We start from the raw sequence: 57,671 nt of genomic DNA on the forward strand, positions 1-57,671 counted from the left end.
GCGGTTGCACCTAAGTTTGAGCTTTCACAAGTATTTAAAAAAGTAACATGGGTAAAAGCCATCGGTCCTTTTGTATTAGAAGACGAACGCCAATTACTCATAGAACAAGGTATTGATGTGATCGTTAGTAAAAACAGCGGCGGTTCTGCTACCTATTCTAAATTGGAGGCAGCAAGAGAAATGGCGATTCCCGTATTGTTACATGGCCGACCAGAATTACCTGATGCGGATAAAGAGTTTAGCGACATACAAGATTGTTTAGATGCATTTTTAGCAACCTTCAAACCGACCTTAAAAAACCACCAACAAAAAGACAGCCAACAGTGACTCAAGATACTTCATCAAATAATTCTCATAATGCTGAGAAGCCTTCTTTTGAAAAAAGGCCTCAGGCGATTGAGCAAGACAGTTTTCGCCAAATTCGCGAACTCACCGATTTGTCGAATTTGAGCCAAGATCAACAACAAGTAGTGATGCGTGTTGTTCATAGCCTTGGCTTACCTGATGTAGCAGAGCAGGTTCGATTTAGTGCTAAAGCAACTCAAGCAGGGCGCGAGGCCTTGGCAAGAAACTGCGCTATTCTGTGTGATGTGGAAATGGTGAAACAGGGTGTTACTAAGCGCATGATAGAGCGTGAGCCTTTGTGTTTTTTGAATGATCCACGTACATCAGAATTAGCGAAAGAACAGAGCGAAACTCGATCCATGGCAGCGTTGAGTTTATGGCAAAGCAGCTTAGCTGGCAGCGTGGTACTTATTGGTAATGCGCCAACGGCTTTGTTTCGCTTATTGGAAATGATAGAGCAAGGAGCGCCAAAGCCCGCTTTAATTATCGGTATGCCGGTGGGCTTCGTTGGCGCGGCAGAATCAAAAGACGCCTTATGGAAAGCGCATGAAAAACTCAATATAGAGTGCATTACTTTATTAGGGCGAATGGGCGGTAGCGCCGTTACATCTGCCAGTTGTAATGCCTTATTGCGTTGTAATTTAGGCGAGTACTATTAATGCTAAAAACGACGACAGTGAAAAATATAGCGATGTTAAAAATTCATGTGATTGGACTGGGTGTAAACGAAGAATCTAATCTTGATACGCCTGCTCTAGCTGCTTTAGCTAGTTTGACTGAAAATGACATTGTTCTGGGCTCACCTCGTCAGCATAAGACTATTTCGATTTATTCCAATAACGGAAAGTCTTGCGACTTACCTAAGCTCAAACAGCTTGAAAGTGATTTTTCGACTTGGGAAAAGCAAGGTGCCAAGCAAGTGGTGGTGCTAGCTTCTGGTGATCCCTTGTATTACGGTATTGGGGCTTGGTTAGTACGAACCTTTTCTGCGGAACAACTTTGTTTTTACCCTAATGTTTCTAGCATTCAAGTAGCTTGCCATCGTCTTGGTTTGTCTTTACAAGATGTTCAAGTGGTAAGTCTTCACGGTCGCCCTTTAATGAGTTTACGTCGCTATTTACAAGCTAATCAGACCTTAGTGTTGCTCACAGATCAACACAGTCAGCCACAGAAAGTAGCGCAAGAATGTGTACTTTCTGGGTTAGATAAAAGTGACATTGTGGTTTGTGAGGCCCTAGGTTATGAGCAAGAAAAAGTGCGCTGTTTTACCGCTGATGAGTTAACAAATAGCGAATTAGCTTTCGATCCGCTTAATGTCATTGTCGTGAAAGCTAGCCATCAACACAGTTTTTACCCGAAGGCACCGGGCATTCCAGATGTTTCTTTTGTCACTGACAAAGGCAATGGTAAAGGTATGATTACTAAGCGAGAAGTGCGCTTGGCTATTTTGTCTTATATGAACATAAATAACGGAGATACGGTTTGGGACATTGGCGCTGGTTGCGGCGGCGTGAGCGTTGAATTGGCCTATTGGCATCCACATAGCCGTATTCTTGCTATCGAACATCATCCTGAACGTCTAGCTTGCTTAACAGCAAATCAAGAGCGTTTTGGCGTCGTACAAAATTTGTCTATTGTGGCTGGTAGAGCGCCAGATGTGCTGGTGGATTTACTATCGCAAGGCGGTGTGCCTGACAAAGTTTTTATCGGCGGCAGTGATGGTGAGTTGTCAGCTTTGATGGTTAAGATTTGGGACCTGTTGCCTATTAATGGAAGTTTGATGGTTAGTGCCGTAACAGAAGACACTAAATACCAAATCATTCAATTCGCTCAACAGCGAGAAGCCGCACAGGGTGTGGAAGAGCAAAGTTTTCAAATTTCAATATCAAAAGGCGAGCGTCTTGCAGGCCAGCGTTTGTATCGACCTAGCCTTCCAGTGACACTTTTTCATTTTACTAAAACAGCATTGAATTCACAGACTAAGGACAACGCATCATGAGCGTGGCAGAAAACATAGTCTTAGAAGGTATAGCCCCACACGGCCGATTCATTGGCGTGGGTGTTGGTCCTGGTGATCCAGAACTTATTACGTTAAAAGCTTTAAGAATGATTCAGAGCGCAAGTGTGGTGAGTTATTTGGCGAACGCTGAAGGTGGTTCACAAGCGAAAACGATTGCTAGTGAAGCCTTTGCTGGCATAACACATGAACAACGTGAAATAGCGATTGTAATGCCTATGTCGACGGATCGATCCTTGGCAAACGAAGCTTATGATCAAGGTGCAAAATCCATTGCTGATGAGTTACGCCAAGGTAAAGATGTGGTGTTTTTATGTGAAGGTGATCCGTTATTTTTTGGCTCTTTTGCATATTTATTAGAACGTTTAGAAGAGGAATTCAAATGCCAAGTGGTTCCAGGTATCTCTTCTATTAATGCAGCATCGTCCGCGTTGAATCATCCGTTAACAGTATTAAAAGAATCTTTCGCTGTCGTCAGCGGCCGCCATTCTGCTGCGCAAATTGATACAGCGTTAGAGCATCATGACAGCGTGGTGATTATGAAAGCAGGGCGCGCGCGTCCTCGTATTCTAATGGCTTTACGTAAAACTAATCGTATGCAAGATGCTAAGTATCTTGAATATATAGGTCGAGATAATGAACGTATTGTTCAAGATGTGTCGACCTTAGAGGACAAAGCAGGCCCGTATTTTTCTCTGTTTGTTGTGACGAAAAGCGAGCGAGGTACACGTTGATACGCATTATTGCGCTAACTCCCGCAGGTAAAAAACTAGGTGAGCGCTTAGTAATGAGTTGGCCTAACGCTAGCTTAGATTATAAACCTAAACCTTTTGCCGTATTGGTACAGCGTGCTTTTCAGCAAGGAGATTGGTTAGTATTTATCTGCGCCACTGGCATCGTCATTCGAACCCTAGCGCCGGTTATTCAAGATAAGTTTCAAGACCCGCCAGTGTTAGTTTTAGACGAAGAAGGTAAGTTTGTGATTCCGCTTTTATCGGGTCACGAAGGCGGTGCAAATGAATGGGGCGCACAAGTGGCAAACCAGCTTGGTGCGCAGCTTGTTATGACTACCGCGAAACCTTACCTGAATCCTATTTATACTTTGGGAATGGGCTGCGAACGGAATTGTCCGTTAGAGTTTCTTGAAAGCCTGATGTGGGAAGCTCTTAAGCAAAAAGGCTTAACGCCAAGCGATATTCATTCTTTAAACAGCATCGACATCAAAGCCGACGAAACCAACTTGATTGCACTGGCTCAAAAATACCACTGGGACTTCAATACTTACAGCGCCCAAGAGCTCGCACCAATGGAATCACTACTCAGTACAAAGTCTGACTACGTCTTCAAAACGGTTGGCGTCTATGGCGTCGCAGAATCTGCGGCCTTGCTTGCTGCACAAAATGAAACAGGATCAGAACCTGAGCTCACACTGAATAAAATTAAGAATGCTAAAGCGACAATTGCGATTGCGAGAGGGTTCAGTTCTTGAAAGGTACTGTGTTAACGATTAATCGTGTTTAAAAAAGAAGCACCTGTATGGAGCTTCTTTTTTAATTAGTACTGTCTTTTTTTGCTAGGTTTTATTCTTAGAAATTATTAAACGATCTTAAATTGGCTAAGTAGCTGCTTTTGATGAGAAGCCAGTTGCGATAAGCCTTCACTGTCTTTTTCGCTCTGATCCGACCCTGTTGCTGCTTGCTCAGACATTTCAGATATGTCTTGAATGTTTTGTCTGATCTCTTGCGCAACTGCAGATTGTTCTTCTGCAGCGGTGGCGATTTGAGTACTCAAGTCTCGAATCTCCGTCATGTTGTGCTGCAGCTCGGTTAAAGACGCGCCGACTAGGCGTGCTTCTTCTACACTTGCATTCGCACTGGTATGGCTTTCGCTCATGCTGCCAACAGTTTTTGTGACACCTTGCTGTAACTGAACGATAACTCGTTGAATATCTTCTGTTGAGCTTTGAGTCCGAGTGGCCAGTGTGCGAACTTCGTCGGCGACCACGGCAAACCCTCGGCCTTGCTCACCTGCACGAGCGGCTTCAATAGCAGCATTCAATGCTAATAAATTCGTTTGTTCTGCTATTTGTTGAATAACATCTAAGATGTTGCCGATGTCTTTTGAATATTCATCTAGTTGATTAACAACCAAGGTAGATTCTTCAATTTTGGCGAGTAGATGTTCATTTTTTTGAATATTTGCATCCATCTGAGCTCGACTTTTGGTGGCGCCTTGGTCAACAGATTGGATTTGATGAAGGATGATTTCGGAGCTTTTGGCAACTTGCTCTACGGTTGTCGTCATCTCATTCATTGAAGAGGCGACTTCTGTTGTACGCTGGTTTTGTGCACTCATCAAGCGTTTAGAGTCACCTGCTAGGCGTACATTACTGTCTGCAGAATTAGCTACTTTGTTAGAAGAGAGATCAATGTCTTTCATTACGGCTTGAAGTTTTGACACCAACTCATTCACCCAACGTGATAGTTCACCAAATTCGTCTTGGGTATTTACTTTACTTCGTTTAGTGAAGTCACCATTTGAAATTTTGCCTAATACATCCATGACTTCTTTCAGAGGGTTTTTAATGCTTCGGCTCACCCATAAGGCAACAAGGACAGCAATCACAATAGAGACAATCAATACAATCGTAATAATGAAAATGGATAGCGATGCCGCAGTACTTGCTTCTGATTTTGCGCTTTCACCCATGAGTTTCGTTTCAGACAGTAGTTGTTCCACTTCTGCGTTTATTTTGTCCATACTTGCTGACAAGTTTTTGGCTAGAATTTCAGACTCTTGCTCTAAAACAATACTTTCATAATGTTTAGTAATAACGCCATCATCAGACAAAATGGCGGTTTCTAATTCTTCTATCAAACTGTCTATATTCTCATCTGTAAGGAGAGCTTGTTTCTCTTTCACCCCTTCAAAAGTGGCAGACATACTGTCACGTAAGGCTTGCATACCTTTCAAATTTTGGGATTCAAAATAGTCAACAACTGATGTTTGTATGTTTTGTATGCTATTTCGTATGTACGATGCTGAAGATCCAGTTGCAAAGTCTGCCCCCTCTTCTAATAGCGCTAAATCTTCAGATGCAAAAATGAGTGAATTTTTAAGGTAGCCTTTTTCGTCAGCAACTAGGAGTTGTAGATCTAACATTTTTTTATAGTTAGAGAAGGCCATATCGGTATAAGTGAAAAAGCTGTCTGCTTCTTTATTGATGTTGCGTAAAGCGTCATTCATTATATCGACTTTTTCAAGCTGGCTTTCTAATACGTCAGAAACATCAATATACCCTTGTTTGTAAGACTGAAAGCGTTGAGATAATCCCTCTAATGAATCGGGAGATTTACTTAGTAAGTATTGTAAAACTGCAGCGTTGGCTAAACTCAAGTCGTCTTTAAGTTCGTGGCTGGTAGAAGTGATATCTGCGACTTTTCCAGTAACGATATTCAGTCTGCTTTCTATTTTACTTACTCCCCAAAAGCCAGACGCGGCGATCAGGAAGAGTAATAATAATAAGACACTGAAACCGCATAGAATTCTTTGAATAACCGATAATGACATAGTGACCCCGTGATTTTTATTCGTATTTTTATTTGTATGACTAATTAGAATACAACAATAACTGATAGATTTCATTTTGTCGTACTTTTGTAGCATGGGTAACTATCTGGGAGGGCATTTATGATATTGATCGAGTGCTCAATATCTATCCTATCTGTCTTTTTAAGGTCGCTTTTCTGACATCATATCAGAGATATAATGTCCTTCTAGCTCATGCTTAGTGACTACTCATAGTTCTTTTTGGCTTTAGTTACTTTTTCTAAATAATACTGAGATTCAGAACGAGGGTGGTCGTATCTCAATTTTTGATAAACACTGCTTGAGGAATTTTGGTTCAGTTTTTCCATTGCGACAGTTCTATCTGCATCAAAGGTTTTCAATACATTCCCTGTTCCACCATTGTAAGCGGAGATCATGGAATATTCTTGGCTGACCTTGTTGGTGACTTTTACTAGGTATCGCGTTTGCAAAATATAAAGATACGCACTGCCTATATCTATGTTGCTTTCAGGTTGAAAAAGCGTTGCTTTAGTTGGCTCGTCCGATCTTTTCTTAATTAGGTTATAAACATCTTTGCCTGCGGTAGAGGGAACCACTTGCATTAGACCATAGGCATTGGCTGGGCTAACAGCGTAAGGGTTAAATGCGCTTTCGGTTTCAATAATACCGTAGATTAATGCTGGTTCTAGGTTGTAGCGATTTGCGGCAGCAATTACATAGTCACTGTATTTTTCTTGGCGAAGATGTTCGTGTTGTTCTACTAGGTTGAAGTTAACGGAATAAATTATTTTGCCGTTCTCTTGAGATTTTTGCAGCTTGTTGCTCACTAAATATTCAGCAAAGCGTCCTGCACGCCAAGCGTATTGAACGACTTTTCCATCTTGATCAATGACTTGTGGGTATAAAAAAGGAACACCTTCAGTATTCGGTGCTGTACTGGAAAAGATATCTGTTTTTGTTGGGTCAGCGGTAGTCAGTAGTGTTGTGGTTATGGCATCTTTTAGTGCAGATAAAGGGTCGTTTGTTGCTAGCGTTTCAACTAGTACAGAGCCATTATCAAAATCTACAACCGTTCTAGCTTGGTAGTTGTTAGTGTATTTCACATACCGCTTTTTATCTGGGAGTGTACTGTTGTTGTCACCCCATTTTTTATTTACGTTTTGATCTAGGTTCTCGTATAAGACTTTAATCGCTTTTATATCATTATCAATTAAGCTTTTAGTTATCTTGGCTTGTTGAGCAATAGCTTTTAGGTCGGAGCTACTATTTGCATTTTTTATTTGTTCCGACAATTGCTCTACAGAATCAATGGAATCGAATGAGAAGAAGGATTGGCAACCGCTTAATGTGAGTAATAGAAAACTGATCGGTATGATGGCCGCTTTTTTCATTGTGTTTTTTAGCATTTAATGAGTACTCGTATCAATAAACGACATTCAGGTAGGTGTGGATGTATTGTCGTTAAACACTTTATTGTTAGCTTTAGAAGTTTATGCTGAATAAATTTAGACTGTAAAAGTGAACAACTTTAAATACAGTTAGATTTTAGCTTTCCTTAGCGCATACCTAAATTATATCAGAACAAAAAAGGCGCTTGTGAAAATCTATGATTTTACTGCGCTATTTTTCTGCTTTAAAGCTAGGTATATAAAACGCGTTTTCTTCTACTTACAATGCTAGATATGTTCAATATATTGAACAACAGGCATTAAAACGTTATTCTATTATGCATGTTTCTTGCGTATTTTTGATGTTTACATTACATGGGTAACCATCACTGTTTTTCTTCATAATTATTTTCGAGTACAAAGTTCAAAATGACTAAACTTTCGCTCAGAGCTGTTCTCATCTTTCCTTATATCGCGCTTATTGTCTTTTTGGCTCTCGCTATTGGATTGCTTTCTTATAAAACAGGGCATAGAGCTGTTCAGACTGTATCAAATCATCTTTTAGAAGAAACAGTAAGTCGACTTAGTCAGGCAATAGACAGACATGTTGTTGGTTCAGTCGCGACACTTGAAGCCGCCTTTCCAGCAGGAATGCTTGCCGAAGAGGATATTAAAGATAACCTTGATATCGTTCGTACTCGACTATGGACTGCCTCTTCTTTGTACCTTGATCCTAACAACTATGTTTATTATGGAAATAAAGCTGGTCAGGCTATCGGCCTTTATCGACATTCGGTTGACTCTGGAGAGCTGAGAGTCAAATTTACGCCAGACGAACATCGATCTTTTTATCAAATCGATGGCATTAATGGAGAACCTAAACTCTCATCTATAGAAGAGAAAAATTTTGATCCTAGAGTGAGACCATGGTTTCAGGCAGGTTGGAAAAATCCTGATGATATTTGGACCTCTGTTTATATTGATTTTAGGACTCATAATCTTGTTGCAACAAGAGCGAGACAGGTTCATGGGATAAATCACGAATTTGAAGGTGTTGTCGCGACAGACATGTCTTTGAAGTCACTAAACGATTTTGTTAGTAATCTGAATATTTCTGAAAACGGAATAGCTTTTATCATCGAGCCTGATGGGATGTTAATCGCTTCATCCAGCAGCTCTAATATTCAACAAGATGAAAATGGACTTAACATAAGGGTGACGGCAGATAAAAGTACTGATCCGTTGCTTTCAGATATCTACACCCAGTTGGTTCCTTACCTTTCTGAAAAAATGGATGATTTTGAGCCTGAGACTTTTATTTTTACGGATAATCAGGATAGAGAGATTCATGTTGCTTATAATAAATATGAAGATAATGCCGGATTAAAGTGGATCAATGTGGTTGCTATGCCTAGTGAAGATTTTATGGGCGGCATAAAGCAAAATGTATTCCAGACATTATTGCTAGGGGTTTTTGCAACGACAATTGTGATCATTATAGGATTTAGTATTCTGCAATGGGTTACCAGGGATTTGAAACTTCTATCTAATGCGGTAAGCAAGGTGGGAAGTGGTCATATTGAAAAACCTGTCAATATCCAACGGGAAGATGAAATAGGAGACCTTGCTAAGAATTTTTCTGCCATGCAGCAACGACTACATACAGATTATTTGACGGGCTTACCTAATCGATATGCCTTTGAACAACAGTTAAAAACGACTATAAAGGTGACCGTTGAGCAATGTGTTACGGCGGATACAATTACACCATTTGTTGTGTTGTTTTTTGATATTAATAACTTCAAAAGTATTAATGATATGTTTGGTCACGAAGTAGGTGATCAGGCGTTGAAAGAGTTTGCATCAAGGTTACAGAAGAATATTGGTCAGAATGATTTGGTCGCAAGGTTTGCAGGAGATGAGTTTGTTGTGGCACTCAAAGATGTTCATAACAGTAATGATTTAGAACCTATTCTTTTAAAAATGAAAAAAACCTTTTCTGAATCTTTTGAACCATTAAATTCATCAGAACTGACCTTGAGTAGTGCAATTGGAGTTGCTTATTATCCTGAAGATGGAGTTAATACTGAGCAATTATTGGTTTTAGCAGATAAAAAAATGTATCTTGATAAGGCTGAAATGAAGGCTGAAATGAAGGCTGAGGAGGATATTTCTTAATTTACAATAGCGTTACTTTCTCATCTTGATTTTTCATTAAAACCTAACATTGGATCGTGCCAATGTTAGGTTTTTTTATTTCTTATTATCTATTATGAATAGGCAATTTCATTAAATCGTCATAAGTCACCTTTAGTCTTATATGCAGATTTTTTAACTGTATAAAAAAGACACTCAATTTAAGGGACGATAAATGATGAATAAACTTTGGTTAGTCAGTTTGGTTTCAGTTGGTATTTTATCTGGCTGTGCAAATACAACCTCAACAAGTACTTCTAATTTCGTAGACAGATTTCCGCAGCAGGGCAGTGAATTGCCTTATTCGGTTTTACGTGGAGACTTGATCGATGGGAAAACTAACCAAGCATTTGAAATTCGAAACGGTGGATTTGGTTCTGCAATGACAGGTCATCCAAGCATAAGTAATCAGTTTTATGCTTTAACGGATCGTGGGCCGAATGCTAATCATACTGGAGAGTATGGTAAAGGAAAAAGCTTCCCTGTGGCCTCTTATGTACCTCGTATTGGTTTGTTTGAAGTAGCGTCAAATGGTGAAATTAATCTAGTAAAAAGTATTTTCTTAAAACGTCCAAGTGGAAGCCTTATTTCAGGTTTACCCAATACCTCCGCTTTGGGCGGTACAGGCGAAACACCGTATCATGCAAACGGTAAACCTGTATTGGTAGATGACAGCAAGCCTTACAATAAGGATTCTAATCCAATTAAACTGGATGATTACGGTTTGGATGGCGAAGGTTTAGTCGCCTTAAAAGACGGTACGTTTTGGGTGAGTGATGAATATGGTCCACACATGGTTCATTTTGATAAGAATGGCGTAGAAATTGGTCGAATTAACGCGTTTAAAGAAGACGGCCGAACTGAGTTCAATCTACCTGCCGTGTTTCAGCATCGTCGTGCTAACCGTGGAATGGAAGGCTTAGCAATGACACCTGATGAAACTACCTTGGTTGGCATCATGCAGTCTACTATGGCAAATCCGAATAAAGCAGCACAAAAAAGCGATATTACTCGTATTGTTACTGTGAATGTAATCAATGGTGAAACTGAGCAATACTTATATCGTCAAGAGAAGGCTGAAAATGCTAACTCTGAAATTTCAACATTAACGACTAATAAGTTTTTAGTGATTGAACGTGATGGTAGCTTCTTGTTTGGTGGACCTAAAAAAGCCAATCCGAATGCACAAAAGCAAGTGTACAGAATCGATTTGACGACAGGTACTCGATTGTCGGATATAGCTGAGACTCAGTCGGTTACTCGTGATGAAAGCCATGGCTTGATGATCGAGGGTTTGACGTTGGAGCAATACGTTGTGAAAAACGGTTGGGATGCTCTAGCTAAAAAAGGCATTCAACCTGTTAACAAAACCTTAGTTATCGATATGGTAAAAGAGGTCGCTTACCCACACGATAAAATGGAAGGCCTGTGGATCATTGATGAACATCATTTAGGTGTTTTGAACGATGATGATTTTGCAACTTGGTCGACCAAAGGCAAACTTGAGCAGAAATACCTTGATGCTAATACAGTTGATTCAAACCAACTGTATATTATTGAGGCGGATCTGATGGGGCAATAGTCTTTTACTGCAGTAATAAACATAAAAAAGAGCGCTTTTTAAAGCGCTCTTTTTTTGTTCTGATTTTTCTTATTCATCATGATCTGAAGAAGGAGTATGAATTAATAGATTTATCTTATTGGACCTATTTAAACTATCGATTTATATAATTAGATTAATTTTATTAATATACAAATATTGCAATCAACAGATAAACAAAACCGATAGGAATGAAAATATGGGCAATTTTATGGCTGTTATGAACAATCACATTGCTGAAGCAATCGATACAAACAAAGCGCCTAAGCAAGAGCGCTGTAATTATCAAGATAATTACTATGGAGATAGGATCTGCAAGGTGCCAACAAAAGGCAATAAGAGAAAAAAATCATAGATTAAAACTGAAGTGAAAAACCCTTTACGATTTATGCGTAAAGGGTTTTTTCTTAATTGATGATTCTTTTTCTAAAGCTAAGAAGGGACTTAAATACAGAAATAAGCATGAGTAACGCTAATATTGCTGCACTAGATAAGGTTAACCAACTTGGTAATAACGGATGCTCTGGGCCGATTTGTGGCACCACACTAATGTTAAACCGCATTACACTCCAATCGACCAGATAACCACTTAATAATGCGACGCCAATGACACCGGTTAAATAGCTTAATAAGGCTCTTTTGCCTAACTCCTTACCAACAACACCAAGAGTTGCTATGTTGGTTGCTGGCCCTGCCAGCATAAACACCAATACTACACCAGGCGAAACACCAGCGAGCAATAGTCCTGCAGCGATTGGTGTGGAAGCCGTTGCACATATATACATCGGGATAGAAATTAGTACCATCACCAACATGGCTAAAATGCCATTCCCCCATTGAGCTAAGAAACTATCTGGTAAGTAAGCTTGTACTAACGCAGCGAAGCTCAATCCAACTAATAACCAAAGTGCTATATCGTCAATTAAATTTGTGGCTGAATATTTTAATCCTTGGCGTATTTTGGTTAATGTTTCTTTATTTTTATCGATATTTTTTTCTAAATTTTCGTCTCTATTTTTATTTTTCTCACAGCAAGATGGCTTAGATATTAGCTCTTTTTTAGATGAGCAGCAGTTTGATGTTTGTAGATATTTCTCTTCCTCGTCTTTTTCTCTTTTTTCTTCACGGTCTTCATCTTTACCAACTAATACTCCAGCGACAATCGCACTGAATATGGCGGCGATAGGTCTCACTATGGTCATGAAAGGACCTAACAGCACATATGACACAGATATTGAATCTATTCCTGTCTCAGGTGTTGAGACCAAAAAAGAAGTTGTGGCGGCTTTTGATGCACCCGCCCGACGCAATCCGATGGCTGCAGGAATAACGCCGCAAGAGCAGAGCGGAAGTGGCGCACCAATTAATGCCGCTTTGACGGTGGTTTTTATACCGTGACCGCCTAATTGCTTGTTCATCCATGTCATAGGAATAAAGACCTTTAATATGCCTGCGATGACTAGACCAAGTAAAAGCCAAGGCGCGGAATCTAGAAAAAGCTCATATAAGTGTACTAAAAAGTTCATATTATTTTCCTCCTTGTTTATGGTGGCGTTCATGGCGAACATCGTCGGTATCTGATTCGAGTGCTTCTAAAATGGTGCAATGTTCAGCACTTATTGAACTACCGCAGCAAGCATCGGAGAGGCGTTTAAGGGACGTATGAAAGCGGCTTAGTTCGGCAAGTTTTTTCTCGACAGCATTTAACTTTATATCGACTAGTATTTTTACATCGGCACAGGCTTTATCAGCCTTATTTATTTCAATGGAAAGCAGTTCTTTAATCTCGGCTAGAGTGAACCCGACGTCTTTTGCTCGCAGAATAAATTGCAGGATTTCTCTGTCGCCTTCTGTATAAAGACGGTAGCCAGATTCAGTTCGACTAGAAGGGCAAAGGAGACCATTTTTCTCATAAAAGCGTAGGGTGTCGTTGTTGATATGACATGCTTTTGCTAGTTCACCTATTCTATACATACTGTTGCCTTTTGATCGTGACCTTTGAAATTAGGTTCAGTATAAACCTTGGAGGTAGGTCACAGGTCAAGGTTTCTATTATGTTAAAATAGGTTTACAGCTTGAAAGGGATGTTTTGTAATAGTTTCATCGATTTATTATTTTTATTGTGTGATTTTCTAGGGTGTTTTTTGATGCTGCGTTGTACTTATTTTATATTGTCTGTTGTTTTATTGTCGGGGTGTATTTCCTCCGAAGACGGCATTACCAATCGAACTCTTGATTCTTTCCGAGGAGAATCAGCTTGCTACAATCGAGAGATTGAACCTTTCACTGCAGTCGTTGATACGCATTTACACTATCGACCTTTTAACGGTAAGGCGATTCCTTTTGATGAGATGAATGCCTATTTGTCTAAAACCAGCGTGCGCTTTGTTAATGTTTACGGTATTGGCCAAATGCTGCCTGTTAATTCGTCTTGCTCTAATTACTTAAAATGCCCAGGTATTCCGGTTTTACCAACAACACGAAATGATTTTGTGAATGCCGAAAATATGGTGACATCTGCGCCTGATAATCTTCACCTTACCTTATCGATGACTTTTGCTGATTTATCGAATCCGAAACCGACGATCGAGCTGATGAAACTTTATGAAAAAAGATACCCAGGTTTGTTTCATTGGATGGGAGAAGTGAATTTGGTTAAGCAGGCACAGTTTAATAATCACCATGTTGCTGCTAGTTATCAGAACATCGAGCAATGGAATGATTTTATGGCAGAGCTTCGGGCAAGAAATTACCCAATTACTATTCATTCCGATATAGGTAATGATAAGTCACCAACTTTATATTTGCCTTTAATGGAGCGGGCGTTAGCACGTTATCCAGATAATAAAATTGTATGGGCTCATTTGGGGATGTCACGAGAACAAACTAAGATGAAGGCTTCTGATCATATCGCCATTTTGTCACGACTGTTGGATGCTCACTCTAATTTGATGTTGGATATTTCATGGCGAATTTTAGACGATTATTATTTTAGTCAGTCTAATAACCAAGCTAAATATGTTGCCTTTTTGAATCAATATTCGACGCGTATTTTGCCCGGTTCTGACTTCGTAGCGTTCCGAAATAATACCTACAAGGTTTATCAAGACGAGCTGAATATTACTGGTCGTATACATAAATACCTTGATGATAATGCCTTTCGTAATATTGTCTTGGGTGAGAACTATTTCAAATTATTAAATCTAGATTATCAAGCGCCTGCAATTTGTTCATCAAACGAATAAAGCCGTTTTTGTGTTCGTCTAAGTGGTATCCTGTGACGTATGAATATTAAATTAAATAATATATTAGAACCAGAAGTAGCATGTTCTAATTGCCAAGCGTCTTGTTGTCGTATGGAAGTAATGATCATCACTGACACTGGCGTGCCAGAAGAGCATATTCAAGTAGATGAATGGGGTGGTGAAACCATGCTTAGATTGGATGATGGTTGGTGCTCAGCCGTTGATAGAGAAACGTACTTTTGTACTATTTACGAGAATCGCCCTTGGATTTGTCGTGAATTTGAAATGGGTTCTTATGAATGCCAAGATGAATTCGAGAAGGCTTAAGAATGAAAACACCCATAATCGCCATGACGATAGGTTTTAACGCAGACTATTCACAAAGCGAGCCAAGTGTTGATGATATTCAGACATTATCTGGTGTGGTGTTGTTGGAATTTGGTGCGCCCTGGTGTGGTCATTGTCAGGCTGCACATTCTTCAATTAAAGAGGCAATGAAAGACCATGCTGAACTGGCTCATATCAAAATATTTGATGGTAAAGGGAAGCGACTGGGCCGACAGTTTGGTGTAAAACTTTGGCCAACCTTAATTGTTTTAGTAAATGGGCAAGAAGTTGAGCGTGCTATCCGTATTACTTCAGTAGATGAAGTACGTTCTTTACTAGTTTATTAATATGTTTATCTAAAATGTTTTTTTAAAGGTAAGAATGCATGAATTCAAAGATAAAGGTCTTGTTTAGTATTAGTCTTTCTTACTTTTTTTTCTCACCTATTATGGCGGCGAGCGAATTAGCCGAGGGCAACACTCCATCCTTTTCGCAGGCATCTTTTTATCAAACTTTAAGCGCCAGCCAGCCATCATTAGAGAACAGAATTTCAGCCTTAAGTGCGACCTTGTTAGGGGCTCCTTACGCTGGAGGGAGTTTAGGTGAAGGTCCGCAGGGGAAATATGACAAAGAGCCTTTGACTCGTTTTGATGAATTCGACTGTACAACTTATATTGAAACAGTATTGGCTGGCGCTATGTCAGATTCTGTTTATGATTTCATGCCTAAATTAATGGCATTACGTTACAAAAATAGCGATGTATCTTTTGTGACTCGTAACCATTTTCCTAGTTTAGATTGGGTTCCAAACAATCAAGACAAGCTGGACGATATGACGGCGTTTGTGGCTGGTGATTTGGTGAAAGTTGCATCGGCGACGATCGATAAATCAGCATGGTATAAAAGGATTAATAATAAGGTTGTTGCATGTAAAAAAGGTAATGATGATTGTGACGCTTTATTGACTCGATTGCATTCGGAAGGTGATGCGTTTGTGCCCGAACTTGCTACATTAAATTATGTTCCTTTGACCGCTTTGTATCTCGATGGAAAGATTATTAACCAAGCTTTGTTGGATCGTATTTCTTCTGGCAATGTGATTAATATGGTTCGACCTGATTGGTCATTAAAAAAATGGATTGGTACCAATATGAATGTATCTCACCAAGGTATTGCTATACGTAAAGACGGAGAATTATTTCTTCGTCATGCAAGTGTAGTGTACAAAAAAGTTATTGATGAAAGCTTTATAGAGTACTTTTCTCGCTACACAAACACGTCGTCTTTAAAAGGATTTAACGTTCAAGCGCTAAAGCCTTAATAGTATATTGACGTTTTTTCACTATTCTTTAAAGCATAAAAAATAACCATTGTGTTGTCTTAACTTCCTTCTATAATGCGCCTATATTTTTGCCTTGGAACAGTCTGTATTGCTTTTGAATAGAGACTTTCAGCGCATTTCCTTTCGTTTTCTTAATGACCTTTCAATAATAGAGAAAAAAATGAGTGATGTATTCAGTATTGGCTTATTAATTATTGCCGGTGCTTTGTTCGCGATGTCGGAAATTGGTATGGCAGCGGCTAGGAAAATTAAATTACGAGTGATGGCAGATGAAGGAAATCTAAAAGCTCAAGCCGTTCTAAAGTTGCAGCAAAAACCTGGTGCTTTTTTTGCGATGATCCAAATAGCGCTAAATGCGATTGCTATTTTAGGCGGTATTATTGGCGAACAAACACTTACACCACATCTGAAAAAAGTTGTGAGTTTGATTTATGCTGGTCCTTTGTTAGATCAGGTGAGTTTTGTTGTGTCGTTTCTTGTTCTTACCTCGTTATTTATTTTATTCGCTGATTTATTGCCAAAACGTTTAGCTATGATCATGCCGGAAGCGATAGCCATTCGTATGGTAACACCTATGCTTTGGGTGACTTTTTTGCTAACACCAGTAGTGTTTTTATTTAACGGTTTAACCAACATGGTTTTACGTTTATTTAATGTGCCTATTGAGCGCCAAGAAGTGGTCACCACAGAAGATATTGTTGCCATGATGGAAGCAGGCGCAGAAGACGGCAGTCTACAGCGTCAAGAATATCAATTGATTGGTAACGTATTCGAATTAGAGACACGTAATATTTCTAGTACTATGACACCTCGTGATCAAATTATTTATTTTGATATTGATGATAATAGTGAAGAAATTAGTCAAAAAATTATTGATCACCCTCATAATGACTTTTTGGTTTGTAACGGTAGCTTAGACAAGATCGAAGGCATTATTGAATCCAAAGAGATTTTACGTTTGGTTTTGAAAGGTGAACCAGCTCAAATTAAGCCAGAAAAAATTGATAAAGACGTTTTCTATTTACCTGAAACACTTACACTTTCAGAAGCCTTAAATGCTTTTAGAGTGGCTTCGCAAGCCTTTGCAGTGATAGTGAATGAATACGCGACAATTGTTGGTATTGTGACAGTGAAAGATTTATTAGGCGGTTTTATGGGGGAGTTGTTAACGCCGCATGATGAAGAACAAATTGTACAGCGTGATGCGAACTCATGGCTGATTGAAGGTTTAACGCCAATTAACGATGTTATGCGTAGCTTAAATATCGAAGAGTTTCCGGATCGAGTTCAATATGAAACGTTAGGTGGTTTTATTACTTACAGTTTGAAGCGTTTGCCAAAGCGTACTGATTTTTATGTTCATGAAGGCTACAAGTTTGAAGTGTTAGACCTTGAGGGCGTGCGAGTCGAACAGTTATTAGTGACTAAACTAAAATGATTTTTTGCGTTTTCTAAGTCTCGTTTAAGAAGACTGATCGAAATGTGAGTGTTACTTAATCAAGTATAAAGGTTTTATCCCTCGACTTTAGGCCGTTAAGTCTCTATATTCGCACCCCTTTGTGTTTATCTTTTGTACGCTTATTTGGCGACGAACGTAAAACGGTTTTCTCTTACTTTTTCTCAGGGCTTTCTTTTGATTTCCACAGCAAACATCACCATGCAATTTGGCGCAACGCCATTGTTCGAAAATATTTCCGCTAAATTTGGCAACGGCAACCGCTACGGTTTGATCGGTGCTAACGGCTGTGGCAAATCTACTTTTATGAAAATTTTGAGTGGAGAACTTGTTCCAACGTCTGGCAATGTATCTATTACGCCAGGTGAAAAAGTGGGTACCTTAAGCCAGGATCAATTTGCTTTCGAAGAGTATTCCGTTGTTGACGCTGTGATAATGGGCGATGTTGCATTATGGGAAATTAAACAAGAACGCGATGCTATTTACTCTAAAGCAGAAATGAGCGAAGCAGATGGTATGCGTGCCGGTGAATTAGAAGCTGACTTTGCTGAAATGGATGGTTACAGCGCAGAAAGTCGTGCTGGTGATATTCTGCTAGAAGCAGGTATTGAAGAAGAATTTCACTTTGGTTTGATGAGCCAAGTCGCACCGGGTTGGAAGTTACGTGTGTTATTAGCACAGGCTTTGTTTGCTAACCCAGATATATTGTTACTGGATGAGCCAACAAATAACTTGGATATTCATACTATCAACTGGTTGGCTGGTGTATTGAACCAGCGCAAATGCACCATGATTATTATTTCCCATGACCGTCATTTCTTGAACTCTGTGTGTACTCACATGGCGGACATCGATTTTGGTGAGCTAAGAGTTTACCCAGGTAACTACGAATACTTCATGGAAGCGTCATCTTTGATTCGTGAGCAGTTACTGACAGAAAATGCGAAGAAAAGTGCGGAAATCGACGACTTGCAGGCCTTTGTTAACCGTTTCTCTGCTAATGCATCGAAAGCTAAGCAAGCCAGCTCTCGTGCGAAAAAACTAGATAAAATTGAGTTGTCAGAAGTTAAACAATCTAGCCGTATGACACCATCAATCAGTTTCAAACAAGATAAGAAACTTCACCGTCAGGCTTTAATTCTTGAAGGCCTTGCCCATGGTTATGAAGACGAGATGCTCTTTACTGGTGGCGATATCATTCTGGACGCTGGTGCTCGTCTTGCAATTATTGGTGAGAATGGCGCAGGTAAAACAACCTTTCTACGTTGCTTAATGAATGACATAGAAGCTAAGCAAGGCGAAATTAAATGGGCTGAAAATGCAGTCATTGGTTATTGCCCGCAGGACAGTACGGAGGACTTTAACTCTGATTTAACCTTGTTTGATTGGATGTCAAAATGGCGTACGGTTAAGCATGATGATCTAAAAGTACGCGCCATGTTAGGTCGTTTGTTATTTACTGCAGATGACTTTAATAAAAAAGTACGTGTATGTTCCGGTGGTGAAAAGAACCGTCTGTTGTTTGGTAAGCTAATGATGATGGACTTAAACGTTTTGATCATGGATGAGCCCACTAACCACATGGACATGGAAGCTATTGAAGCTTTGAATAATGCGTTAATTGACTTTGACGGTACCTTGATATTTGTCAGTCATGACCGAGCGTTCGTATCTTCTTTGGCGAAACGTGTTATCGAAATTAAAGACAATAAAGTTATTGATTTTCAAGGTACTTACGATGAATACCTTGCGCATCAAGGCTAGCTTTATTGGCACTAAAGAATAATTTTAAAGCCGTTTTCTAATTATTTAGAAAGCGGCTTTTTTATGACCTTTAAGCTTGCTCAAGTTCTTGTATATGTGTTTTTATCAACTTACTTAGATTACTTTTAAGTAAGTGTGTTAGTCAGTAAAGGGAAGGTGTTTTTTGGATATCGAAGCGGTAAAGGCATATTTACTATCCAAGCCGGAGTCAGGTGAGTCTTATCCATTTGATGGCAGAGCAGGTGTGTTCAAAGTACAAAATAAAATGTTTGCCTTACTGATTAAAAACCAAGGTAAGCAACTTCTCAATGTGAAGTGCGACCCTGATCACGCGCTAGAGTTGCGTAGCATTTTTACCGAGGTTATTCCTGCATACCATATGAATAAGCGCCATTGGAATTCAATTATTATCGAAGGACACCTATCTGATGAAGAGATGCCTGATGGAGAAATACAACGACTTATTGATCACTCTTACGCTTTAGTTGTAAAAGGGTTAAAAAAATCCATCCGAGAAGGGTTGGAGGTTCGATATGGTAAGCCCACTTTGTATGCGGGTTCACTTGATTAAAAATAAAATAAGAGGAAATGGAAATGTTGAAAGGTAGCTGTCTTTGTAATGGTATTCAGTATGAAATTGATAGTGAACTGGGCAAAATCATGCAGTGCCATTGTCAAAAATGTCGCAAAGCGAATGGCAGTGCGTTTGCGGTCAATGCACCGATTCCCAGTCAATCTTTCAAATACATCAAAGGTGAAGAGTTAACGAGCGAGTTTGAGTCGACTCCTGGTGTTTTTCGTGTATTTTGTTCACGATGCGCATCACCGCTTTACAGTCGTCGACCAGCAGAGCCAGAAATCCTTAGATTACGAATTGGAACGTTAGATACTCCGCTTACTACAAAGCCTGCTATGCATATTTTTGTAGGTTCAAAAGCAGAGTGGAATGAAGTGACAGGCAACATTCCACAGTATGACGAGCGACCTATTAGCTAAATTACTAGCATGTGTTAGTGTTCATTTTTGAAAGATATAAAAAAGCCAATAACTTAAGTTATTGGCTTTTTTTAGTGCTTGTTAATTAATTTTTAATGAGTTTCTTCATTGAGAGAGAGGTCTCGAAATTATCCTTATAATTTAAACGTCGACATCACTTCTTGGGTTTGTTTAGACGTTTCTGCAAGCGACTCGCTGGTCAGATTATTTTGTTGCACTTGTAAGCTAGCTTGAGCGGAAAGCTCAACGACTTTTTCGTTAAGTACATTTAACTGTTGAACCGCTTCACTTTGCATTGTGACACTTTGTATCACTGTATTACTGGCTCTGTTTATGTCATCCACAGAGGTAGCAATGTCTTGCAAATATTGTGTCGTGAGAGTGATTTCTTCGGTTGTTCTTTGTGATTGCTGATGACTTTCAGTAATACGGATTTCCGCTTCTTTTGCACCAGTTTGCAGTTTGCTTATCATGGCTTGGATTTCATCTGTTGATGCTTGTGTACGACTTGCTAGTCCACGTACTTCATCCGCCACGACGGCAAAGCCTCGGCCTTGCTCACCAGCTCGGGCCGCTTCAATCGCTGCATTTAATGCCAATAGATTTGTTTGTTCTGAAATGGCACTGATAACGTCGAGTACAGACTCTATAGTTTGTGATTGTTCTGCCAGTTGTACGACGGTTTTTAAGCCTTCTTCCAGTTCATGAGACAGTTTTTCGAGAGAGTTAACTGTTTGTTTGATCGACTCTTGCCCTGTACGAGTTTTGTCCACTGCCGCTTGTGCCGACACAATAGTAGATTGAGTTGTTTCTATTACTTCACCCTTGAAGCTGTCAACGTCTTTTATTGTGTCTGTCATCTGAGCGAACATGCCTTCACGTTCTTGAGTAATGACTTTAGTTTTTCCAGCAACAGTTCTTAGTTCCTGACTTTTACTCTCTACTTCCTGATTAAGTAAAACAGCTTTTGTTAAGGTCTTCGAAAGACGATCAACAAAGGTATTATAATTAGCCGCAATTTTTGTGAGTTGATCGTTTCCAGATTCAGTTAGACGGGCAGTTAAGTCACCATCACCATGAGAAATATTTTCCATAGCGGTTTTTATTTGAATAATAGGCAGCAAGATAGAACGCACAATCAAAAAGGACAACAGTATTGAGATAAAAATAACAATACCGCTTATCGTACCTAGTTTGATGGCTTCTTTATTAAATTGAGCATCAACATCGTCTAAGTAAATACCTGAGCCAATAATCCATCCCCAAGGTTCAAAGCCTTGAACATAAGATATTTTTTCAACAGGTTGCTCGTTGCCGGGTTTTGGCCATAAGTAATCGACAAAGCCTGCTTTTTGAGCTTTAACTACTTTCACAAATTCAGTAAAGATTTTCTTTCCATTTATATCTTTTAAATCTTTTAAATCTTTACCATCTAATGCAGGGTTAACACCATGCATTATCATTGTGGAGTTATAATCATTTATCCAAAAATATTCAGTCTCTGAGTAGCGAGTGCCTTTTATTGTCTCCATCGCATAGCGCTGGGCTTCTTCTTTACTAAGCTCACCAGACTGCTGAAGTTTATGAAAATGATTTAAAACACCAGATGCCGTTTCAATAACATGTTTAGTCTGAGCATATTTTTCGTTCATTAAGGATTGTTTATTGGCCGTTAGACTTGAATAAACGACGAATAAAAGCCCTAAAGAAAAGAAGGAAACTAGGCTGATTAAGCGTAGATTTATTGGGAATTTACGTAACGTGTTGATCATGATAGTACCCTCAAAGGCATTAATTTTAATTATTTTAGTCGCTCGGAGATTTAGTTCTCTAATAGTATTTTGTTATTTTTAGTTAATATTTCTTTTTTTGAGAATCTTTATCAAGATTCATCTTATTTATTATTAACTTAAGTCGATATCTCTTACTTACATACATGTTTCATATAATCATAATGCCACCTAATTGTCATTTTTATGTCACGTTTTCGCGATAGGTTTAGAGAGTGACTTCCTTTTGCAGGGGGAAGTTTTTTGAACAGTCAGCGTAAATGTAATCCGTTTTTATGAGGTTGTGACGCAATAAAGCAGGATTGCTAAGCGGCGACCATCTATCAAAATAATATAGGGCAGTATTATGAAAACCGTACAAAAACATGATTTAAGTTTTGATGAATTAGATGAATTAGTACGACCAGCTCCAGAAGTCGTAGAATTCGAAGAAGTGTCGAATAAAATGGTTTCACGCCGTGGTTTTTTAAGTGGTGGAGCAGCCGTTGGTGCTGGTGCCTTTGTCATGGGATCTACCAGTTTAGCAGCGGGTAAAGCATTTGCAGCAGGTGAAAAAGAGTCACGTCTTGCGTTTAGTATGGTAAAAGCCAATACCCTTGATACTGTTACTGTTCCAGAGGGTTACAAATGGGAAGTACTTGCTTCTTGGGGTGATCCTATGTTCTCGAACGCGCCAGCCTTTAATAGCGCGACAGGCGGCACAGGAGCTTCTCAGGAACTGTCTTTTGGTGATCACAATGATGGTATGGCGATGTTTTCTCATAATGGACGCCAGATCCTTTGTGTAAACAATGAATACACAAACCTAAACACGTTACATGCAAACCGAACTGACGGTGTACCAACAACAGCTGATGACATTCTTAAAAGTAAAGCAGCTCATGGTGTCAGTATTGTTGAAGTGGCACGTAAAAATAATCAATGGGGCATAGTGAAAGATTCTGAGTTCAACCGTCGTATTACGGTTGATACAGAAATGGACATCACGGGTCCTGCCCGTGGTCATAATCTTCTTAAAACAAAAGAAGACCCGAAAGGTGTGGTCGCTAAAGGAACGTGGAACAACTGTGGTAATGGACAAACACCTTGGGGAACTTATCTAACATGTGAAGAAAACTTTAACGGTTACTTTTCTTCAAGTGATGAGAGTTTTTCATTAACGCCTGAAATGAAGCGTTACGGTATCAGCCACAAAGATTGGGGATACAAGTGGGCGATGGCGGATTCTCGTTTTGATTTGTCGAAAGAGCCTCAAGAGCCAAATCGTGCAGGATACATTGTTGAGATCGATCCATTAGACCCAACATCTCGTCCTAAAAAACGTACTGCGATGGGTCGCTTTAAGCATGAAAACGCTGAATTAACGATTGCTTCTAACGGCCATGTCGTCGTGTATTTGGGTGATGATGAGCGTGGTGAGTTTTTGTATCGTTTTGTTTCTAAGCATAAGTATTTAGCGGGCGGTAATAACCGTAACTTACTAGAAGAAGGAACCTTGTACGTTGCAAAATTTCATGACAATAACCGTGGCGAATGGCTAGCACTGACACCTAAAACAACAGGGATGACCGAAGCTGAAATTTCTATTCATACTCGTATGGCGGCTTCTAAAGTTGGCGCAACGACAATGGATCGTCCAGAATGGGTTGCTTCAAACCCAAATAAAATCGAAGTTTTTTGTGCATTAACAAATAATAAAAACCGTGGTGTTAAACCAAATGCCGGTGGTGATGAAACACCGCCAACAGGCCCAAATCCACGCGTAAAAAACAACTTTGGTCAAATCGTTCGTTGGACCCCTATGGACGAGGATCACACGAGTAGTGAATTTAAGTGGAATTTGTTTGTACTAGCGGGAAACCCTGCAGTATATGACGATGCAAATGCGGGATCCAAAAACCTTAATCAAGACAATATGTTTAACTCTCCAGATGGTTTGAAGTTTGATTCTAAAGGCTTGTTGTGGATTCAAACAGATGGGAACTATTCAAATGAAAAAGGTTTCCAAGGACAAGGTAACAATCAGATGTTGGTTGGTGACCCTGAAACAGGCGAGATTCGTCGCTTCCTAGTGGGGCCAAGAGAATGTGAAATCACCGGTGCTGCTTGGAATATAGAGCGTACTACTATGTTTGTTAGTGTGCAGCATCCAGGTGAGAAAGGTGATTCTCACTGGCCAGATGGAGGACAATCTGTGCCTCGTTCTAGTGTTATTGCGATTTCTCGTGAAGATGGTGCAGTGATTGGCTAAGTCTCAAAGCGTAAAATGTCTTTAATAAAAAGCCAATATGAAATCCATATTGGCTTTTTTTGTAGTCAAGTTTGAGTGTTTTGACGTAGTTTGGTTGTTTTTTTGCTGAGTTTGTCCATGATTAATTCAAGATGAAGCCTCCTCTATAGTGTAATATTAGGAATATCAGTTTTATTAAAAATAAATTCAAATAATAAGGATTAGCTATGGATTTTTTGTCTTCATTGGCAACATTTATCATTCAATGGGGCGTTTTGTTGTTTGTGTTTGTGCTTTTTCTTGCGCTTGTTTCGATAGGTGTTATGTACTGGGTTGACACTCATCAAACAACTCAGACAATTAGACGAAATTACCCTGTTATTGGTCGGTTCCGTTATATTTTCGAACATATGGGTGAGTTCTTTCGTCAATACTTCTTTGCAATGGATAGAGAAGAACGTCCATTTGATCGTGCTGAACGGTCTTGGGCTTATCGCTCAGCGAAAAAAGTAGACAGTACTATTGCCTTTGGTTCGACACGTTCATTAGAAACTCCTGGTGATATTTATTTTTTGAACTGCGCTTTTCCTACTTTAGATGAGGATGCGGCACAGCCTAAAGAGGTTTGTATTGGTGAATTCACCGCTAAAATGCCATATCGCACCAATTCTGTCGTTAATATCTCTGGTATGAGTTTTGGCGCTTTATCTAAACCTGCAATACAGGCTTTATCTAGAGGCGCTAGTAAAGCTGGAATTTGGATGAATACAGGTGAAGGTGGTTTGGCTTCTTATCATTTGGAAGGCGGCTGTGATCTTGTTTTTCAAATTGGTACTGCAAAATATGGTGTACGTAATGCTGAAGGGCATTTAGATGATGCAAAACTAATGAGCGTTGCGAGCCATGAAAATGTTCGAATGTTTGAAATTAAAATGAGTCAAGGTGCAAAACCTGGAAAAGGCGGAATGCTTCCTGGTGCTAAGATTACAGAAGAAATTGCTCATATTCGTGGTATTCCAAAGGGCGAAGATTCTATAAGCCCAAATGGTCACCTAGACATTAAATCCATCGATGATTTATTGAACATGATCCATCGTGTACGCAAAGTAACGTCGAAGCCTGTTGGCTTTAAAATGGTGGTTGGTGATATCCGGTTCTTTGATGCCTTATGTGAATTAATACATAAGAAAGGCCTCGATTATTGTCCAGACTTTATTACGATTGATAGTTCTGACGGTGGAACAGGAGCGGCACCTCAACCTCTAATGGATTATGTCGGTATGCAATTGCGTGAGAGTTTACCAATGGTAGTGAATACGGTGACGTCTTATGGTCTACGCCGTTATATTAAAATCATTGCGTCAGGGAAGTTGATTGTTCCAGGTAAAGCGGCTTGGGCATTAAGTGCAGGTGCTGATTTTGTGGTTACTGCACGAGGTTTTTTGTTTTCGCTTGGTTGCATTCAAGCATTACAGTGTAATAAAAATACCTGCCCAACAGGCATCACGACTCATAATCCTGATTTACAAAAGGGTTTGGTGGCGTTAGAAAAATCTGAACGGGTAGCTAATTATGTAGAAGGCTTGTTGCACGGTATTGGCATGATTGCCCATTCATGTGGTGTAAGTGAGCCGCGAGAATTGACAAGAGCTCATGTACGTATTATTGAAAACCAGAGCCAATCTCAGCTATTTTCAGAAGCCAACCCAATGCCAGAGGTGCAACCAGAATATATTAATATAACTTCTATTCAAGGAGATGAGGCACCAGTAGAAGAGCGTTTACAGTAGTGCATTAACTTGCTAAATGTACCATTAAAAAATGGCGATGAAATACTTATTAAGTTTTGACTCGTCATTTTTTGTCTTAATACAAAATATGGGGTCGTTACTTAGCCATTGTGTATTTACTTTTCTTTTATGTACTGTATTTTCCTAACCTTATTTCGTTCTTTGGAGCTTTTATGTCGGTCTTATTCCATTACGCGTTTCATGTCACTTGTTTGGAGAAAACGCGTGATTTTTATGTGGATATATTAGGTTGTATTGAAGGCCGGAGTACTGATAGTTGGGTGGATTTCGATTTTTATGGTCATCAGCTTTCTTTGCATTTGGGAATACCATCACCAACGACAAATACAGGTCAAGTTGGAGAACATCTCGTGCCTATGCCTCACTTTGGGTTAATATTACCTTTGGGAGAATGGCAGAAAGTTGCAAAACGTTTGGCGGATGCCAACGTATTTTTTGATCTTTCCCCAAGTGTCCGATTTGAAGGTTTAGCAGGAGAGCAGTGGACAATGTTCTTTAAAGACCCAAGTGGTAATGCAATAGAGTTAAAAGGTTTTAGAGAGTTGGCTAGAGTATATGATAAATGATTCCTTTTATTAGTCGTATTAGCGCTGAAGAGCAAACCATTTGGCTAGAAATCTTATCTCCAATGATGAATGATGAGGTCATTATCCCTTTTTCTGACTTAACCGAAGATGAAAAATTACAGTGTGATGTTGCAATTGTTGCGAACCCAGATCCTGAGGATTTACGCGCTCTCCCTAACCTGAAGTGGGTTCAAAGTTTATGGGCTGGTGTTGAAAAAATGATGCAAGAGCTGTCTTCACCTTCGTTTTCTGTAGTTCGTTTAGCGACACCGGATTTGTCTAATACCATGTCTGAAGCCGTATTAGCTTGGACACTTTTTCTACATCGTGATATGCATATTTATGCAAAACAACAATCCCATAAAGTATGGCGGCAACATTCTATGGTGGTCGCTAAAGATCGTCGGATAGGTGTGCTTGGATTAGGTGCATTAGGAAAAGCCAGTGCTCAACGTCTGGTTGATAATGGCTTCTCTGTTTCTGGTTGGAGTCGTAATGAGAAGCATATAGACAATATCGAGTGTTTTTATGGAGAGGACGGTTTAGCCTGTTTATTGCAAAAAAGTGACATACTAATTTGTCTTTTGCCTTTGACAAATGAAACAAATAATTTATTAAATGAGCAGACATTATCATATTTACCAGTTGGAGCCAGTATTATTAATTTTGCCCGTGGTCCTATTGTTGATGATGCTGCTTTGTTAATGAAACTTGAAGAAAGGCATTTATCTCATGCTATTCTAGATGTTTTTATGCAGGAACCCTTACCTGAAAGTCACCCTTATTGGGTAAATGAAAATGTAACGGTATTGCCTCATATTTCAGCACCAACTAACCCTTATAGTACCAGTAATATTGTTGTTGAAAATATCAATTATTATCGAAAAACAGGGATTATTCCACCTGCTGTAGACTCTACTCAGGGTTATTGATTTTCAATTCAATTGATGAAATTTCATTCATGATAAATTTAGTAAATGGAGTCTGATATGCCACATTGTATACTTGAATACAGCCAAAATTTAGAGCAAGAAGTACCGCCTGTAGACATGCTAGAAGCAATTAAAGAGGCCTGCATTACTTCTAATCTTTTTTCTGTAGAAGACATTAAACTACGCAGCGTTCCTTATAAAAGTTTTATGACTGCAGGCCAAGAGGATGCTTTCATACATGTAATGCTTAGAGTTTTATCTGGGCGTACTCCAGAGCAAAAAAAGCATCTGTCCCATTTGATATTAGATGCTTTAATTAAGTTCTCACTGAAGGATGTTAGTTTTTCGGTAGAAGTGTGTGATATGGATCGTGACACTTATGCTAAAAAGGTTGTCCTTTCTCAATAATAAGTATTTTGGCTGTTATTAAAGTCAGGATTAGGAATACGTTTTACCAAAAGGGTTATAAATAATGAAAGCCATTGTGTACTCAATGATGCTTCTTATCTTAACAGGTTTTTTTCCTAATATAGTTCTGGCCGAAGAAGTAGCAAATGAGCCTGAATTAGTAGTAGAAAATCCAGTTAACTGGGACGAAGAAAACTTAGAAAGTGATAGTGAAGAAGGCGAAGATCTTTCATTTTCGCCAGCTGAACCAGAAGTTCCGGAGTCTATTTCAAAGCGAGCTCTAAAAGCAAATGGACTGCTCCAACAAAGAAGAAATAGAGAAGCAGATACGGTTAATAACCCATTTGTATTAACACCCCATAAGCCGAATTATTTTTTACCTTTCGCTTATACCTCAAATCCTAATGATCGAGCCTTTTTAGGTAGTAGTGATTCTGAGACTTTGGACAGTGTTGAGTTTAAGTTCCAACTGAGTATTAAGTTTCCCGTTGCCTATGAGATAGTAGGACGCAATACCAGTTTATGGTTTGCTTATACACAACAGTCCTATTGGCAGGCTTACAATAGCGATATTTCAGCTCCTTTTAGAGATACTAACTATGAACCTGAAGTCTTTATTGTAACCAAACCAAAACATAGTTTTTTAGGCATGAAGGCAGATTATGTTTCTTATGGATTTGCTCATCAATCTAATGGTCAATCGGAAGATTTATCCCGTTCGTGGAACCGATTTTATGTGGATTTCTTGTTTGAAAAAGGTAATACGGCATTCTCGTTTAAGCCTTGGTATCGTATTCCAGAAAACTCAAGTGAAGATGACAACCCTAATATCGAAGATTATTATGGGTATGGTGAGTTTAGTTTAATACATATTATTGACGATTATAGTTTTGATGTTATGTTTCGAAATAATCTGAAGTCATCAGGTAATAGAGGCGCTGTACAGTTAGGGTTTAACTTCCCTTTGTGGGGGAAGACACGAGGGTATATTCAATATTTTAATGGTTATGGCCAATCATTATTGGATTATGATCACCAAACACAATCCCTTGGTGTGGGCGTTATGTTGACAAATTGGTTGTGATTTTTTAGTAGGTGTGAAAAATATCCATTAGGAATATGGAAAGACGCTTATATGTATTTGCGTTCTTTAAGAATATTTCATTAAAAGACATAAGAAATGCCTCGTAATTACGAGGCATTTTTGTATATCCCGTCTGTCATCAAGCTGTCACTGAAATGCTATGTAACTGACATTTTTGTCGTCTATGTTAAAGGGATGACAAACATAGAGGTAATAGCATGAACATACTTCAGAATATCCATGCATTTGATGTCCAGACTTTCTATTGGTGTATGGCTCGTAAGCACAGAGCTAAATTAACCCGTATGGGTCGAGCTATTTCGTTCTCTGCTGATGGGCCTTTGTATGCAGTTGTCGCTCTCTTGGCTTGGACTGCTGGTTATGACACTTTAGTGCTGATTTTAGCTTTTGGTCTATTACTGGAACGTTGCGTATATTTTGTTTTGAAGCGAGGTTTCAAACGAAACCGCCCCGCAGATGAGCTAGATGACTTTTGTAGCTTTATTATTCCTTCAGATCAATTTTCTTTTCCATCTGGTCATACTTCGGGCGCATTCTTTATCGCTTTTTGTTTGAGTGAGTGGTTTCCTAGCTTAAATGTAATGTTCTACTTCTGGGCCGTTAATGTAGGTTTATCGCGTATTTTTCTTGGTGTCCATTTTCCTACAGATACGATTATTGGCGCTCTGTTAGGGAGTGCTTGTGCCGCCTTAATGATTGGAGTTTTAGTATGAAGATACTGTATGGCGTTCAAGGGACTGGAAATGGACATATAACACGAGCTAGGGCCATGGCCGTTGAGATGAAATTAGCTGGAATAAAAGTTGACTTTGTTTTTTCTGGACGTCCTCCGGAAGACTATTTTGATATGTCGGTGTTTGGTGATTATCGTACTTTTAGAGGCCTTAGTTTTGTCGCGCGTAATGGTAAATTAAATTTTTTTGCGACTGTTCTAAGCGTCTCAATTCTCAAGCTCTGTCGAGATATTAGATCATTAGATACTCGAGGCTATGATCTGGTTATTACTGATTTCGAGCCTATTGTTGCATGGGCGGCAAAATCTCAAGGTGTTCTATGCATTGGGTTTGGACATCAATATGCGTTTAAGCATGATATTCCGCGTTATAAAAAAAATCTTGTTGCTCAATGGGTAATGTCAAATTTTGCTCCATCTACTATTCAGCTTGGCGCTCACTGGCATCATTTTGGTTATCCTATTTTACCTCCGTTAATTCATGCTGAAGAAATACAGAATATGCCTAATACAGAGCAGGTATTGGTGTATTTACCTTTTGAAAATAGTGATGTTGTTTTAGATTTGCTTGAAGAAGTGCCGAGTTACCACTTTCGCTTACATTGTAAAGACATTGATCCAGGTGTTTATGGCAATGTAGAAGTATTTCCTTTTAGCCGAGATCAGTTCCAACAGAATTTGAACGAATGTGAGTCCGTGCTTTGTAATGCAGGATTTGAATTGAATTCAGAGGCGTTACAGCTTGGACGTCGTATATTGGTAAAGCCTCTTAAAGGTCAAATAGAACAGCATTCTAATGCTATTGCTTTAGAGCGACTAGGAATTGCGAAAACGACGGCAGTACTGAATTCAAAAATCATTCAAGAATGGCTAGAGACGAGTCGAGTGGTTCAGGTTAATTATCCCAATGTGGCTCGCGCTGTAGTGGCTTGGTTACAAGTTGGAAACAATATGAGTTTATCTGATTTATGTGTATCTTTGTGGCAGCAGACACCTAATGTATCTGGTATCGATTTTACGTATCCTCATAAAAAAAGAAAAATATCCTCAAAGCCTGTCACTATTTGATGTTGTCGTAATTTTCTATCTTAGAATGTAAATATAAATGCCGCGGCCATAAATCATAGCCGTGGCATTTTTATTTAGTCTTATTTCTTTTACGTGTTTAAGTTTTGCTTAAAGAAACTAATTGTACGTTCCCACGCAAGTTCTGCGTTGTCTTCTTGATAACGTGCAGTTGAGTCATTATGGAATCCATGATTTGCAGTAGGATAGATATACGCTGTGTAATCTACTTTATTTGCTTTTAGTTCTTTCTCATATCCGACCCAAGTTGCGTTCACTCGTTTATCTAGTTCCGCAAGATGAATTTGCAGTGGTGCCTTAATCTTATCAATGTTTGATTTTGCCGGTGTACCGTAATAAGGCGCACCTGCATTGATAGTGTCTGGCATGTTGGCTGCCAGATGATTCGTTAAGAAACCTCCAAAGCAAAATCCAACCATGCCGACTTTACCAGTGGCTAATGAATGGCTTTTAAGTAGAGTCGCTGCATCCATGAAATCACCGACAATTTTACTGCCGTCCATGGATTTTTGCATAGCACGACCCTCATCATCGTTACCTGGGTAGCCACCTAAAGGAAACAGTGCATCAGGTGCGAAAGCAATAAATCCAGCTTTTGCTAAACGACGCGCAACGTCTTCAATGTATGGATTAAGACCACGGTTTTCATGAGCAACAAGAACTGCTGGCGCTTTATTACTTGAGTCTACATTTTTTGGAATAACCAAATAACCACGGCCTTTTCCATGACCGTTAGGTGTATCAAATTCTACATAGCTTGCAGTAATATCTGGGTCATTAAAAGATACTTGTTCTGCTAATGCATAATTTGGGGTGAGGGCTCCAGCGACAACAGAGAGCGTTAGTCCTGCAACACTTAATGCGCCAAGGCGAGACAGAAAAGTACGTCGATCAATGTCACCATGAGCGTACTCGTCATACCAATCAAATGCTTCTTGAGGGATGTCTTTTGCGGATAAAGCTAAGGTCGTTTTTTCTGTTTTTAAGCTCACTTTAACTCCTTTTTTACTTCGTCTATTTTTAGGTTGGTAAATCAAAAAGTTTCAGAATCAAATATGTTAGAGTTTTTTTTTCTAAATTGGTTCAATAAATAGATATATACAAAATACGGCTTCAGGTGTGGTTAAGCAAGTTTATAGGAATGACAAATTTTAATCGAAAAACGGGATGAATTTAGGTTTTTTTGTCTTACCATATAAATCTCGCCTTTGAAGGATTATTATGTGCGAGTTTTAAATAATCATGTCATGTGACAAGGTCAAGAAACTTAGGATAAATTTATGAATGCTGATGTAATGCAGCCAAGCAATGTAACTAGCCTTGTCTTGTCTGATGCTGCGATTAAAGTACGTGATACCCTTATCAAAAGTGGTTTAGAAACTCCGATGATTGATAACGGTTTAACAAGCGAAGAAAAATATCAACGTATTAAGGCTGCATTTGAAGATGTAGTGACAACATTGGGATTGGATTTAGCCGACGATAGTTTGGCGGAAACACCACATCGCATTGCAAAAATGTACGTTAAAGAAATTTTTTCTGGTTTAGATTACGCACACTTTCCTAAAATCACCGTAATCGAAAATAAGATGAAAGTGGATGAAATGGTTAAGGTAAGTGATATTAGTTTCACAAGTACATGTGAACATCATTTCGTCACTATTGATGGATTGGCTAAAGTGGCTTACTTACCCAAAACCAAAATTATTGGTTTGTCGAAAATAAATCGAATAGTACGTTTTTTTGCTCAACGTCCACAGGTACAAGAGCGTCTTACTCAGCAGATTTTAGTCACGCTACAAGCCTTGTTAGAAACAGATAACGTCGCGGTTAGCATTAGTGCTGTACATTATTGTGTGAAAGCACGAGGTGTTATGGATGCGAGTTCTTCGACTCAAACGACAGCATTAGGTGGTTTGTTTAAAAGTAGCGATAAAACACGTTTTGAGTTTCTTGCTAAGTAATACAGTGTTAGTAATACAACGCTTAGTGAAGCGGTATAATTTATTGAATACTATGACGGTTTGAACCGAAAGGCCTTTTACAATGACAGATAAAAATACATCATGGTTCCCAGCAAAAGAAAATGGTTGGGGCTGGGGTAGACCGACTGCATGGCAAGGTTGGTTTGTACAAATGTTTTATTTATTTGCGGTTGGCTTTATTAGTTATTGGGTAGATCCAAAAGTAGAACTACTAAAATGGGCTTTACTTGTCTCTGTTAGCACTTTGATTCTACTTGCTATTTATTACATTAAAGGCGAATCGCCTAACTGGAAGTGGAAGCCGATTGAAAAAAGTAAAAAGCGATTTAAGTAAGCTTAAATCGTAAGTAGATTTAAAGATTTCATTTACAGGAAAGATGCGTTGAAATACGGAAATCTTTAATAAGGATGTCTTTATGCGCACATCGGGCCTGTTATTGTTTGTTGCCTATTTAGGTTTTATTAGTTTGGGTTTACCAGATGCAGCACATGGTATTAATTGGCCATTTGTCCGTACTGAATTTGGTGCTCCAATTGGATGGCTAGGTCTAGTCATTCTCTGCAGCGGTATTGGCTATCTAATCTCGAGTTTTTCTGTTGGTTACTTGTTGTCTCGCCTAGGTGTTGGGCGGCTTTTAGTATTGAGCAGCTTTCTTGTCAGCCTGGGTTTATTGGGTTTTTACTGCAGCTCCAGTTTTATTGTTTTTGTTCTGTTTGCAATTTTGATTGGCATGGGGTCTGGTGCGATTGATGCTGGATTGAATGCTTACGCAGCGGAACATTTTTCTACTCGGCATATGAATTGGCTCCACGCCGCCTTTGGTGTTGGGGCAACAACAGGCCCTATCATTATTACAACAGTGTTGGTGAATTTTTCACAAAACTGGCGCTTAGGTTATGCTGTTCTCGCCGTTATTTTATTCACAATCACCGTGATATTTATTTTTAGCCGTAACTTGTGGGAAAGTGACAAGCACCTTCCTCAACAAGCAGAAAATACAACAGATGAGACTCAAACTCGTTCCGCTTATTTACCCGAAAAAGTCACCCAGCTTCAGGCGTTAAAACACCCTGTTATCCAATATCAAATTGTATTTTTCTTTTTATACACAGGTGTCGAATTCGGCATCGGGCAGTGGGCTTTTACTGTGATGACGGAATCACGAGGTATCTCATTAGCGAGTGCTGGAACTTGGGTTGCTATTTATTGGGGCTCTTTGGCATTTGGTCGAGCCGTTTTTGGCTTTCTAGTAGAGCGTTTTTCAGTTGATCTGTTATTACGTTTTTGTTTGATTGGTGTTGTTATTGGAGTGGTGCTTTTTAATATTAATATCACTCCCTATACAAGCTATCTCGGTTTAGTGTTAGTCGGTTTCTGTGCCGCTCCGATTTTCCCCAGCATGATTTCTCAGACACTTATTCGGGTTGGAAAATCGTATTCTACTCACGCCATTGGCTTTCAGGTCAGTGCTGCTGTGATGGGTGGTATGACGTTACCTGTGATAAGTGGTCTAGTAGGCGAACAGTTTGGTCTACATTGGTTGAGCGTCACCTTTTTAGTTTATGCATTGGGGTTGCTTGTTCTCTTCCATTTTATTTCAAAGCGAACGGTGTAGCCTATTTTAAGATATTTTTTGAGGGCATATAGAAAGATATAACACTTTTCATCTATCTTTCATAACCTCTTTAAAGTGAAATTAGCATCAGAGGTAGGATAGAAAATATGTTATTTTAGGGCCTTATTAAAATCAGGATGATAAATAGTCTAGTCTGATTTTTTGGCTAGCTGATATCAAGGATTTACATTGATTACTCCTGACAATTATATTTCTCTTCCTGAACGCCTTTCTCGCGGATTATTACTTTTTTGCTTAGCTGCTGTAGGCATTGGGCAGTCTTTTATTTTTACCTCTTTACCACCAATTGGCCGTGAAATTGGTCTTGCTGATGTTCGTATAAGTACTTTAATTACTGCAGGTGCTGCGACGTTTGTTGTAGCTGCTTTCTTCTGGGGCGGTATTATCAATCGAATTGGTCGTATCCGTTCAGTCATTATCGGTATGAGCTGTTATGCAGTCACTATTGGTCTGACTGGTGTGGTATTACACGGAGCCTTAGCTCGTGATTTATCTGCGGAACAAACTTACTATTTAGTATTCGTATTGCGTATGGTTTTTGCACTTGGGATTGCAGGCATTTTACCTTCAGTTCAAACTTTTTTGATTGCTCATACTGATATTAAGCACCGTAGTGCAACGATTGCAAAAATAGGTGCTTCTTTCAGTATTGGTATGATTTTAGGACCTGCGTGTGCGTCGTTGTTGAGTGGCTTAGGTTTAACCGCTCCATTTTACATTATTGCTTTTCTAGCAGGCTGTGCAGCTATATTAGTCATGTTCTTTGTGAAGGATAAAAAACACGTGCGCCAACTTGAGAAACCGCCAGCTATTAATTGGTTTAAAGAACCTGTTATGCCATTTTTAGGTATGTCGACCCTAGTGATTTTATCTATTACGGGTGTTCAACAGATTATGGCGTTTCTGATTCAAGACAGGTTCCATTTGGATGTGTCTGAAGCAACGAAACAGGTAGGTTATGCCATGATGACCATGTCTTGCTTTAGTATTTTAGTACAAATGATATTAGTACCTAGATTTCAATTGGGAGTGATTACTCTAATTGTTGCAGGTACGAGTATTGGTGTGTCGGCACAGCTTGCCTTTATGTTCTTAGACTCTTATGTCGGCGTACTATTTGCTATGGGGCTGTTTGGGACTGGGGTAGGGTTTTTGTTTCCAGGAATTGTAACCGCGCAAACTCTGCTTGTAAAAGACGATCAACAAAGTCGTTTGGCGAGTATGAACGCTTCTATGCAAGGATTAGGCGCTGCGCTAGGGCCTGTCACTTTGGCATCCTTGTATCAAATAGGGCAGTTAGTACCATTCCTTGCTTTGATGTCTGGGCTACTGTTTATATTAGCCATCTTTAGTTATTGTAAATCTAAACTAGGTTATACATTTTAACATCCTTTTTCTTTGAGGCTCGGTGTCTAATTAACCTTGTGAATTTGAGTTACTTGGCGTGGTGAAACACCAAAATGCTGGTGGAAACGCCGACTGAAGTGACTCAAACTCTGATAGCCTAATTCATAACTCACTTCAGTAACCGAACGTTTCTCTTGTAAGCGTTGATACGCTCGATTCATCCTGCGCTGATGTTGATATTCTAATGGCGTGCAAGCGAGCTGGCGTTTGAAGCTTTCATAAAATCGGCTGCGACTCATGCAAGCCATTTTTGCTAATAGGTTGACATCCAGAGGTGTTGAAAGGTTTTGTTCTATCCAATAAATGACGCATGTAAGGCCACTTGCATCAGGAGAGCTTTGAGTAAACCGTAATAATGCATCTCTACCGTGGTGTCTCAGTATGCGAGTTACTAATTCACTGACTCCAAAATCTACCAATAGATCTCGATCTGGGTCATTTTGCACAAAGTCACTGGTTAAGCGATCTAGCACCTGTTGTGTAGCTTGAGTATGGATGGTGTGTAAATGTTGGTTTGGGTCGATGACTGCATCATAAGGCAATGATTTGAACATGACATCATTCATGCGATCACAGATTTGTGCCACTCTTTCTTTTGATATGGCTATGGTGAGGCAGGTTGTTGGCTGTTCCCATCTAGCTTCTGGGAAATCAATGAAGACTTCTTCTTCTGGCGCTAATATGAAGGACTCATGAGGAAGAAATGGTACATGGCCATTGTGTTGGGTATGCATGACTTTCGCGCCAGTTACCATGCCACAATAGAGTAGCGAATCGGCTTTTAAGCTGACTTTTTGAGCCTGTTCATAAGTATCATAAATACTTAGCTCAGAATGAGGCCCTGCAAAACACACACGGTTCTCAACTAATTGAGTGGGTGAGCGTTTCTGCTGAAGTCGAGTTTTTTCTGTAGATAAAGAACGGTTCATTAACACACCTCTTTTATATTTATAGTTGGCGTGGATCATTTTTCTTTTCTCCATCATCACTCTTGCTTGTCTTTTGGTCAATACAAAAACACAAGAGAAATGGATCAGTAGACAAGTATCGTGGACTGACAGACAAGTTTTCTTTGCAGATTGTTTCTAGAGTGGAGGTTCAGGTAAATACCTTGCTGAATTCGACGAATAAAAACAATAAAAGTGGAGAAAATAACTATGATTTATGCCAAACCTGGTACCCCTGGTAGCCTTATTACCTTTCAAACTGAGTATGGGAATTTCATTGGTGGCGAATGGGTTGCGCCTGTTAAAGGCCAGTATTTTGATAAAACCAGCTCAGTAGATGGCGAAGTGTTTTGCCGTATTCCTCGTTCTACTGAAGAAGATATCGACCTTGCTCTCGATGCGGCTCATGCGGCGCGTGTTGCTTGGGGAAAAACCTCTGTGGCGAATCGTTCTGGCATTTTATTAAAAATAGCAGATCGAATTGATCAACATTTAGAAGCCCTTGCTGTTGCAGAGACTTGGGATAATGGTAAAGCGATACGTGAAACATTGAATGCCGATATTCCTTTAGCGGCCGATCATTTCCGTTATTTTGCAGGTTGCTTACGCTCACAAGAAGGCAGTGCCGCGGAAATTGATGAACACACAGTTGCGTATCATTTCCATGAGCCGCTAGGCGTTGTAGGCCAAATTATTCCTTGGAATTTTCCTATCCTAATGGCAGCGTGGAAACTTGCTCCAGCACTTGCTGCGGGTAACTGCGTGGTTCTAAAGCCTGCTGAGCAAACACCAGTGTCGATTCTTGAGTTGGTTAAAGTCATTCAAGATTTATTGCCACCGGGTGTATTAAACATCGTTAATGGTTTCGGCAAAGAAGCGGGTCAAGCGTTGGCGTCGAGTACGCGTATAGCTAAGATTGCTTTCACTGGCTCTACACCAGTGGGACAGGGCGTTTTAAAATGCGCAGCAGAAAATCTCATCCCTTCTACGGTTGAACTAGGTGGAAAGTCACCAAATATATATTTTGCTGACATCATGCAGCAAGAAGAATCCTTTATCAGTAAATGCGTTGAAGGGCTTGTATTGGCCTTTTTTAACCAAGGCGAAGTCTGTACTTGCCCCTCTCGTGTTTTAATCCAAGAAGACATTTACGATGAATTTATGGCGTTAGTGATTGAGCGTACTAAAACCATCAAACGTGGTAATCCACTGGATACAGAAACTCAAGTCGGTGCTCAGGCTTCTAAAGAGCAGTTTGATAAAATACTGAAATATATCGATATCGGTAAAAAAGAAGGTGCGGAACTTTTGATTGGTGGTGGTATTGCGCCTGTTGATGGTTTCAATAAAGGTTATTACGTACAACCGACCTTGTTCAAAGGGTCAAATGAAATGCGCATTTTCCAAGAAGAGATTTTTGGCCCTGTTGTTAGTGTCACGACGTTTAAAGACGAAGCCGAAGCGCTTGCGATTGCCAATGACAGTGAATTTGGTCTAGGTGCTGGTGTGTGGACACGAGACACCAACCTTGCTTATCGCATGGGACGAAACCTAGAAGCAGGTCGAGTATGGATGAACTGTTATCACATGTATCCAGCGCATGCTGCCTTTGGTGGTTACAAAAAATCAGGTATTGGTCGTGAAACTCATAAAGTAGCGTTAGAACATTATCAACAAACCAAGAATATGCTGGTTAGCTATGATATCAATCCGATGGGGTTCTTCTAATTTAGAGTGAATTTTTGAATTTTATTCCGTCCTAGAAAAAAATGAGGGTTTTAAAGCCAAGAGGTAAATGTCTCTTGGCTTTTTTTGTTGTTGTTTTACCAAGTCTAAAAATAGTCTTACAACGCCATAATTTTGTCTATTTTCGAACAAATACTGAGATATTTATAATTAACCTGTTTCTTATTGGAAACTTAGTATCATAAGTGATAATTTCGGAGGCATTATTTTATGAATGTATTTTAAGTGCCGTATTGGACTAAACCAATAGGCAGAGGGTATTGGTATGGCAATTAGTTTATTCGACCTTTTTAAAGTGGGCATTGGCCCCTCTAGCTCTCATACGGTTGGTCCAATGGTTGCAGCCAATCAATTTGCCCATCAATTACAAGAACGCAACCTGTTCGCCAGTGTGGCTCGCCTAAAAATAGACTTATACGGCTCTCTTGGTGCAACAGGAAAAGGACATGGTACAGGTACCGCTGTTTTGATGGGCCTTGAAGGTGAATTACCGGAATTTATTGATCCTAGTTTAGTGAATGACCGGATTGAAAAAATTGAAAAGACATCACAACTGAGTTTGTTGTCTCAGCAGGTAGTTAATATATCTGTTGCTACAGATCTTATTTATCACCGAGTTGATCGTCTTGATTTCCATGCTAATGGTATGGTGCTAGTGGCTTTTGATGGGGATGGTAAAGCAATCCACAGCGCGACATTTTATTCGGTTGGTGGTGGTTTTATTGTTGCAGAAGATGAGCAAGGTAAGGTTGTTTTAGTAGAAGATACAACAGAGCTTCCTTATGTTTTTCATAGCGCCGAGACTCTTATTAAGCTTTGCCGGGAAGAAGACAAAAGTATTGCTCAAATCATTATGGAAAACGAGAAAACCTGGAGAACAGAAGAAGAAATTAAACAGGGAATTCTTTCCATTTGGTCAGTGATGAAATCATGTGTTCAACAAGGGATTAAGAATGAAGGCATTTTACCTGGTGGATTAAAAGTAAAACGCCGAGCTTCCAGTCTACATAAAGACCTAATCAGCAAAACTCGAATGGATATGATTACGCCTTCTTTAGGGGCTATGGATTGGGTGAATCTTTATGCGTTAGCGGTAAATGAAGAAAATGCTGCTGGTGGCAGAGTAGTGACGGCCCCAACCAATGGCGCTGCAGGTATTATTCCTGCTGTTCTACATTATTACTGGGATTTCTGTCCTCGCTCTAGTGAAGAGGGTGTCATTGAATTCTTTCTAACTGCTGCGGCCATTGGTTTTCTTTTTAAAGAAAATGCCTCTATTTCAGGGGCTGAAGTGGGTTGCCAGGGTGAAGTCGGCTCAGCTTGTGCTATGGCCGCAGCAGGGTTGGCCGCAGCGACTGGTGGCTCTCCAGAACAAATAGAGAATGCAGCCGAAATTGGTATGGAACATAATTTGGGTTTAACTTGTGATCCTATTGGTGGTTTAGTTCAAGTTCCCTGTATTGAGCGTAACGCTATGGGGTCGATGAAAGCTATTAATTCAGCATCAATGGCACTCAGGGGTGATGGAACTCATTATGTTTCATTGGATAAAGTTATTCGTACAATGCGTGATACAGGTAGAGACATGAACGATAAATACAAAGAAACCTCTCGTGGCGGACTGGCGGTAAATGTTATTGAGTGTTGATTATTTAGCTCTAAAAACAGAAATCATTACCTGTAATAAAAGTGTCATGTTTCTGTAGTATATTTGCAACAAGTGCCTTTTGAAGGCACTTTTTTTTGTCTATATTTTTGGTTTGTCATTCAAAAAGGTTAGGGGTTTTTATCTAGATAAACCCAGTGTAGAATGGCGCCGAATTCATATTTTACAGAAATATGACGGAACGAATTAAGTGCCAAATTGATTTGGGATACAATAATTAGGTAGATCATTGTTTCATAACATTATTTATAAACAATGGTTTAGCATAGATTAATTTATAGAAAGAAGAGCCCATATGGATCTTACAAATACCCCGAAAGAAGAATCCACTTTATTAGGTGGTCATGAGTTTATACGTGTACTTATTGCCTTAGCATTTGTATTGGCCGCTGGTTTTTATGCCTCTGTTAATGGACTTGGAGCTTCAAACTTATCAATTTTAGCCATTGCCGCTGCTATTGGGGCTTATATGGCTGTCAATATTGGTGCCAATGATGTTGCTAATAATGTTGGCCCAGCCGTAGGCTCTAAAGCCTTGAGTATGACTGGAGCGATTTTAATTGCTGCTATATTTGAAGCCGCTGGTGCATTAATTGCTGGTGGTTCAGTTGTAGGAACGATTAAAAATGGCATTATTAACCCTAATTCTATTGGTGATTCTGCTACTTTCATTTGGGTAATGATGGCGGCTTTATTAGCCGGTGCTATCTGGTTGAATTTAGCTACGTATCTTGGTGCGCCAGTTTCTACAACACACTCTATTGTAGGTGGCGTATTAGGTGCCGGTATTGCTGCTGGTGGTTGGGATATTGCAAATTGGGATAAATTGATAGCGATCGTTGCAAGTTGGGTTATTTCACCTGTTTTAGGTGGTGTGATTGCGGCTTTCTTTCTAATGTACATCAAGCGTTCAATTACCTATAAAAGCGATATGATTGAAGCGGCGAAGAAAGTTGTGCCTATTTTAGTTGGACTAATGGTTTGGGCATTTTCTACTTACCTTATTCTTAAAGGCTTGAAGAAAGTTTGGAAGTTGGATTTTGTAACCGCTGGGATGTTTGCTTTTGCTATTGCTTTGACAGTTTATTTTATTGTCCGTCCTATAGTTGATAAAGCAGCTTCGGCATTGAAAAATGATAAGGATGCAGTCAATAGCTTGTTTACTATTCCTCTTATTGTTTCTGCTGCGTTATTAAGTTTTGCTCATGGTGCAAATGATGTAGCCAATGCGATAGGGCCTTTAGCTGCTATTAACGATGCTTTAATGACTGGGACTGTATCTGGTAAAGCATCTATTCCTATCTGGATTATGCTTATCGGTGGTGCAGGTATTGCTGTTGGTCTTGCGTTGTTTGGGCCTAAACTGATTAAAACAGTCGGTTCTGAAATCACTGAATTAGATAAGACACGAGCATTTTGTGTCGCTATGGCCGCCGCGATCACAGTTATTGTTGCTTCTCAGCTTGGTTTGCCAGTAAGTTCTACTCATATTGCAGTAGGCGGTATCTTTGGTGTTGGCTTCTTACGTGAATATTTGAAGCAGTCTTATGAGAAAAAATTGACTGCGCTTATCTCTCATTCTGAATCCACAGGCCTTGATGGCATGCAGATTCAAGACTTTGTTAAGCGTTTTAAAGTGGCCGATGTTGACGAAAAACGTGCAATTCTTAAAGAGCTGAAAGCGTCTCAATCTTCTTCACCTATTTCGTCTTCGGAACGAAAAGGCTTGAAAAAAGCGACTAAAAAAGAGTTAGTGAAACGCTCTGCTTTATTGCGTATTGCGGCTGCATGGGTGATTACTGTACCTGCTTCTGCTTTACTATCAGCAATGATTTTTTACATGCTACTTGGTTTTTCTGTCGCTCGTTAAGCTAATAGTTTTAAAAAATGAATAGAAAAAGACCAGCTTTCTGGTCTTTTTCTATTTCAGTTTTTAGGACTATGTTATATAAATAGTTTGAGTTGTATGTTGTTCTAATAATATAGCTGCGAATATCAAATGCAGTAAATGGCTGTATACTATTGTATTATCTTTTAAAAGCTAAACTGAATCGCTCAGTTTTAAATATAACTAGGGTAAATTGCGTATCTAATGACTGCTGTAACCATTACTGTACTTTTGCTTGTTATAGGTGGATTCATCACCTTTGCGATTGTGTTGCAGCTTAAAGAGCAAGCACGATTAGCAAGGCTACGCAAAATTTCTACGTTTAATAATAAACTACGTCAAGTACGTCGGTATCTCGATGAAATGCCTCCTCAGTATCAACCTAAAGATATGCGATTATGGTTGTTTTCCTTGATGATTTCTTTATACGACCAACTATCAGAATTACAGCCTGACCCGACAATTACTCGTAGGCGTAATCATTTAGCAGAAGAAATGGCTGAGTTTCAAAAAAGTAAGCAAAAAAGACGTGCGAAACCAATGAATGATGAAGTCCTTATTCTTGAAGTAAAACGCTTATTTGAATCTTTCAAATTATTCTTAATTTCATCCCAACGTGAAAAGTTACTCGATTCGGATATTGTTCATCGTTATAGTAAATTGCTTGATTTTTTTCATTATAAAATTAATGCTGATTACCATGGGTATCTCGCTCGTAAAGCATTTTTGAGTGGTTTATTGGATACGGCTATTGAGATGTATAAAGAAGCTATTTCTCAACTGACACCGATCAAAGATACGCCTGAAGCTCAACCGGTTATTGTTAAATACAAAGACTTACTTAAAGAAATTGAAGATGACTTAGCTTTGCAAAAAGCAGAAGAGGAGAGCGATAAACTCGCCAATACAGAAGAGGAAGAAGGGTTAGATGACGAATGGAGTAAGTTTATTGAAGATTCTTCTTTCAAAGAGAAAAAACGCTTCTAACCAAGATATGCTTTTTTCGTATGGTATTTCTATTTCTTAATTCCCTATTTTATTTTTGATAAGGATTTCTTGTGAATCTGGCCTTACTTTCTGCCTTTATACCTACTTTCTTTTTTGTTTCGATTACACCTGGTATGTGTATGACATTAGCCATGACATTAGGAATGACTATTGGTGTGAAGCGAGCTCTCTGGATGATGTTAGGAGAGCTTGTTGGTGTTGCAATGGTGGCGACATTATCGGCCATTGGCGTTGCAGCTTTGTTACTAAATTATCCTAGTGTATTTATGGTTTTAAAATACCTAGGAGGTGCTTATCTTGCGTTTATTGGTATTCAAATGTGGCTATCTAAGGGAAAAATGGCGATTAAAACAGATGAAAGTGGTAAGCCAGCTTCTCAAATTGATTTAATTTCTCAAGGCTTCATAACGGCAATTGCAAACCCTAAAGGCTGGGCTTTTTTTGTTGCCTTATTACCTCCTTTTCTTGATGCAGAGAATCCTTTAGCTGCTCAACTGGTTGTATTGATTTCAATTATCCTTACGTTAGAATTTACCTGTTTAGTTATTTATGCCACAGGTGGTAAGACACTCAAGTCCCTTCTTATGAAAAGTGGTAATGTTCGCATTATGAATCGTATTGCTGGTTCTCTGATGATAGGCGTTGGATTCTGGTTGGCAATTGGTTAGCGGATAGCAAGGGCCCATGAAGAGGTGTTTTATTTGGTCGTATTTTTTCTTAATGCTGTTTTTCTTGGTGCTTTCTTTTTCCCGCTAGATCGTTTTGGATAAGTTTTTTTACTTGGTTCTGGCAAGTGTTGTAATGCAGTAGAAGAGATATTTTTTGATGTTTCTAATAACTGAATAAGATTACCTTCTAAGTCCATCATAAAATTCTGATAACTGCTGTTACCAAGACTCATAGCATTCAATGTGGATTCCCATTGGGCAGTCATATCTGGTGTTACTAATTGACTAGGTAAACAATCAACAAAGGCTCTTCCTGTTACGCTAGCATGAATCTGTTTCCCTTCTCGAATTAAAAAACCACGCCTAAATAGCAGCTCAATAATACTCGCTCTGGTGGCATCCGTTCCTAATCCATCTGTATCTTTCAAAATTGCTTTAATGTCTTTGTTAGTAACAAAGCGACTTATGCCTGTCATGGCAGCTAAAAGTGTCGCATCGGTAAAAGCAGCTGGTGCTGAGGTTGTTTTATCGTGAATAATGCCTTGATGACACCACACTGAATCACCTATTTTTAATTTTGGTAACTCACTTTGTTCTTCTTCATTATTTGATTTTTCTTTACTTGTATTTTTTTTATTGGGAAGGAGAGACTGCCAACCAAGGGAAACGGGTGTATTTCCCTTTGCTTCAAATTGCCCTCCCGCGATATCAAGCTTGATATAAGAAGCGAGAAAATCGTAATCAGAGTAGAACTGCATTAAATATTGACGAGCGATAAGCCCAAAAACCTGAGATTCCATTTTACCAAGAGAGGCGGCTTTATACGCTTGAGTGGTTGGTATGATCGCATGGTGAGCGGTTACTTGTTTGTCATTCCATGCTTTACTTAGTATTGATGTGTTTGCATTTTCAGCCCCTTTGATAAGTTCTGGGGTACTTTTACTCAAAGCATTAATAATACTGCTGGCATCTTTGTGTTGAAGTCGAGGTAAATAACGGCAATCTGACCTAGGATAAGTGATCATCTGATGGCGTTCGTATAGTGTTTGGCAAGTATCTAATACTTGCTGGGCAGACATTGAGAAAGCTCTTGCCGCATCAATCTGTAGGCTAGATAAATTATAAGGTAAGGGCGGTGCTTGTTTTTTTTGTTTGTAATTTGCTTCGATAATTTTCGCTGTTTTCTGAGTAATTCTATTTGCAACATTAATCGCAAGTGCCCGATTGAGTATTCGTTTTTCTTCATCCATATGGGGTTTACAGGCATCACTTGGAATCCACTTAGCCTGAAATTTTGTAGCATCTTCCGTTTCTAATTGCGCCCAAACTTGAAAGTAATCCTTTGGTGTGAATTGTTCTCGTTCTTTATCTCTGGCTGCGACTAGTCCTAATACCGGTGTTTGTACTCGGCCAATTGAAAGAACCCCTTGATAGCCAGCTTGACGACCTCTAATGGTATAAGCACGAGTAAGGTTTAAACCAAATAACCAGTCAGCTCGTGCTCTAGCTAAAGCAGAGCGTGAAAGAGCAGCGAAGTCGCTGTTTGGTTGTAAGTGATTTAAAGCTTTTTTTACCGCCGCAGGAGTTAAGTCATTAATTAATAAGCGTTGTGTTGTTTTCAGTTTTCCAGACGCTGTCTTAACATAATGTAGTACTTCGTCTACTAATAACTGACCTTCTCTATCTGGGTCTCCAGCATGGACAAGGTGTGTGGCTTTTTTGATGAGTTTCTTTAAGATGCTAAGCTGTTTTTTTGTATTGGTTTTTTCTTGCCATTGCCAGTCCGTTGGAATAATTGGTAAGTGATCAAAGTTCCATGATTTAAATGCAGGATTATATTGATGAGGTTCAGCTTGTTCTAATAAATGCCCGATACACCAGCTAACACAATCGCCATTAGGTAGCCAAATGCAGCCGTCTTCCTTTCTTTGGGGGGAAGGAAGGGCGGCAGCAATGGCGCGAGCAAGACTGGGTTTTTCTGCAATATAAAGAATCATAGATACACTTTACTGGTTATATATACAGTAATTGTATATAACAAAAGTATATGTGGCTAGAGTCTTATGGTATTCGTAGAATGAGACTTACTTTATCGGTACGACGAGAACAGGCACACGGCTATTATGTATCACACGGTTGGCAGTAGAGCCTATAATCATTTGTCCTAATCTGCTGTGAGTTCGACTATTCATTACTATTAGGTCCGCATTTTTTTCTTCTGCGACACTCTGGATTAAATCAGTTGGAAAACCATTTGTAATAAGTGTTTCAGGTGGTGTTTCTAAAGTAGAGAGTTCTTCAGCGTGTTTTTCCATTAGTTCAGACAAAACTTTATCCATGCGAGCTCGAACTTCTTTTTTAGCGTCCTTATTCATAGACGCCAAAACCTCGTTTGTTATATAAGTGCTGATCATACTAGAGGCTTGAGTGGCTCAATCGCATGCATAAGTATAACTTTGGCTTGGTGAGTGTTAGCTAAATTTAAGACAAGTTCAAGGGCTGCTTGAGTTTGGCTTTCTAGATCGCAGGCATAAAGAATAGTTTTGATTTTAGGTAACATGGCAAGATCCTCTTTTTATGTACCTACAGTTTAGTCTTCTTAACTTTTCCTTTGCTGATCTATATCAGTGATTGTTGAGCTTATTACATGAGCTGAACTGGATACACTATTTAGATGTGATCGATCCGTATGGTTGGCGAATAAGAAGCAACTGATAGTCGATAGGAAAATAAAGCTAATGAACAGTACCCCCCAATAATCAGGACTTTTTTTACTGTTATTTGTATTTATTGTTGGTGAAATAAATTTTTTTGTTTTCATGATGAGTTCCTTCATTCAATTAACATTATAAATGATAATGGATATCATTTATAAAATCTATCGGTTTAATAAATAAAATTTGATTAAGAAGATTTGGGGTGCTGAATATCCCATGAGATTCTTGCTATGTTACAATTCATCTTCAATTTTATATGTAATGAATAAGTGAGTGTAAACATGTCAGAACTGTCGTTCGACTCTAATGAAGCAAAAATCGCATACGGCATAGGCCGTCAAATTGGTGATCAGCTACGTGGTAGTGATCTTGGGGAATTATCTCTAGCGCATCTTTTTGCAGCGATTGAAGATTCTTTAAATGAAGCAGAAATGCGTGTTCCTGGTGAAGAGCTAGAAGCGGCTTTCGCTGAGCTACAAGCTAAAATGGAAGAAAAAACTCGTGAAGCTTCAGAAGGCACAGTAAAAGCTGGTGAAGACTTTCTTGCTGAAAATAAAGCAAAAGCGGGTATTCAGGTTACTGAAAGTGGTTTGCAATACGAAGTACTTGAAGAAGGTACTGGTGCAGTACCAACCGGTGATGCAACCGTTCGTGTTCATTACGAAGGTCGCCTAATTGATGGTCAAGTATTTGACAGTTCAATTGCTCGAGGCGAGCCAATTGAATTTCCTCTAACTGGCGTTATTGCTGGTTGGACTGAAGGTCTTCAGTTGATGAAAGAGGGTGCAAAATACCGCCTAACAATTCCTGCTGAATTGGCTTACGGTGCGAGTGGTGCTGGCGCTGCGATTCCTCCTTTCGCTGTTTTACAGTTTGATGTCGAGTTAATCGCTATCGTTTAATGACGATGTTTATAATGAGTCATTTTATATCTATTAATAAAGTGACTGTATTGTAAAAGCAAAAAAGCGAGGTTTCCTTTAATTGGGACCTCGCTTTTTTTATGAGTAAAGTTACTCATTGTAAGAGATACTAAATATCTCTTTCCATACGGATGTGCATTTTTCCTGATTCTAGAAATACTTTACCGTCGGAATGAAAGTTTTGTTTTTCATAAAAAGTTTGTACATCAATTTGAGCATTTAAAAAAACTTTTCGAATTCCCATTTCACGAGCGACTTTGACGGCTCTATTCAATAACATTACTCCGTAGCCTTGATGACGGTAAGCGGGTAATACTGCTAAACGTCCCAATTGACCTTCTTCGGTCAATCGACATGTTCCTGTAGGAACAGCTGTAGTGCCAAAAGAAACAAAGTGAACTGCCTCTTCATCACGCTCATCCCATTCGTCCTTTGCATCTATGCCTTGCTCAATAATGAAGACTTGTCTGCGAACAAAGGTGAGTTGGTCTTTACTGCTGTTCCAGTCTGATGTTAGTACCTTCATTTTTTTCCTCTATCCTTCTTGTGTGCTGACTTCAGAAACTAAGAGCTCAATAAGGCCTTGTTGACGAATAAAAAATCGTACAAGAGGCTCTAAATCACTGTTTTGGCTTAAATCTAATCCAGAGAAGTCAAATTCAATTTGATCGGTAATTGCCTGAACAAAATCGGCTAATTCTGAACTTATATCTAAACGTTCGCCGTTACAGAAAACGCTTATATTGTTTTTATTAGTGGATAGGTAGTAGCAAATTCGAGCATCACCAGGACGAATAAATGTTTGTCCTTTTATCGCATTTTGAAAAGCATCTTCTAGTTCTTTTGCATTCAAAGGTACAAGGTACTCAGGATATTTGCTTTCACTCATCGTCTCACCTAGCCAATGAGCTAATAGATCTGGCTGGCCAATTAAGCGCATCAGTTGGGCTTGTAGGTAAGTAATGTCGTCTGAGTGAATCTCAGCACTGTTTTTACGTTTACCTGTTTCTGGTGCAGCAAAGCGATCTTTTGCATTAATTTCTTCACAGAATTTATCGCGAATACCTGTTAATGCGTCTTGCATGCTAGGCGCTCTAAAGCCAACGGAATAAGTCATGCATTCGCTATCCATTGCCCGTCCGTTATGAGCAAAATTAGGTGGTAGGTATAAAATATCACCAGATTCCAGTTCCCAGTCCATGTCAGAATTTACTGGGAAATTGTCCAAAATATGCAAAGGTATGTTTGGAATAGACGAATCTGAATATTCGTCAGGTGACAGTACTTGCCAGCGGCGCTTGCCTGCAACTTGGATTAAGAAAACGTCGTATTGGTCATAGTGTGGGCCAACACTACCGCCTTCGGTTGCGTAGCTGATCATCACGTCATCTAATCGCCAGCTTGGTAAGAATTGAAATTGTTCTTTTAGAGTCTGAACTTCAGGAACCCAATGGTCAACAGCCTGGACTAATAGTGTCCATTCTTTTTCTGGTAAAGATGCAAACGTGTCTTCATCAAAAGGGCCTTGAAAGGTTTCCCAAGGTGTCTTGCCATTTTCAATAACAATTCGAGATTCAACCTCTTCTTCCATTGCCATGCCTGCAAGTTCATCGGCTTCCAATGGCACTTCAAAATCTATCATACCAGCACGAATAAGGAGTGGCTTTTTTTGCCAATATTCATCCAAAAATGTTTGTGCTGTCATTCCTCCTAGAATGGTTAACGGCGTATTTAGGTCTGTCATAGATTTCTCGTGAAAATTATAAAGAGTCAGTTTGGAATGCAAAGACAAAAAAGAGCCGATAAATCGACTCTTTTTCATTGCTTAGAAACGTAGAGCTTAGTTACGAATGGCTTTCGCTTGAGCAACAGCATTACCAATGTACGTACCTGGTGTTAATGCTTTTAGTTCTGCTTTTGCTTTTTCAGGCATTTCTAGCGTCTCAACAAAGGCTTCAATTGTTGCTTGGTCGATTGTACGGCCACGAGTTAACTCTTTAAGTTTTTCGTATGGAGATTCAATGCCGTAACGACGCATCACTGTTTGAATTGGTTCAGCTAATACTTCCCATGCTGCATCCAAGTCAGTGTCTAGGCGAGGAGCGTTGATCTCCAGCTTGCTGATGCCTTTTAGTGTTGACTGGTAAGCAATTAAGCTGTGCGCTAAACCAACGCCTAGGTTACGTAATACAGTAGAGTCTGTTAAATCACGCTGCCAGCGAGAAATTGGTAACTTAGCACTTAAGTGACCCATAATGGCATTCGCAATGCCCAAGTTGCCTTCAGAGTTTTCGAAGTCAATTGGGTTTACTTTGTGTGGCATTGTAGAAGAACCAATTTCGCCAGCAATGGTTTTTTGCTTGAAGAAACCCATGGAAATATAGCCCCAAACATCACGGTCAAAATCAAGCAATATTGTATTGAAGCGACAAATAGCGTCGAACAATTCAGCGATGTAATCGTGTGGCTCGATTTGTGTGGTGTAAGGATTCCAAGTCAAGCCCAGAGACGTTACAAATGATTCAGCGTGGGCTTGCCAATCCACATCTGGATAAGCAGAAAGGTGAGCATTGTAGTTACCAACAGCGCCATTGATTTTGCCTAAAAACTCAACGCTTTGGATTTGCTTAAGCTGACGGCTAAGGCGTGCAGCAACGTTCGCCATTTCTTTACCAACAGTCGAAGGTGATGCTGTTTGGCCATGAGTACGAGATAACATTGGCTGCTCAGCGTGTTCAATGGCTAAGTCTTGAATCGCTGTAATGATGTTGTTTAGCTCTGGAGTAATGCCTTCTTCCAGTGCTTCACGAAGCATTAATGCGTGAGACAAGTTGTTAATGTCTTCAGAGGTACATGCAAAATGAACAAACTCAGAAACAGAGGCGAGTTCCGCATTGTCTGCCATCTTGTTTTTAATAAAGTATTCAACCGCTTTGACATCGTGATTTGTGGTTTTCTCAATGTCTTTAATGGCTTGAGCATCGGCTTCACTGAAGTTATCTGCCAACTGATCTAAGAATGTACTGGCTTGCGCGCTAAGCGCAGGAACTTCAATAATTTGTGGGTGACTGGCAAGAGCCTGTAGCCAGCGAACTTCAACTATGACTCGCATACGTAGCAAACCGTACTCGCTTACTGAGCGACGCAATACGTTTGTTTTCGATCCGTAACGACCGTCGATAGGGGAAATTGCATTTAAGCTAGTTAATTCCATTGAGATAACGCCTCGAACATGGTTTTCAGGGAGTCGCTATTATAGGCAAAAGAGGTGGTTACTGCTATGACAGTCTGAGAATTTGAGTCTGTTCGACGAAGTTTATTTTGTCATTTTTTGACGTTTTTATTGATATGAATCAATTTCTAAAGAAGACTCGGTATCTTTTTGTAAATACCCACAGTTTTATTTCTTACTGGATTGTATTATGCGGCAATGTGTAATTATTAAATGTCTCTCAATTAGTGTTTTTTAGGAAAAGTATTTCGTATGAAAATTAGTCGCATCATAAACTTGGCAATTGTTATTGTACTTATCGCGTTGTCTACACTGTATTTTATTACGCAAAGTAGCTTAAAGCGTAATGAAGAATTAATTCGCCATGAAGTTGTTTTATCAGACGCTGTTTCAGCAATAAAAGACGCTCGATATTATGTTGTTCAAGTACAACAATTTTTGACTGATATGGGGGCAACACGAGGCGATGATGCTTTGCCAGAAGCCGACGAAAGTTTAGAAGGAGCGGTGAACAGCCTCAACGAATTGTCTCAAATTCTACCAGAATACAATAAAAAAGTTGATGGCTTAAAGTTGCAACTTAAAAAAGTATATGATTCAGGTCGGGTGATGGCAACCGCATATATTAATGAAGGAACAGAAGCTGGTAATAATCTAATGAAAGGCCCTGGCGGTTTGGATGATGAGTCGACTTTGTTGGCTGATTCACTGGAAAAAATTGCGAATGAATTATCTGAAAGTCTTAATAGCAGTGCAAGTGTCTCTATTGAAGCGATCCAAGATGCTGAGTTTTTATCTTTGATCAGTAGCTTAATATCTGGTGTTGTGATTGTTGGTGTTATTGTTATTTTACGTCGTCGTATTTTACCTAGTCTCCATTTACTCGAGGCTTCCCTTCATAATATTTCTGTAGGTGAGCGTGATTTGACTGTTCGCCTTGATGAAAAAGGTAAAGATGAGCTTTCCTCTGTCGCCTCTAGCTTTAATGTTTTCATTAAAGGTATTCAAGAGCTTATGATCAGCCAAAAAGGTCAATCAATACAGTTGTCTGTTGCTGGTGAACAGATGATTATAGCATCACATAAAACACGTACGGGTATGGCCAGCTTACAGCAAGAAACTTCTGGCATTGCTAATGTTGTTGCTGATATGCAAACTACCGTTCGCCATGTTGCCGATAGTGCCGATGCAGCGGCGAAAGCGGCAAAAGAATCTGATGATATTGCAAAGGATGTTGAAGCGGTTGTACAAACAAGTGTGGCCTCTATTGAAGAGTTGGCAAAAGGTGTTGAAAAGGCATCTAACGTTCTGTTAGCACTTGAAAAGGATACGTCAGACGTTGGTAGTATTCTTGATGTGATTCGAGGCATTGCTGATCAAACTAATTTGCTTGCATTAAATGCAGCAATTGAAGCGGCAAGAGCTGGTGAGCAGGGTCGCGGTTTTGCGGTCGTTGCAGATGAAGTAAGAACACTTGCACAGAGAACTCAAGAATCCACAGAGCAAATTCAGCACATGATTACCCAGTTACAAACAGGTTCTCATGATGCGGTTCAAGTGATGGAAGTGAGTAAGCAGCAAGCAGAACAAAGTGTTACTCAGTCCAAGCAAGCAAGAGAAGCATTGCATAAGATTACCTCTTCTATGGGGAATATTTCTGCTATGGCGATTGAGATAGCCTCATCAATGGAGCAACAATCTGCGGCATCAGAAAATATTGATGCACGTATTCGCTCTATCCGAGATGAAGCGGAATTAACAAGCGATAATGCTGAGCAATCAAATTCAGCAGCTGAACAAGTACTGACTCAATCAAATGCTTTGTCTGGTTTAATATCTAGTTTTAAAGTTTAGAAAGCAAGGCGAAGCAAAGAGAGTATGCTTCGCCTTGCTTTTACTCATGATTATTTTAATTAAGAGATAAGAAATAAACGACTTCTATAAAACGAAAAAGCCCGAGCAACAATAATGTTGCTCGGGCTTTTTATTTGGCTTTTCTATGCTTTAGTAAATTAAAGAGTTGCCAATGCTTGGTTGAAAGTAGCACTTGGACGCATTACTTTTTCTACCGCATCAAGGTCAATATTATAGTAACCAGATAGATTAGCAGGCTTGCCTTGGACTGCTGCAAGTTCAGCAACGATAGTGTCTTCTTTCGCCGCGAGTACTTTAGCCAATGGCGCAAACTTAGCCGCTAATTCAGCGTTTTCTGTTTGTGCTGCCAATTCTTGAGACCAGTACATTGCTAGGTAGAAATGGCTACCACGGTTATCTAGTTCGCCTGCTTTACGAGAAGGAGATTTGTTGGTATCTAGAAGTTTACCTGTTGCTTTATCTAGGCACTTAGCAAGAATTTTTGCTTTCTCGTTGTTGTGCTTAATGCCAAGTTCTTCAAAAGAAACGGCCACAGCCAAGAACTCACCAAGAGAATCCCAACGAAGGTGGTTTTCTTCCATTAGCTGTTGAACGTGCTTAGGAGCAGAACCGCCAGCGCCAGTTTCATACATGCCACCGCCTTCTAGCATTGGTACGATAGATAGCATTTTTGCAGAAGTACCTAGCTCCAAGATTGGGAATAAGTCAGTTAGGTAATCACGAAGAATGTTACCTGTTACTGAAATAGTATCTTCGCCACGAATGATGCGTTCCATAGAGAAACGGATCGCTTCGTTGTAAGTCATAAGTCGAATGTCTAGGCCGCTAGTGTCATGATCTTTTAGGTAAGTTGTTACTTTTTTGCGAAGCTCATTATCATGTGCGCGTTCTTCTTCTAGCCAGAATATAGCTGGAGTGTCAGATTGACGAGCACGAGTAACACCTAGTTTTACCCAGTCGCGAATTGGAGCATCTTTTGTTTGGCATGCGCGCCAGATATCGCCTTTTTCTACAGCGTGCTGCATTAGAACGTTACCTTGAGCATCTAGGATGCGCATAGTACCCGCTTCAGCGATTTCAAATGTTTTGTCATGAGAACCGTATTCTTCTGCTTTTTGCGCCATCAAACCAACGTTTGGAACCGTACCCATTGTTACTGGATCAAAAGCGCCATTGGTTTTACAGAAGTTGATTGTTTCTTGGTAAATACGTGCATAAGTGCTATCTGGGATAACGGCTTTAGCGTCATGTGCTTTACCATCACGGCCCCACATTTTACCAGAGCCACGTATCATTGCAGGCATAGAGGCATCAACTATGACGTCACTTGGTACGTGTAGGTTAGTAATGCCTTTGTCTGAGTCAACCATCGCCAATTCTGGGCGAGTGTTATAAACGTCTTCAATGGCTTGTTTGATTTCTGCTTGTTTTGCTTCTGGAAGCGTTTTGATTTTATCGTATACGCTGCCTAAACCGTTGTTTGGGTTAACACCGATTTCTTTAAACAACTCTCCATATTTCGCAAATACGTCTTTGTAAAAAACCGTTACTGCATGGCCAAATACGATTGGGTGAGAGACTTTCATCATGGTTGCTTTTAAGTGCACAGACCACATGATGTTGTCTTCTTTCGCTTCTTGTAGCGTCGCTTCGAAGAATGCACGAAGTTTAGCGCAGCTGATGTTCATGCTGTCTAAGATTTCGCCTTTTAAAAGAGGAAGGGATTTTTTCAATTCAACGGAACCGTCTTTTTTAACAAATTCAATATTAACGGTTTGAGCTGCGCCCATAGTGACAGACTGCTCTGAAGAGTAGAAGTCGCCATCACGCATGTAGTCGGCGTGTGAAACAGAGGTCTTTTTCCATTTACCCATTGAATGTGGGTTTTTACGAGCGAAGCCTTTTACTGCAGCAGGTGCGCGACGGTCAGAGTTACCTTGACGTAGAACAGGGTTTACTGCACTACCCAATACTTTAGAGTAGCGGGCTAAAATGTCTTTTTCAGCGTCAGTTTGTGCATTCTCTGGGTAGTCAGGAAGATCGTAGCCTTGAGCTTTAAGTTCTTTGATTACCGCATTTAATTGTGGCAAAGACGCACTAATGTTAGGCAGTTTTACAATGTTTGCTTCAGGAGAAGCGGTTAGATCGCCTAAGAATTTTAAGCCATCTTCAGCTTGTTGGTTAGCAGGTAGAAGGTCAGAAAAAGAAGAAATAACACGGCTGGCAAGAGATATATCGGTCAGTTTTAGTTCGATATCCGCTTCTTTTGCGAAAGCGCCAAAAATAGGAAGTAAAGATGACGTCGCTAGTGCAGGTGCTTCATCGGTCAACGTGTAGTAAATGGTTTGTTTTGACATGTAATTCCCCTTACGTTTTAGACTATTTATAATTAGCCTATTGAATCTAAGATTACTCTTAGTCGTTGTTTCCTATTTAAGCCTCTGTTTTCTATTTAAATAGACTAGACAGAAAACTGTTGAACAGGTTAAAAATATTGAACAATATACTACCTAAAAAAGCCAGATAGAGATATCGGCTCCGAGATATACTGAAAATTGATTTGAGTTATTCTCGTGTGATTTGTTGTTATGGTTCTTGTTTATTTTGATTTGAAAATCACCTTCTGATAAGTAATAAAAAAGGCCGTAAGGCCTTTCACTTCAATTAATCTCGTGATTCTAATGCTGCCAATAGTGCTTTGCGTTTAAAAATCAAATGCCAGCGTTTACCGCCTAGTTGTCGCCATAACATCGCCGCGCGAATACCTGACATGAGAATAGCTCGAACTTGATTGGCAATTTGTGGCTGCTGTAAAAAACGACTGTCACCACGGACTTGAATGCGAAACGGTAAAGTACTCAATGTATCTTGGTACATACCAGAAATAGAGGCGATCATATTTTCATGTAGAACGCTGTCGTAATGAGCCTTTTTTTGCTCGATCTGAGCTATTTTTGGACCAATGCTAGACAGCATTTCTGGTGTTTTGGATAGCTTGTTTTCAAGGTGAACTAGGCTAAGTGCATATCTTAGTGTATCTGGATTTACACTGTTTCTGTCTTTACCTAGCGCTTTTTTTGCGATGTCTCTTCCAGCTGATAGGTTGCTTTGATAGTCCCACTGCCCACCGTATATATCGACAGTAGAATTTGCGTTCACCATTAATATGCTATCTATCATAGGTTGTAGGTTGACGTTATCTACTTTCCCTGTTTTTGATAAAATAGACACTAGCTCTGCTGCTTGAAAGATAGCGGATAGGGCTATGGCTTGTTCTTTTTCTCTACTACTCACGTTATAGGCTCTCTAATGTCTGTCTTTAATTTTCTATTGGTAGAAAAAATGTATGGCTAAAACTATTTGTTAAAAGCAATATTGATAATGCCGCCGCCCAGACAAACATCGTCAACATAAAAAACAACCGACTGACCTGGTGTGATGGCTCGTTGAGGCTCAACAAAAGACACTTCAACTCGTCCGTCTTCTAATTCATAAATGGTACAATCTTGATCTGGTTGGCGGTAGCGGCACTTGGCTTTGCAAGTAAGCGGGAGTGAAGGCTTCTCACGGGCCACCCAATCAAAGTTATCTGCTATCAAATGAGTTTTAAATAATGACTCGTGTTGCCCGCCTTGTGTAACAACTAATACATTCCGTGTTAGGTCTTTTTCAACAACATACCAAGGTTCATCTGGATATTTCGCTAAACCACCAATACCTAAACCTTGGCGTTGACCAATCGTATGGTACATTAAGCCATGATGACGAGCGATTTTGTCACCATCAAGGGTTTCAATATCACCTGGTTGTGCTGGTAAATACTGTTCTAAGAAATCTTTGAAGCGCCTCTCGCCAATAAAGCAAATACCTGTGCTGTCTTTTTTGTTGTGAGTAATTAGACCGAACTCTTCTGCGAGGCGACGAACTTCTGGTTTTTCTAGTTCGCCCACAGGAAAGAGAGTTTGAGCTAGTTCGTCTTTACCAACAGCATATAAAAAGTAGCTTTGATCCTTGTTACCATCTAATCCTCTTAAAAGAAGCGGTTCACCGTCTTTTTCACCACGACGCACGTAATGACCTGTTGCAATATAGTCTGCGCTAAGCGCTAAGGCATATTCTAAGAAGGCTTTGAATTTGATTTCTTTATTACACAGAATATCTGGATTTGGTGTTCTACCCGCTTTGTATTCTTCTAGAAAATGTTCAAATACATTGTCCCAGTATTCTGAAGCGAAATTAGCTGTGTGAAGTGTAATGCCCAACTTGTCTGAAACTGCTTGGGCGTCAGCAAGGTCATCTTTGGCTGTGCAATATTCTGTGCCGTCATCTTCGTCCCAGTTCTTCATGAACAAACCTTCGACCTGATAACCCTGCTGCATCAGAATGAGAGCCGACACAGACGAATCAACGCCACCTGACATTCCAACGATGACTTTTTTTGTGCTATTTGCATTGTTTGCAGCAGTACTTTCTTTCATGACCGATAGTTACTCATAAGGCAGTTTTTTAAACAGATTGTTAAAACGAAGAGGCGAGGCCTCAGGTAAACTTAATTGCTTTTATTATATCACTTTCTCTTTATCGATAGGGTGAACTATCGATAAAGAGAAAGTGATCAGATATAAAGGATAAAGGTATAATGGGGTTGCGAAATGAATCTTCAATGCAGGCTTTGATTAATGGGCTACGATGAGGCAAGGTGGAAATTTCATCATAGGTCAGCCAGTGGCTTGATGCTATATCAGAATCAAGCTCTCGATTTACTTCTTTTATTGGCTCGCATAAAAAACAAAGTCGATGGTAGGTGTCTGCACCTTTGAAAGGAGTAAAGCCGTACATTCCAAGTAAGCCAATCGGTTTTACAAGCCAAGCAGACTCTTCTAGAGTTTCTCGGATGACGGCTTCAATAGCGCTTTCGTTATTTTCTATGTGTCCTGCTGGTTGGTTTAGGACGAGTTGACCGTCTTGCCACTCTTTTACCATCAGGTATTGTGTTTCCTTGAAATTCGGGTCGTCTTTTTTCACCAGAGCCGCGACGGTTAGATGAGGCAGTCTTTCTCTTTTT

53 protein-coding genes (2 of these 53 running past the window's edge) are annotated in these 57,671 nt (G+C 39.6%); 35 read left to right on the top strand and 18 right to left on the bottom strand.

Annotated elements, in window-relative coordinates; all coding sequences use genetic code 11:
- The 5 genes in view from IF202_RS02385 to IF202_RS02405 are tightly spaced (each overlapping or abutting the next) and all read left to right on the top strand, a layout consistent with a single transcriptional unit that may run on beyond the window.
- Positions 1 to 327: the 3' portion of a precorrin-6A/cobalt-precorrin-6A reductase gene (locus IF202_RS02385; protein WP_191593265.1), read on the top strand. The gene continues 480 nt to the left of window position 1, outside the view; the window shows 327 of its 807 coding nt (coding positions 481-807); the start codon falls outside the window, past its left edge; its stop codon occupies positions 325 to 327.
- A complete protein-coding gene (locus tag IF202_RS02390) occupies positions 324 to 1,004 on the top strand; it encodes a precorrin-8X methylmutase (RefSeq protein WP_191593266.1) in 681 nt (226 codons plus the stop codon). The genes IF202_RS02385 and IF202_RS02390 overlap by 4 nt, the downstream gene beginning before the upstream one ends.
- A complete protein-coding gene (cbiE, locus tag IF202_RS02395) occupies positions 1,004 to 2,344 on the top strand; it encodes a precorrin-6y C5,15-methyltransferase (decarboxylating) subunit CbiE (protein ID WP_191593267.1) in 1,341 nt (446 codons plus the stop codon). Before IF202_RS02390 ends, cbiE begins: the two co-directional genes overlap by 1 nt.
- Positions 2,341 to 3,096 (top strand): precorrin-2 C(20)-methyltransferase, encoded by a 756-nt coding sequence (cobI, locus tag IF202_RS02400; protein ID WP_191593268.1) that lies wholly within the window; start codon positions 2,341 to 2,343, stop codon positions 3,094 to 3,096. The genes cbiE and cobI overlap by 4 nt, the downstream gene beginning before the upstream one ends.
- Positions 3,093 to 3,851 (top strand): cobalt-precorrin 5A hydrolase, encoded by a 759-nt coding sequence (locus tag IF202_RS02405; RefSeq protein WP_191593269.1) that lies wholly within the window; start codon positions 3,093 to 3,095, stop codon positions 3,849 to 3,851. The genes cobI and IF202_RS02405 overlap by 4 nt, the downstream gene beginning before the upstream one ends.
- A 107-nt stretch (positions 3,852 to 3,958) precedes the next feature.
- Here the strand turns inward: IF202_RS02405 and IF202_RS02410 are convergent, their stop codons facing one another.
- Positions 3,959 to 5,932, bottom strand: a complete 1,974-nt coding sequence (locus IF202_RS02410) for a methyl-accepting chemotaxis protein (RefSeq protein ID WP_191593270.1) — start codon at positions 5,930 to 5,932, stop codon at positions 3,959 to 3,961.
- Positions 5,933 to 6,156: 224 nt separating this feature from the next.
- Complete coding sequence (locus IF202_RS02415; protein ID WP_191593271.1) at positions 6,157 to 7,338, bottom strand: murein transglycosylase domain-containing protein; 1,182 nt, start codon at positions 7,336 to 7,338, stop codon at positions 6,157 to 6,159.
- A 411-nt stretch (positions 7,339 to 7,749) separates the two neighbouring features.
- Between IF202_RS02415 and IF202_RS02420 the strand changes: the two genes are divergently transcribed.
- From IF202_RS02420 to IF202_RS02430, 3 genes are all read left to right on the top strand, one after another.
- Entirely contained in the window at positions 7,750 to 9,498 is a 1,749-nt protein-coding gene (locus IF202_RS02420) for a diguanylate cyclase domain-containing protein (protein ID WP_191593272.1), read from the top strand.
- 193 nt (positions 9,499 to 9,691) lie between these two features.
- Positions 9,692 to 11,098, top strand: coding sequence for an esterase-like activity of phytase family protein (locus IF202_RS02425; RefSeq protein ID WP_191593273.1), 1,407 nt, complete (start codon positions 9,692 to 9,694; stop codon positions 11,096 to 11,098).
- A gap of 217 nt (positions 11,099 to 11,315) precedes the next feature.
- Complete coding sequence (locus IF202_RS02430; protein ID WP_191593274.1) at positions 11,316 to 11,471, top strand: hypothetical protein; 156 nt, start codon at positions 11,316 to 11,318, stop codon at positions 11,469 to 11,471.
- 52 nt (positions 11,472 to 11,523) lie between these two features.
- On the opposite strand, the gene IF202_RS02435 is transcribed toward IF202_RS02430, so the two are convergent.
- Together IF202_RS02435 and zntR are read right to left on the bottom strand one after the other, a co-directional pair.
- Positions 11,524 to 12,642 carry an SO_0444 family Cu/Zn efflux transporter gene (locus IF202_RS02435; protein ID WP_191593275.1) on the bottom strand — a complete coding sequence of 373 codons (1,119 nt, stop codon included), beginning with the start codon at positions 12,640 to 12,642 and terminating at the stop codon, positions 11,524 to 11,526.
- Position 12,643: 1 nt separating this feature from the next.
- On the bottom strand, positions 12,644 to 13,090 hold the full coding sequence (gene zntR / locus IF202_RS02440; RefSeq protein ID WP_191593276.1) for a Zn(2+)-responsive transcriptional regulator: 447 nt from the start codon (positions 13,088 to 13,090) through the stop codon (positions 12,644 to 12,646).
- 173 nt (positions 13,091 to 13,263) lie between these two features.
- Between zntR and IF202_RS02445 the strand changes: the two genes are divergently transcribed.
- The 8 genes from IF202_RS02445 to IF202_RS02480 all read left to right on the top strand — a co-directional run bounded on the left by IF202_RS02445 (position 13,264) and on the right by IF202_RS02480 (position 20,246).
- The gene (locus tag IF202_RS02445) at positions 13,264 to 14,361 is read left to right on the top strand and encodes an amidohydrolase family protein (RefSeq protein ID WP_191593277.1); all 1,098 of its coding nucleotides are present in this window, start codon (positions 13,264 to 13,266) and stop codon (positions 14,359 to 14,361) included.
- 39 nt (positions 14,362 to 14,400) lie between these two features.
- Positions 14,401 to 14,688, top strand: coding sequence for a YkgJ family cysteine cluster protein (locus IF202_RS02450; protein ID WP_191593278.1), 288 nt, complete (start codon positions 14,401 to 14,403; stop codon positions 14,686 to 14,688).
- A 2-nt stretch (positions 14,689 to 14,690) separates the two neighbouring features.
- Complete coding sequence (locus IF202_RS02455) at positions 14,691 to 15,035, top strand: thioredoxin family protein (protein ID WP_191593279.1); 345 nt, start codon at positions 14,691 to 14,693, stop codon at positions 15,033 to 15,035.
- Positions 15,036 to 15,073: 38 nt separating this feature from the next.
- On the top strand, positions 15,074 to 16,009 hold the full coding sequence (locus IF202_RS02460) for an N-acetylmuramoyl-L-alanine amidase-like domain-containing protein (RefSeq protein WP_191593280.1): 936 nt from the start codon (positions 15,074 to 15,076) through the stop codon (positions 16,007 to 16,009).
- A 181-nt stretch (positions 16,010 to 16,190) separates the two neighbouring features.
- A complete protein-coding gene (locus tag IF202_RS02465) occupies positions 16,191 to 17,468 on the top strand; it encodes a hemolysin family protein (RefSeq protein WP_191593281.1) in 1,278 nt (425 codons plus the stop codon).
- Positions 17,469 to 17,663: 195 nt separating this feature from the next.
- Positions 17,664 to 19,250, top strand: coding sequence for an ABC-F family ATPase (locus IF202_RS02470; RefSeq protein ID WP_191593282.1), 1,587 nt, complete (start codon positions 17,664 to 17,666; stop codon positions 19,248 to 19,250).
- A 163-nt stretch (positions 19,251 to 19,413) separates the two neighbouring features.
- Positions 19,414 to 19,821, top strand: a complete 408-nt coding sequence (locus IF202_RS02475; RefSeq protein ID WP_191593283.1) for an MmcQ/YjbR family DNA-binding protein — start codon at positions 19,414 to 19,416, stop codon at positions 19,819 to 19,821.
- Between the two features lie 23 nt (positions 19,822 to 19,844).
- Positions 19,845 to 20,246 carry a GFA family protein gene (locus IF202_RS02480; protein ID WP_191593284.1) on the top strand — a complete coding sequence of 134 codons (402 nt, stop codon included), beginning with the start codon at positions 19,845 to 19,847 and terminating at the stop codon, positions 20,244 to 20,246.
- A 134-nt stretch (positions 20,247 to 20,380) separates the two neighbouring features.
- On the opposite strand, the gene IF202_RS02485 is transcribed toward IF202_RS02480, so the two are convergent.
- On the bottom strand, positions 20,381 to 22,018 hold the full coding sequence (locus IF202_RS02485) for a methyl-accepting chemotaxis protein (protein ID WP_191593285.1): 1,638 nt from the start codon (positions 22,016 to 22,018) through the stop codon (positions 20,381 to 20,383).
- Between the two features lie 364 nt (positions 22,019 to 22,382).
- Between IF202_RS02485 and IF202_RS02490 the strand changes: the two genes are divergently transcribed.
- The 8 genes from IF202_RS02490 (at position 22,383) to IF202_RS02525 (ending at position 30,889) form a co-directional block, all read left to right on the top strand.
- Positions 22,383 to 24,287, top strand: coding sequence for a PhoX family protein (locus IF202_RS02490; protein WP_191593286.1), 1,905 nt, complete (start codon positions 22,383 to 22,385; stop codon positions 24,285 to 24,287).
- A 206-nt stretch (positions 24,288 to 24,493) separates the two neighbouring features.
- Positions 24,494 to 26,056 carry an FMN-binding glutamate synthase family protein gene (locus IF202_RS02495; RefSeq protein ID WP_191593287.1) on the top strand — a complete coding sequence of 521 codons (1,563 nt, stop codon included), beginning with the start codon at positions 24,494 to 24,496 and terminating at the stop codon, positions 26,054 to 26,056.
- A gap of 173 nt (positions 26,057 to 26,229) precedes the next feature.
- Positions 26,230 to 26,643, top strand: a complete 414-nt coding sequence (locus tag IF202_RS02500; RefSeq protein WP_191593288.1) for a VOC family protein — start codon at positions 26,230 to 26,232, stop codon at positions 26,641 to 26,643.
- Positions 26,640 to 27,575 carry a 2-hydroxyacid dehydrogenase gene (locus tag IF202_RS02505; RefSeq protein WP_191593289.1) on the top strand — a complete coding sequence of 312 codons (936 nt, stop codon included), beginning with the start codon at positions 26,640 to 26,642 and terminating at the stop codon, positions 27,573 to 27,575. The genes IF202_RS02500 and IF202_RS02505 overlap by 4 nt, the downstream gene beginning before the upstream one ends.
- Before the next feature lie 57 nt (positions 27,576 to 27,632).
- A complete protein-coding gene (locus tag IF202_RS02510) occupies positions 27,633 to 27,983 on the top strand; it encodes a 5-carboxymethyl-2-hydroxymuconate Delta-isomerase (RefSeq protein WP_191593290.1) in 351 nt (116 codons plus the stop codon).
- Positions 27,984 to 28,047: 64 nt separating this feature from the next.
- Entirely contained in the window at positions 28,048 to 29,067 is a 1,020-nt protein-coding gene (locus tag IF202_RS02515) for a phospholipase A (protein ID WP_191593291.1), read from the top strand.
- A 218-nt stretch (positions 29,068 to 29,285) separates the two neighbouring features.
- Positions 29,286 to 29,801 (top strand): phosphatase PAP2 family protein, encoded by a 516-nt coding sequence (locus IF202_RS02520; RefSeq protein ID WP_191593292.1) that lies wholly within the window; start codon positions 29,286 to 29,288, stop codon positions 29,799 to 29,801.
- On the top strand, positions 29,798 to 30,889 hold the full coding sequence (locus IF202_RS02525) for an MJ1255/VC2487 family glycosyltransferase (RefSeq protein WP_191593293.1): 1,092 nt from the start codon (positions 29,798 to 29,800) through the stop codon (positions 30,887 to 30,889). Before IF202_RS02520 ends, IF202_RS02525 begins: the two co-directional genes overlap by 4 nt.
- A gap of 89 nt (positions 30,890 to 30,978) precedes the next feature.
- On the opposite strand, the gene IF202_RS02530 is transcribed toward IF202_RS02525, so the two are convergent.
- Positions 30,979 to 31,899: a dienelactone hydrolase family protein gene (locus IF202_RS02530; protein WP_191593294.1), complete on the bottom strand. Its 921-nt coding sequence runs from the start codon at positions 31,897 to 31,899 to the stop codon at positions 30,979 to 30,981.
- A gap of 288 nt (positions 31,900 to 32,187) precedes the next feature.
- Here IF202_RS02530 and folE point away from each other — a divergent pair, with 288 nt between their 5' ends.
- The 4 genes from folE to IF202_RS02550 all read left to right on the top strand — a co-directional run bounded on the left by folE (position 32,188) and on the right by IF202_RS02550 (position 35,915).
- A complete protein-coding gene (folE, locus tag IF202_RS02535; protein ID WP_191593295.1) occupies positions 32,188 to 32,871 on the top strand; it encodes a GTP cyclohydrolase I FolE in 684 nt (227 codons plus the stop codon).
- Between the two features lie 82 nt (positions 32,872 to 32,953).
- Positions 32,954 to 33,226: a hypothetical protein gene (locus IF202_RS02540; RefSeq protein ID WP_191593296.1), complete on the top strand. Its 273-nt coding sequence runs from the start codon at positions 32,954 to 32,956 to the stop codon at positions 33,224 to 33,226.
- A gap of 82 nt (positions 33,227 to 33,308) precedes the next feature.
- A complete protein-coding gene (locus IF202_RS02545) occupies positions 33,309 to 34,508 on the top strand; it encodes an MFS transporter (RefSeq protein WP_191593297.1) in 1,200 nt (399 codons plus the stop codon).
- A 189-nt stretch (positions 34,509 to 34,697) separates the two neighbouring features.
- Positions 34,698 to 35,915, top strand: a complete 1,218-nt coding sequence (locus IF202_RS02550) for an MFS transporter (protein ID WP_191593298.1) — start codon at positions 34,698 to 34,700, stop codon at positions 35,913 to 35,915.
- A gap of 26 nt (positions 35,916 to 35,941) precedes the next feature.
- Here IF202_RS02550 and IF202_RS02555 read toward each other — a convergent pair whose 3' ends face one another.
- A complete protein-coding gene (locus IF202_RS02555; protein ID WP_191593299.1) occupies positions 35,942 to 36,865 on the bottom strand; it encodes a helix-turn-helix domain-containing protein in 924 nt (307 codons plus the stop codon).
- 228 nt (positions 36,866 to 37,093) lie between these two features.
- Between IF202_RS02555 and exaC the strand changes: the two genes are divergently transcribed.
- The 5 genes from exaC to IF202_RS02580 all read left to right on the top strand — a co-directional run bounded on the left by exaC (position 37,094) and on the right by IF202_RS02580 (position 43,859).
- A complete protein-coding gene (gene exaC, locus IF202_RS02560; RefSeq protein ID WP_191593300.1) occupies positions 37,094 to 38,611 on the top strand; it encodes an acetaldehyde dehydrogenase ExaC in 1,518 nt (505 codons plus the stop codon).
- Between the two features lie 283 nt (positions 38,612 to 38,894).
- On the top strand, positions 38,895 to 40,277 hold the full coding sequence (locus IF202_RS02565) for an L-serine ammonia-lyase (RefSeq protein ID WP_191593301.1): 1,383 nt from the start codon (positions 38,895 to 38,897) through the stop codon (positions 40,275 to 40,277).
- Between the two features lie 313 nt (positions 40,278 to 40,590).
- Positions 40,591 to 42,165 (top strand): inorganic phosphate transporter, encoded by a 1,575-nt coding sequence (locus tag IF202_RS02570; RefSeq protein WP_191593302.1) that lies wholly within the window; start codon positions 40,591 to 40,593, stop codon positions 42,163 to 42,165.
- Between the two features lie 222 nt (positions 42,166 to 42,387).
- Positions 42,388 to 43,170 (top strand): hypothetical protein, encoded by a 783-nt coding sequence (locus tag IF202_RS02575; protein WP_191593303.1) that lies wholly within the window; start codon positions 42,388 to 42,390, stop codon positions 43,168 to 43,170.
- A gap of 71 nt (positions 43,171 to 43,241) precedes the next feature.
- On the top strand, positions 43,242 to 43,859 hold the full coding sequence (locus IF202_RS02580) for a LysE family translocator (RefSeq protein WP_191593304.1): 618 nt from the start codon (positions 43,242 to 43,244) through the stop codon (positions 43,857 to 43,859).
- Positions 43,860 to 43,888: 29 nt separating this feature from the next.
- Here IF202_RS02580 and IF202_RS02585 read toward each other — a convergent pair whose 3' ends face one another.
- The 3 genes from IF202_RS02585 to IF202_RS17565 form a co-directional block, all read right to left on the bottom strand.
- Entirely contained in the window at positions 43,889 to 45,856 is a 1,968-nt protein-coding gene (locus IF202_RS02585; RefSeq protein WP_191593305.1) for a DNA topoisomerase III, read from the bottom strand.
- Positions 45,857 to 45,943: 87 nt separating this feature from the next.
- Positions 45,944 to 46,234 carry a universal stress protein gene (locus tag IF202_RS17560; RefSeq protein ID WP_268926158.1) on the bottom strand — a complete coding sequence of 97 codons (291 nt, stop codon included), beginning with the start codon at positions 46,232 to 46,234 and terminating at the stop codon, positions 45,944 to 45,946.
- Positions 46,235 to 46,269: 35 nt separating this feature from the next.
- A complete protein-coding gene (locus IF202_RS17565; protein ID WP_268926159.1) occupies positions 46,270 to 46,419 on the bottom strand; it encodes a universal stress protein in 150 nt (49 codons plus the stop codon).
- A 438-nt stretch (positions 46,420 to 46,857) separates the two neighbouring features.
- Here IF202_RS17565 and IF202_RS02595 point away from each other — a divergent pair, with 438 nt between their 5' ends.
- Positions 46,858 to 47,478, top strand: coding sequence for an FKBP-type peptidyl-prolyl cis-trans isomerase (locus IF202_RS02595; RefSeq protein WP_191593306.1), 621 nt, complete (start codon positions 46,858 to 46,860; stop codon positions 47,476 to 47,478).
- Positions 47,479 to 47,608: 130 nt separating this feature from the next.
- On the opposite strand, the gene IF202_RS02600 is transcribed toward IF202_RS02595, so the two are convergent.
- The 3 genes from IF202_RS02600 to purB form a co-directional block, all read right to left on the bottom strand.
- Positions 47,609 to 48,025 carry a GNAT family N-acetyltransferase gene (locus IF202_RS02600; RefSeq protein WP_191593307.1) on the bottom strand — a complete coding sequence of 139 codons (417 nt, stop codon included), beginning with the start codon at positions 48,023 to 48,025 and terminating at the stop codon, positions 47,609 to 47,611.
- A 9-nt stretch (positions 48,026 to 48,034) separates the two neighbouring features.
- Positions 48,035 to 49,243: a cupin domain-containing protein gene (locus IF202_RS02605; RefSeq protein ID WP_191593308.1), complete on the bottom strand. Its 1,209-nt coding sequence runs from the start codon at positions 49,241 to 49,243 to the stop codon at positions 48,035 to 48,037.
- Between the two features lie 96 nt (positions 49,244 to 49,339).
- Entirely contained in the window at positions 49,340 to 50,713 is a 1,374-nt protein-coding gene (purB, locus tag IF202_RS02610; RefSeq protein ID WP_191593309.1) for an adenylosuccinate lyase, read from the bottom strand.
- A gap of 270 nt (positions 50,714 to 50,983) precedes the next feature.
- On the opposite strand from purB, the gene IF202_RS02615 reads away from it, so the two are divergent.
- Positions 50,984 to 52,585 carry a methyl-accepting chemotaxis protein gene (locus IF202_RS02615; protein WP_191593310.1) on the top strand — a complete coding sequence of 534 codons (1,602 nt, stop codon included), beginning with the start codon at positions 50,984 to 50,986 and terminating at the stop codon, positions 52,583 to 52,585.
- A 158-nt stretch (positions 52,586 to 52,743) separates the two neighbouring features.
- Here the strand turns inward: IF202_RS02615 and IF202_RS02620 are convergent, their stop codons facing one another.
- From IF202_RS02620 to IF202_RS02640, 5 genes are all read right to left on the bottom strand, one after another.
- Complete coding sequence (locus tag IF202_RS02620) at positions 52,744 to 54,963, bottom strand: NADP-dependent isocitrate dehydrogenase (RefSeq protein ID WP_191593311.1); 2,220 nt, start codon at positions 54,961 to 54,963, stop codon at positions 52,744 to 52,746.
- A gap of 307 nt (positions 54,964 to 55,270) precedes the next feature.
- Positions 55,271 to 55,900: a high frequency lysogenization protein HflD gene (hflD, locus tag IF202_RS02625; protein ID WP_191593312.1), complete on the bottom strand. Its 630-nt coding sequence runs from the start codon at positions 55,898 to 55,900 to the stop codon at positions 55,271 to 55,273.
- 62 nt (positions 55,901 to 55,962) lie between these two features.
- Complete coding sequence (mnmA, locus tag IF202_RS02630; RefSeq protein ID WP_191593313.1) at positions 55,963 to 57,084, bottom strand: tRNA 2-thiouridine(34) synthase MnmA; 1,122 nt, start codon at positions 57,082 to 57,084, stop codon at positions 55,963 to 55,965.
- A 100-nt stretch (positions 57,085 to 57,184) separates the two neighbouring features.
- The gene (locus tag IF202_RS02635; RefSeq protein WP_191593314.1) at positions 57,185 to 57,589 is read right to left on the bottom strand and encodes an NUDIX domain-containing protein; all 405 of its coding nucleotides are present in this window, start codon (positions 57,587 to 57,589) and stop codon (positions 57,185 to 57,187) included.
- On the bottom strand, positions 57,525 to 57,671 hold the final stretch of the coding sequence (locus tag IF202_RS02640) for a pseudouridine synthase (protein WP_191593315.1). The gene runs 582 nt beyond the window's last position; only the last 147 of its 729 coding nucleotides appear in the window; the start codon falls outside the window, past its right edge — the gene reads right to left on this strand; its stop codon occupies positions 57,525 to 57,527. Before IF202_RS02640 ends, IF202_RS02635 begins: the two co-directional genes overlap by 65 nt.

This window comes from Marinomonas colpomeniae (genome assembly GCF_014803385.1).
Classification (GTDB): Bacteria; Pseudomonadota; Gammaproteobacteria; order Pseudomonadales; family Marinomonadaceae; genus Marinomonas; species Marinomonas colpomeniae.

What these genes read in the sequence shown, in the direction of transcription:
- IF202_RS02445 (WP_191593277.1), top strand. Translation starts at nt 13,264, where the DNA reads ATGCTGCGTTGTACTTATTTTATATTGTCTGTTGTTTTATTGTCGGGG.
- IF202_RS17565 (WP_268926159.1), bottom strand. Translation starts at nt 46,419, where the DNA reads ATGTTACCTAAAATCAAAACTATTCTTTATGCCTGCGATCTAGAAAGC.
- cbiE (WP_191593267.1), top strand. Translation starts at nt 1,004, where the DNA reads ATGCTAAAAACGACGACAGTGAAAAATATAGCGATGTTAAAAATTCAT.
- IF202_RS02415 (WP_191593271.1), bottom strand. Translation starts at nt 7,338, where the DNA reads ATGCTAAAAAACACAATGAAAAAAGCGGCCATCATACCGATCAGTTTT.
- IF202_RS02545 (WP_191593297.1), top strand. Translation starts at nt 33,309, where the DNA reads ATGCGCACATCGGGCCTGTTATTGTTTGTTGCCTATTTAGGTTTTATT.
- IF202_RS02410 (WP_191593270.1), bottom strand. Translation starts at nt 5,932, where the DNA reads ATGTCATTATCGGTTATTCAAAGAATTCTATGCGGTTTCAGTGTCTTA.
- IF202_RS02425 (WP_191593273.1), top strand. Translation starts at nt 9,692, where the DNA reads ATGATGAATAAACTTTGGTTAGTCAGTTTGGTTTCAGTTGGTATTTTA.
- IF202_RS02555 (WP_191593299.1), bottom strand. Translation starts at nt 36,865, where the DNA reads ATGAACCGTTCTTTATCTACAGAAAAAACTCGACTTCAGCAGAAACGC.
- exaC (WP_191593300.1), top strand. Translation starts at nt 37,094, where the DNA reads ATGATTTATGCCAAACCTGGTACCCCTGGTAGCCTTATTACCTTTCAA.
- IF202_RS02455 (WP_191593279.1), top strand. Translation starts at nt 14,691, where the DNA reads ATGAAAACACCCATAATCGCCATGACGATAGGTTTTAACGCAGACTAT.
- zntR (WP_191593276.1), bottom strand. Translation starts at nt 13,090, where the DNA reads ATGTATAGAATAGGTGAACTAGCAAAAGCATGTCATATCAACAACGAC.
- IF202_RS02595 (WP_191593306.1), top strand. Translation starts at nt 46,858, where the DNA reads ATGTCAGAACTGTCGTTCGACTCTAATGAAGCAAAAATCGCATACGGC.
- mnmA (WP_191593313.1), bottom strand. Translation starts at nt 57,084, where the DNA reads ATGAAAGAAAGTACTGCTGCAAACAATGCAAATAGCACAAAAAAAGTC.
- IF202_RS02435 (WP_191593275.1), bottom strand. Translation starts at nt 12,642, where the DNA reads ATGAACTTTTTAGTACACTTATATGAGCTTTTTCTAGATTCCGCGCCT.
- IF202_RS02485 (WP_191593285.1), bottom strand. Translation starts at nt 22,018, where the DNA reads ATGATCAACACGTTACGTAAATTCCCAATAAATCTACGCTTAATCAGC.
- IF202_RS02490 (WP_191593286.1), top strand. Translation starts at nt 22,383, where the DNA reads ATGAAAACCGTACAAAAACATGATTTAAGTTTTGATGAATTAGATGAA.
- IF202_RS02525 (WP_191593293.1), top strand. Translation starts at nt 29,798, where the DNA reads ATGAAGATACTGTATGGCGTTCAAGGGACTGGAAATGGACATATAACA.
- IF202_RS02505 (WP_191593289.1), top strand. Translation starts at nt 26,640, where the DNA reads ATGATTCCTTTTATTAGTCGTATTAGCGCTGAAGAGCAAACCATTTGG.
- IF202_RS02570 (WP_191593302.1), top strand. Translation starts at nt 40,591, where the DNA reads ATGGATCTTACAAATACCCCGAAAGAAGAATCCACTTTATTAGGTGGT.
- IF202_RS17560 (WP_268926158.1), bottom strand. Translation starts at nt 46,234, where the DNA reads ATGAATAAGGACGCTAAAAAAGAAGTTCGAGCTCGCATGGATAAAGTT.
- IF202_RS02600 (WP_191593307.1), bottom strand. Translation starts at nt 48,025, where the DNA reads ATGAAGGTACTAACATCAGACTGGAACAGCAGTAAAGACCAACTCACC.
- IF202_RS02620 (WP_191593311.1), bottom strand. Translation starts at nt 54,963, where the DNA reads ATGTCAAAACAAACCATTTACTACACGTTGACCGATGAAGCACCTGCA.
- IF202_RS02615 (WP_191593310.1), top strand. Translation starts at nt 50,984, where the DNA reads ATGAAAATTAGTCGCATCATAAACTTGGCAATTGTTATTGTACTTATC.
- IF202_RS02450 (WP_191593278.1), top strand. Translation starts at nt 14,401, where the DNA reads ATGAATATTAAATTAAATAATATATTAGAACCAGAAGTAGCATGTTCT.
- IF202_RS02575 (WP_191593303.1), top strand. Translation starts at nt 42,388, where the DNA reads ATGACTGCTGTAACCATTACTGTACTTTTGCTTGTTATAGGTGGATTC.
- IF202_RS02430 (WP_191593274.1), top strand. Translation starts at nt 11,316, where the DNA reads ATGGGCAATTTTATGGCTGTTATGAACAATCACATTGCTGAAGCAATC.
- IF202_RS02520 (WP_191593292.1), top strand. Translation starts at nt 29,286, where the DNA reads ATGAACATACTTCAGAATATCCATGCATTTGATGTCCAGACTTTCTAT.
- cobI (WP_191593268.1), top strand. Translation starts at nt 2,341, where the DNA reads ATGAGCGTGGCAGAAAACATAGTCTTAGAAGGTATAGCCCCACACGGC.
- IF202_RS02540 (WP_191593296.1), top strand. Translation starts at nt 32,954, where the DNA reads ATGACAGATAAAAATACATCATGGTTCCCAGCAAAAGAAAATGGTTGG.
- IF202_RS02480 (WP_191593284.1), top strand. Translation starts at nt 19,845, where the DNA reads ATGTTGAAAGGTAGCTGTCTTTGTAATGGTATTCAGTATGAAATTGAT.
- folE (WP_191593295.1), top strand. Translation starts at nt 32,188, where the DNA reads ATGAATGCTGATGTAATGCAGCCAAGCAATGTAACTAGCCTTGTCTTG.
- IF202_RS02460 (WP_191593280.1), top strand. Translation starts at nt 15,074, where the DNA reads ATGAATTCAAAGATAAAGGTCTTGTTTAGTATTAGTCTTTCTTACTTT.
- IF202_RS02500 (WP_191593288.1), top strand. Translation starts at nt 26,230, where the DNA reads ATGTCGGTCTTATTCCATTACGCGTTTCATGTCACTTGTTTGGAGAAA.
- IF202_RS02495 (WP_191593287.1), top strand. Translation starts at nt 24,494, where the DNA reads ATGGATTTTTTGTCTTCATTGGCAACATTTATCATTCAATGGGGCGTT.
- IF202_RS02635 (WP_191593314.1), bottom strand. Translation starts at nt 57,589, where the DNA reads ATGGTAAAAGAGTGGCAAGACGGTCAACTCGTCCTAAACCAACCAGCA.
- IF202_RS02565 (WP_191593301.1), top strand. Translation starts at nt 38,895, where the DNA reads ATGGCAATTAGTTTATTCGACCTTTTTAAAGTGGGCATTGGCCCCTCT.
- IF202_RS02510 (WP_191593290.1), top strand. Translation starts at nt 27,633, where the DNA reads ATGCCACATTGTATACTTGAATACAGCCAAAATTTAGAGCAAGAAGTA.
- IF202_RS02515 (WP_191593291.1), top strand. Translation starts at nt 28,048, where the DNA reads ATGAAAGCCATTGTGTACTCAATGATGCTTCTTATCTTAACAGGTTTT.
- purB (WP_191593309.1), bottom strand. Translation starts at nt 50,713, where the DNA reads ATGGAATTAACTAGCTTAAATGCAATTTCCCCTATCGACGGTCGTTAC.
- IF202_RS02585 (WP_191593305.1), bottom strand. Translation starts at nt 45,856, where the DNA reads ATGATTCTTTATATTGCAGAAAAACCCAGTCTTGCTCGCGCCATTGCT.
- IF202_RS02605 (WP_191593308.1), bottom strand. Translation starts at nt 49,243, where the DNA reads ATGACAGACCTAAATACGCCGTTAACCATTCTAGGAGGAATGACAGCA.
- IF202_RS02465 (WP_191593281.1), top strand. Translation starts at nt 16,191, where the DNA reads ATGAGTGATGTATTCAGTATTGGCTTATTAATTATTGCCGGTGCTTTG.
- IF202_RS02420 (WP_191593272.1), top strand. Translation starts at nt 7,750, where the DNA reads ATGACTAAACTTTCGCTCAGAGCTGTTCTCATCTTTCCTTATATCGCG.